We start from the raw sequence: 57,472 nt of genomic DNA, 5'->3' as shown, positions 1-57,472 counted from the left end.
ACAACGCCTAGCCCAAGGTTCCGGCTGAACCGGCGTTTGTGCATGTCATGCTGGCGCGACAGGGCCATCTTACCAGCCCCCCAGACCGAAGGGCATCAGCGCCGCCTCGAAGGCGATCGCGCCGAAATGCGCGAAAAGATAAAGCAGCGACAGCTTGAAAAACTTCTTCTCCACGGCATAGCCATCGGCCTCGGCAATGGCCTCGTCGCGCCGCCAGATGTCGATTGAACCTTTGACGAACAGCGCGTTCAAGACCACGGCGACGGCAAGGTAAAGCGGCCCACCGACACCGGTGAAACCGGTGCCGACCGCCAGAGCGGCCAGAAGGACCGTGTAGACGATAATATGCACGCGGGTTGCGCGGCGGCCATGGGTGACCGTCAGCATCGGAATCCCCGCCTCGTGGTAATCGCCTTTCATGAACAGCGCCAAGGCCCAGAAATGCGGCGGCGTCCACATGAAGATCAGGGTGAACATCAGCACAGATTCCACGCTGATGCTGCCGGTTGCAGCCGCCCAGCCGATCATCGGGGGGAAGGCCCCAGCGGCCCCGCCGATCACGATGTTCTGCGGCGTCCAGCGCTTCAGCCACATGGAATAGATCACCACGTAGAAGAAAATGGTAAAGGCCAGCAGCGCCCCGGCCAGCAGGTTGGTGGCCAGCGACAGCATCACCACGGCAAAACCCGACAGCGCGATGCCGATGGCAAAGGCCTCCCCTTCGGTCACCTTGCCCGCCGGAATGGGCCGCTTCTGGGTGCGTTTCATGATCCGGTCGATATCCGAATCCCACCACATGTTCAGGGCACCCGAGGCCCCTCCGCCCACGGCAATGAACAGGATCGCCACGAAGCCAATGATTGGATTGGTCGCAACCGGCGCGGCATAAAGCCCGACAAAGGCGGTGAATACCACAAGCGTCATCACCCGCGGCTTCAACAACGCGAAGTAATCGCCAAACTGCGCCTCATAGGGCGGCGTTTGCGTGGAAGTATTCAGACTTGCGTCGCTCATCATGCTCTCCGGTGGGGTGGCGCATCTGCGCCGCCTGGCGGTCGGTCATGGGCGCGCTTGAAACGCGCCCACCCTTGATCAATCGGCCGAAGCCACCTCAACCGTGTTCGGCAGGGTCGAAGGATCGCCGGCATACTCGTCGATCGCCCCGGTCAGCCACTGGTCATAGGCTTCTTCGCTGACCACTTTGACGGTGATCGGCATGAAGGCGTGGTCCTTGCCGCACAGTTCGCTGCACTGGCCGAAATAGATTCCTTCCTTCTCGGCGGCAAACCAAAGCTGCGCCAGACGGCCGGGAACGGCGTCTTGTTTCACACCGAAGGCCGGCATCGCCCAGCTGTGGATCACGTCAGACCCGGTGACATTCATCACCACGGTCTTGCCCACGGGCACGACGACAGCGGTGTCGGTGGCCAGCAGGTATTCCCCTTGGCTATAACCGTATTCTTCCAGCTCGTCGCGGGCCAGCATGAAGCTGTCGAAACCGAAATCGTGGTCGCTGTACTCATAGTTCCAGTACCACTTGTTGCCGGTCACCTTGATGGTCACGTCCGCCTCGGGGATTTCCTGCTGCTTGAACAGAACAGGAAGCGAGAAGGCGCCGATGAACACCAGCACAAGGATGGGCACCACGGTCCATGCCACTTCCAACGGCGAGTTGTGGGTAAAGGTTGCCGCATTCGGGTTGGACTTGCGGTTATACCGGAAGATCACGATCAACAGCAGCCCACAGACCAACAGCGTGATCGCGGTGATGATCACAAGGATCATCCCGTCCAGCCACTGCAAATCCCGCGCCAGTTCGGTCGCCGCCGGTTGGAAACCCGTGCCCCCTTCGGTCGGCTTGCCAATGATTTCAAGACCTTCCTGCGCATAAGCGGGAAGGGCTGCGAAGGCGGCCATTGCGGCCAGAAGGCTGGAAAGTCTACGCATTTTTCACCCTGATCGGTTGTAGCACTCTTGCTATATTCGCGGTTGGGTCCGTACCTAGGACGGAATCCCGTTGTTTCATCGCCGCTAGAAACCATATTCTGGGGCATCAGACAAGAAAGACCATTGCGGCAAACGGACGCTTTTTTGATTTAGATCAAACAAATTGCCGCACCTCAAGGAGCAGGACCAAATGACAGACAGCGCCTTTTGCCCTTTTGACACCTCGCTGGACCGCGAGTTGGCCCTGCGCAAGCTGAACGAGGCAACACAAGGTGCCGACGATGGGGAGCTTTTTCTCGAACGTCGCCGGTCCGAGGCCCTGGTCTTTGACGATGGCCGTGTGAAAACCGCCTCTTTTGATGCCGCCCAAGGCTTTGGCCTGCGCGCTGTGCGCGGCGACGTGGCGGGCTATGCCCATTCCTCGGAAATCTCGGAAGGCGCCCTGACCCGCGCCGTGGAAACCGCGCGGCTGGCCGTGGGCGATGGCGGCGGCACCATGGCCCCGCCCCCGCCGCGCACCAACACGCATCTTTATACCGATGCCGATCCCATCGCCGGGGCAGAGTTTCCGGTCAAGCTTCAAACCCTGCGCGAGATTGACGATTTCGCCCGGGGCCTTGACCCGCGCGTCGTGCAAGTCACCGCCACCATCGCCGCCTCGCATCAGGAGGTGGTGATCCTGCGGCCCGATGGCACCGACGTCACGGATACCCGCCCGATGACGCGCCTGAATGTCTCGGTCATCGTCGAACAGGACGGCCGCCGTGAAGCGGGCAACGCCGGGGGCGGCGGGCGCGTGGGCCTCGATGGCCTGGTCGACCCCGCCGATTGGCAGGCCAAGGCGCAGGAGGCACTGCGCGTGGCCCTTGTGAACCTGCGCGCCGAACCTGCGCCCGCGGGCGTGATGGATGTGGTTCTCGGCCCCGGCTGGCCCGGTATCCTGCTGCACGAGGCGATCGGGCATGGCCTTGAGGGCGATTTCAACCGCAAGGGCAGCTCTGCCTTTACCGGGCTCATGGGCCAACGCATCGCCGCCCCCGGGGTGACGGTTCTGGACGATGGCACCATCCCCGACCGGCGCGGCTCCATCACCGTGGATGACGAGGGCACGCCCTCGGGCAAGAATACCCTGATCGAGGACGGTATCTTGGTGGGCTACATGCAAGACCGGCAGAACGCCCGGTTGATGGGCGTCGCGCCCACCGGCAACGGCCGCCGCGAATCCTATGCCCACGCGCCCATGCCGCGCATGACCAATACCTATATGCTGGGCGGGGATACCGCGCCCGAAGATATCGTCGCTGATTTGAAAGACGGGATTTATGCCGTGGGCTTCGGTGGCGGGCAGGTGGACATCACCAACGGCAAATTCGTCTTCTCCTGCACCGAGGCCTACCGCGTGAAAAACGGCAAGGTCGGGGCGCCGGTGAAGGGTGCCACCCTGATTGGCGACGGGGCAACGGCGCTGCAACAAATCCGCGCGCTCGGCAACGACATGGCGCTTGATCCCGGCATGGGCAATTGCGGCAAACAAGGCCAATGGGTGCCCGTCGGCGTGGGCCAGCCCACTGTGATGATCGGCGGGCTGACCGTGGGCGGCTCGGCAGCCTGACGCCGATGCCTGCGCCCTCATGCGCGCCATCAACCACCCGCCCTGTTGACGTTTCGCCGCCTTGCGGGCCGCGATCGACAGGGCGGCAGCAATGAAAGCTGGGCATCTTCAAATAAATCACTGTGCCTTATCAGTGTTTTACATGAAATTGTCGAAAAATCCGTATCCTGGGTGGGTTTGATTTACCCACCGTTAACCGACCCCGTCCAATAGTGGCTTTGCAAGAAGGCGGAGTCACGATGACCGAGGATACACATCCTTCCACTCACCCCCCACTCCCACCCACCACGGAAGATGACCGGGTGTCGTGGCTTCGTCTCTTGCGATCTCGCCGTGTGGGTCCCTCTACCTTTCATCGCTTGATGAAAGAACACGGAACAGTACAGGCGGCCCTTGCCGCCTTGCCCGAGGTCGCCAAGGCCGCCGGTGTCGAGAATTACCAGATATGCCCGGAAGGCGTGGCGCGCGCCGAATTGAAGGCCGCCGCCCAAGCGGGTGCGCAGATGCTGTGCTTCGGGGATCCTCTCTATCCCCCTGAATTGGCTGAGATTCCTGATGCCCCCCCGATCCTTTGGACAATTGGCGACACAGAAATATTGCACCGCCCGCTGGTGGCCATGGTGGGCGCGCGCAACGCCTCGTCCTTGGGGCAACGCATGGCCAGGGGCCTTGCCGCCGACCTGTCGGCCAAGGGTTTTGTCGTGGTCTCCGGACTGGCCCGTGGCGTCGACACCGCCGCGCATACCGCGACGCTTGAGGCGGGCACCGTGGCCGTTCTGGCCGGGGGCGTCGACGTGATGTATCCCGCCGAGAATACCCGCCTGTCCGAAGATATCGCCAAGACCGGGCTGCGCCTGTCGGAACAGCCCATGGGCACGGTCCCGCAAGCGCGGCATTTTCCCCGTAGAAACAGGATTATAAGCGGCCTTTGCCGTGCCACCATCGTTGTCGAGGCCGCCGCCAAATCCGGTAGCTTGATCACCGCCCGCACCGCTTTGGACCAAGGACGCGAGGTGCTGGCCGTGCCGGGCCATCCTTTCGATGCGCGTGCCGCGGGCTGCAACATGCTGATCCGCGACGGCGCGCAACTGGTGCGCAACGCCGACGACGTGATCGAGGCGATTGGCCCGGTTCAGGGCGTGACGCAACCCGCTGAACACCAGACGGAAATGCCGCTTGACCCACCGCCACGCCCTGCGCCGCCCAAGCGGAGCCTGCAAGACACGGCGGCGCTGCATCAGCAAATCCTCGATCGCCTCGGCCCATCGCCCCTGGCCGAAGATCAATTGATCCGCGACCTAAAGGCCCCTGCCGCCAATATCTCCCCGGCACTGACCGATCTGGAACTGGATGGCCGCATCCGCCGCCATGCCGGCGGATTGCTAAGCCTTGCGGTTTCCAAGGCCGGTTAGCCGCCGCAAACCTCGGGAATAACGGCTTTATATTCGGGGCAAAGGGCCGGATCGGCATACCATACATCGGTCGCGCCGATGGCCCAATGCACCGCCACCCAGGTTTGACCCGACTTTCGGTAGAGCGCCTGCAGGCTGCTGCCATCCATGTACTCGGCATCCAACTGTCCGCGTGCCGCCCCCGGGGTTCGGGCAATGTCGATCGCGCGCCCGCCCGGGCGCTGCGCGTGAACGCTGGCAAACCCCACATCGCCGGACTGCCTCAGGCTATGCACCACGAACTCCACCGGGGCGCCCAGCATCCACTCCGCATGTGGGCGCAGGGCATCCATCATGGCACTGCGCATTTTTTTGCCGCGCTGCGGCTCTTCCCATGCCAGGGCCACTCCGGGCACCGCCACGGCCAATAAAACAAGCCAGTTTCGCATCGCCACTCCTCCTCTGTGCTCATAGTCTAGTCAGCCCCGCCCCCTGTGACAAACCGCCGAACCCCTGCGTTGACAATTCCCCTTGCCACCCCACATGGTCCGACGCCATAAGTCGCGCTCTATGAGTCGAAAGGAGTTTTCATGCCCGTTGTCGTTGTCGAATCCCCGGCCAAGGCCAAGACAATCAACAAGTATTTGGGATCCGACTACACGGTTCTGGCCTCCTATGGCCACGTCCGCGATCTGCCGCCCAAGGACGGATCGGTCGATACCGAGCATGATTTCGAGATGAAATGGGAGGTCGGGTACGACTCCCGCAAGCACGTCAAAGCCATCGCCGATGCCCTGAAAGACGACAACGCCCTGATCCTCGCAACCGACCCCGACCGCGAGGGCGAGGCCATCAGCTGGCACCTTGAAGAGGCCCTGCGCAAACGCCGCGCCATCAAGAAGGACACCCCCGTGTCCCGCGTGGTGTTCAACGCCATCACCAAGTCGGCGGTGACCGAGGCAATGCAAAACCCCCGCGAGGTCGATCGGGATCTGGTCGAGGCCTACCTCGCCCGCCGCGCGCTGGATTACCTTGTGGGCTTCAACCTCAGCCCCGTACTCTGGCGCAAGCTGCCCGGCGCCAAATCGGCGGGCCGGGTGCAATCGGTCTGCCTGCGCCTGATCGTCGAGCGCGAGATGGAAATCGAAGCCTTCAAGCCGCGCGAATACTGGTCGGTCAAGGCGCTTCTGGCCACCCCCCGCGGTCAGGAGTTCGAGGCCCGCCTGACGGTTCTGGCGGGCAAAAAGCTTGATAAATACGACATCGAGAACGAAACGCAGGCCGAACTGGCGGTGCAGGCGATCAATTCGCGTGACCTGAGCGTTGCCTCGGTCGAGGCCAAACCGACCAGTCGCAACCCCTCCCCGCCCTTCATGACATCGACCCTGCAACAAGAGGCCAGCCGCAAATTCGGCATGGGCGCGCGCCAAACCATGAGCGCCGCGCAACGCCTCTACGAGGCCGGCCTGATCACTTACATGCGGACCGACGGGATCGACATGGCCCCCGAGGCGGTGCATGCCGCGCGCGACGCCATCGCCGACCGTTACGGCAAGGAATATGTGCCCGGCTCGCCGCGCATGTATAAGAACAAGGCCAAGAACGCCCAAGAGGCGCACGAATGTATCCGCCCCACGGATATGAACCGCGACGCCAGCCAGATCAAAGTGACCGAACAGGATCAGCGCAAGCTTTACGACCTGATCTGGAAACGCACACTGGCCTGTCAAATGGAAGCCGCGCGCATGGAGCGCACAACGGTCGAGATCGCCAGCCAGGATGGGCAAGTCGGCCTGCGCGCCACCGGCCAGGTGGTGTTGTTTGACGGCTTCATGAAGGTTTACGAGGAAGGCCGCGACGACGCGGTTGTCGATGATGATGATCGTCGCCTGCCGCAAATCTCGGAAGGCGACAAGACCGACAAGCGCAAGGTCAGCCCCGAACAACACTTCACCCAACCGCCGCCGCGCTATACCGAGGCGACACTTGTCAAGAAGATGGAAGAACTGGGTATCGGGCGTCCCTCGACCTATGCCAGCATCGTCACCACGATTCAGGACCGCGAATACGTCCGCAAGGACAAGAACCGTCTGATCCCCGAGGACAAGGGCCGGATCGTCACGATCTTCTTGCTCAACTTCTTCCGCAAATACGTGGGATACGAGTTTACCGCCAACCTCGAAGACGAGCTTGATAAGGTCAGCGCGGGCGACGTGGATTATAAGCAAGTGCTGGCCCGTTTCTGGCGCGACTTCTCGGCGGCGATTGCCGAAACCTCGGAGTTGCGGATCACCGAGGTGCTGGACGTGCTGGACGAGGCCCTTGCCGATCAGCTTTATCCGCCACGTGAAGACGGTACTGACCCGCGGATTTGCCCCAAGTGCGGCAACGGTAAGCTGCACCTGAAAACCTCGCGCACCGGCGGCTTCGTGGGCTGTGGCAACTACCCTGAATGCACCTATACCCGCCCCATTGCGGGCGAAGGGGCCGATGGGGATGAGCGCCTTCTTGGCCATGATGACGAGGATGAGATTTGGCTCAAGGCCGGGCGTTTCGGCCCTTATGTGCAACGCGGCGAACCCACGCCGGAAAACAAGAAACCGCCGCGCGCCTCGCTGCCCAAGGCCAAGGGGGCTTTCCTGCCCGGCTGGTCGCCCGACGACATGACGCTTGAAAAGGCGCTGACGCTGCTGACCCTGCCGCGCCTGATTGGCGAACACCCCGACGGGGGCGAAGTGAAATCAAACCTTGGCCGCTTCGGGCCATATGTCATGCACCAAGGCCCCGAGGATGCGAAACCGGTCTATGTCAACCTCAAGGAATTCCAGGAGGTGTTCGAGATCGGCATGAACCGGGCGGTCGAACTTCTGGCCGAGAAACGCGCCAATCCCGGGCGCGGCGGGCGCGGTGCGGCGGCCAAACCGATCAAGGAACTGGGCGAGCATCCGGAATCCGGCGGCCCCGTCAACGTCATGGATGGCCGCTATGGCCCTTACGTGAAATGGGAGAAGGTGAACGCGACCCTGCCCAAGGAAACCGACCCGGCAGACGTGACCATGGAAATGGCCGTGAACCTGATCGCCGAAAAGGCCGCCAAGAAAGGCAAGGGCAAGAAAGCCCCCGCCAAGAAGAAAGCGGCGGCCAAGAAATAGCGCCGTACCATACGTAGTAACCCTATAACGCGCCCATCTTTGCGGTGGGCGCGTTGACTCTTGCCTGCCTTGCCCCGCATACCTTGTTTCGAACCGGTATTCCCAAGGAGGTATCCCCATGAAAAAGGTCTACGGCTCTGCTGCCGAGGCATTGGACGGGCTGCTGCGCGACGATATGCTGATCGCCGCGGGCGGCTTTGGCCTGTGCGGCATTCCCGAACTTCTGTTGCAGGCGATCAAGGACGCGGGCGTGCAAAACCTGACCTTCGCGTCGAACAACGCGGGCGTTGACGATTTCGGCATCGGCATTCTTCTGCAAACCCGTCAGGTCAAGAAAATGCTCAGTTCCTACGTGGGCGAGAACGACACCTTCATGCAACAATACCTCTCGGGCGAACTTGAGCTTGAGTTCAACCCCCAAGGCACGCTGGCCGAACGCATGCGCGCCGGTGGCGCCGGTATCCCCGGTTTCTACACCAAAACCGGCGTCGGCACCCAGATCGCCGAGGGCAAGGAACACAAGGATTTCGACGGCGAAACCTATATCCTTGAACGCGGCATCTTTGCCGACCTCAGCATCGTCAAGGCATGGAAGGCCGATACAACCGGCAACGCCATCTTCCGCAAGACCGCGCGCAATTTCAATCCGCCCGCCGCGATGTGCGGCAAGACCTGCGTGATGGAAGTCGAGGAAATCGTCGAACCCGGTGAGCTGGACCCCGATCACATCCACCTGCCGGGCATCTACGTGCACCGCCTGATCCAGGGCGAGCATGAGAAGCGCATCGAGAAACGCACGGTACGGGAGGGCTGAACCATGGCATGGGATCGCAATGAAATGGCCGCCCGCGCGGCACAGGAACTTGAGGACGGCACCTATGTGAACCTCGGGATCGGTATCCCGACGCTGGTGCCCAATTTCATCCCCGAAGGCGTGCATGTGACACTTCAATCGGAGAACGGCATGCTGGGTATGGGCCCCTTCCCGACCGACGATGCGGTCGACCCCGACCTCATCAACGCGGGCAAGCAAACCATCACCGAACTGCCTCATACCTCGTATTTCGACAGCGCCACCAGCTTTGGCATGATCCGTGGCGGCAAGATCGCCATGGCCATCCTTGGCGCGATGGAAGTCGCCGAAAACGGCGACCTGGCCAACTGGATGATTCCTGGCAAGCTGGTCAAGGGCATGGGCGGCGCGATGGACCTTGTGGCCGGTGTGCGCCGGGTTGTGGTGGTCATGGACCACACCAACAAGCACGGCGACAGCAAACTGCTCAAGGCATGCACCCTGCCCCTGACTGGCACCGGCGTTGTGAATCGCATCATCACCAACCTTGGTGTTCTCGATGTGGTCGAAGGCGGTTTGAAAATCGTCGAATGCGCCCCCGGCGTGTCCGAGGACGACCTGCGCGCCGCGACCGAGGCGACCGTGGTCTGAAACAGGGCCTATATATACTGTATCGCGGGCGGCACCTTTTGGGCCGCCCGTTTCAGTTGCTGGCGATGGTCAAAGCGCAGGCATCCGTAATCAAGACAGGCGGCGTTTTGCACAGCGCGCGCGCCACCTCGTAGGCGGCCAGAACCTTGGGAATGTAATCCCGGGTTTCGGCAAAGGGCGGCACGCCCTCGTGCGACTTCACGGCGTTTTCGCCCGCGTTATACCCGGCAAGGGCCAAAACCGGATCATTGCCGAACTCTTTCATCAACCAGTCCAGATAGGCCACACCGCCCTTGATGTTCTCAGCGGGGCTCAGGCTATCGTTGACACCGAAACGCTTTGCCGTGTCCGGCATCAACTGCATGAGGCCCTGTGCGCCCTTGTGACTGACTGCCGACGTCTTACCCGAAGACTCGACGGAAATCACCGCAAGCGCCAGGGCCGGGGACACGCGCGTGCCAAGGGTCGAGCGCAGGATATCCGGCCCATGGGCCTGCGCAATCTGTTGCACCGTCTGCAATCTGGGGGATTGGACCGCTTGACCGCCCGGTCCATCGCCAAGGCTTTGCATCGCCAATATCAGGCGCTCCGAGCCATTTACCGATCTCTCGGGCGATACTTTCGTCCAGAACCACGCATAATGGGCCAAGCTTGTCGTGGCATCCGGTGTCTTGTCTTGCTCCGCTGATTTCGGTGCCGGCGCGGCGTCGGGTTCGATTTGAACATTGATCCGTTTTGACGCCCCCTTTTGCGGCGGCTTGCCCATTTTGAAGGTAAACTCCGGAAACGGCGGCGGATCGCCTGCAAATACGGGAATCGGAGTGCACAAAAGTGCTCCGATAGACAATATCGGTAAAAATCGCATCTTGGGCCTGCTCTGCCTCGGTTCTTTAGCGATCAGTATGGCAAAAGTCGCTTTTCAAAGCCAGCTTTGTTGGAAAAACGGAAACACGGCCTCATGCCTCCCCAAGGCAAACCCACAACCCCAAAAAGAATCTCGATACAAGAAAATTTTTTAAATCATTATTTTTCAATGACTTAAATGAAGACACTCCAAAAAAAGATAGGTTCACGAAAATCGTTCCATTCAAGACAAAATCCTGCCTGATTTCGCTGGCTATATCTGCTCATACCGAGACGGCAGAGGGCCAAGAGAGAGGCGGCCCAGCAATCTGACGGAACGGTGAGAAACCTAAAGTAACCGATCCTTTGGAGGGACCAACCATGATCAAATTCTTCAAGAACTTCCGCAAAGACGAAGACGGCGCCGTAACTGTTGACTGGGTCGTTCTGACCGCAGCTGTTGTTGGCCTGGGCGTTGCCGGCATCTCGCTCGTCAATGACGGTATCACCGACCTGGCGACGAACATCCAGACCGGCCTCGACGGCACCACCGTTGACTCGCCCGACATCGGCTTTGCCGATGACGGTGAATAAGCCGACCTTCACCTAAGGTGACATAGCTCTAGGCCGCAAATCGTTGATTTGCGGCCTTTTGTGTCCACGCCCGGCCGCTTGCAGCATAGCAATGCAACGCACGGATGCTGAAGATGTCCTGAAACAGACATTCGGCATCCCTCATTTCGCCACATTATCCATCTAGTTTTTCACGCATCAACATGGGCGTCGTGGCCCTTGAAACGCAGCAACCTTGAAAGGAAAGGCCATGAGATTGGTTTTTGGACTGGTGCTAATTGTCGGGATCGGCCTTGCGGGTTTCGCGGTCTATATGGCCAAGAACTATATTCAAGGCTATCAGGCCCAACTTGCACAGGAACGCGCACAGCGGGCGCCGGAAATCGACACGGTCGAAGTTTTCGTTGCAACCGGTAATCTGAAATACGGCCAGCGCCTCATGAAAAAACACGTTCGCCTGACCAAGTTCCCCAGGCAGGCGCTTCCCAAAGGTGTCTTCACAAGCGAAGGCGCCCTTTTCCCCGAAGGCGATGACGAACCTCGTTCGGTTCTGCGGGCAATGGCAACCAATGAACCCATTCTCGCCAGCAAAGTCACCAATGCAGGCGAAGAGGCCGGGATCACATCGCGCCTTGAACGCGGCGAACGCGCTTTCGCCATCAAGGTCGATGTCTCAAGCGGGGTCTCCGGCTTTTTGCGCCCCGGTGACAAGGTCGATATCTATTGGACCGGGGATATCGGTCGCGGTGGCGTGCGCACGGAAAACAACTCGACCGGCGAGGTGACGAAGCTTATCCAAACCGGCGTGCGCCTGATCGCGGTTGACCAACTGGCCGATGTCGACCTGACCGAAGCCATGATCGCCCGCACCGTAACCGTCGCCCTGCAGCCACAGCAAGTCGCGGCATTGGCACAGGCCCAATCGACGGGGCGCCTGTCCTTGTCCCTTGTCGGGATCGAAGACGATACCGTGGCCGAAGCGATTGAAATCGACCAGCGCCAGCTTCTTGGAATTGCCGAGGCAACGCCGCAGGCCGAGCCAAAGGCGCGCGAAGAAGTCTGTACCATCCGTACACGGCGCGGTGCCGAAGTCATCATCAGCGAAATCCCCTGCACGAACTGATCGATCCACAAGCAAACGCCGAAAAACGGGGCGCTGATCACCAGCGCCCCGTCGTTTGTTGGCAACAGATTTTTCAAATTCACAACATTTCCACCCCAAAACCCATTGATTCTTGAAAAAAATTTCGAATTGCCGCAAACTGTCCCAAAATCCGGGCGCAAAGACCCGATAATTTGAGGCGTGATCGGAAAGGCAGGTCACATGAAAAAGTTACCTTTTGTGAAGGCGGCCCTGCTTGGGCTGGCTGTGGCATGTGGACCCATTGCGACCACGGCCATCGCAGAGAACATCACCGTGGTACGTAAAGGTGCCAACCGTGATCTCAGCGTTCCAATGAACCGCGCTGTCGTTGTCGAAAGCGATGTGCCGTTCGCCGAACTCAGCATCGCGAACCCGTCGATCGCGGATTTTTCAACGCTGTCGGATCGCACGATATACGTCCTTGGCAAAACGCCGGGCCGCACGACATTGACCCTGTTAGATGCCAATGGCCGGTTGATCACCAATGTCGAGGTTCGGGTTGCTGCGGACATCTCGGAATTCAAGGAACGCCTGCGCCAAATCCTGCCGGGCGAGAAAATCGAAGTTCGCTCGGCCAACGACGGTATCGTTCTCTCTGGCAGTGTCTCCAGCAACGCCCGCATGGATCGTGCCTTGGAATTGGCGCAACGCTACGCCCCGGAACGGGTTTCGAACCTCATGGTCGTATCCGGCAAGCAGCAGGTCATGCTCAAAGTGCGCTTTGCCGAGATGCAGCGCAGTGTCTCCAAGGCCCTGTCCACCTCGCTGGCCATTGACGGGCGCAGCGGCTCGGGTCTGGGCGCAATCGGCGGCACCAACAGCACGGCGACACAGGGCTCGATCCTCAACACCTTGAGTGGCGCTGTCCCGGCAACGACCACCAATAACGCAGCCTTCGCCTTCGGTTTCGATGTCGGATCGGTCGAGGTGGGTATTCTTCTGGAAGCCCTTGAAACCAAAGGCGTTGTTCGCACGTTGGCCGAACCGAACCTCACGGCCCTTTCCGGGCAGGAGGCAACCTTCTTGGCTGGCGGCGAATACCCGATTCCGGTCGCCCAGGACAATGATTCCACCACGATTGAATTCAAACCCTTCGGTGTGGAACTCAACTTCGTGCCGCGTGTCATCGACGACGACGTCATCAACCTTGAACTCGCGGCGGCGGTTTCGTCGATCGACCCGACAAATGGCATCACGACAAACGGCTTTACCGTCGATGCCTTCCGCCGTCGTGACACCTCGACGACGGTGTCGCTGCGCGATGGGCAAAGCTTTGCGATTGCCGGCCTTCTGCAAGACGATTTCCGCGACAACAATGGTCAGGTTCCTTGGCTTGGCGATGTGCCGATCCTCGGGGCCCTGTTCCGCAGTGCCGATTATGCCCGTTCGCAAACCGAACTGGTGATCATCATTTCGGCCCATCTTGTCACGCCTACCCGTGGCGAGGCGCTGGCCCTTCCGACCGATCGGGTCAAGCTGCCCTCCGAAAAGGATCTTTTCCTCAACGGGCGCGTGGCAAAACCCGTCAACCCGCAAAGCAAGGCCGGAGAAGTCGCAAAACAAGACTTCAGCGGCTCTTATGGGTACGTGATGGATTGATGGAAAGGCAGGGGCACATGAAACACCTTATCGCAACTGCGGGGCTTGTCGCCCTGACCTCCTGTTCCTCCCAACCCGGAGAGGTTTACCGCTCCTATACCCATGAGGCCGGCGCCCTGGTCGATAGTGGCAACTTCGGCAATGCCAACATGAATAACCACCTCGTGATGACCGGCGAGAAAAGCCATGTCTTCGACCTGTCGAACCGTTTTGCGAACGAAGTGCTCAGCACGGTGAACTTCGCCTTCAATTCGTCTCAACTCGACGCGGGCGCGCGGGATACCCTGCGTGAACAAGCACATTGGATCAAACAGTTCCCCGAAGTGCGTTTCCGCGTTTACGGCCATACCGACAAGGTTGGCTCAAGCGCCTATAACAAGTCGCTTGGCATGCGCCGTGCCAACACCGTGGTAAATTATCTCGTTAGCCAAGGCATAAGCCGCGCCCGCCTTGAAGCGGTTGTATCCTTCGGCGAAAGCCAGCCCCTGATCGTCACCCAGGGCCGCGAGCGCCGCAACCGGCGCACCGTGACCGAAGTATCGGGTTTCGTCAGATCACACCCCATCGTGATGCAGGGCAAATACGCCGAGGTCGTTTATCGCGAATACATCAATAGCGCGGTCCCGCCATCCGGTCTGACCAACGTCGAAAGCCAACAGGGGCTTGGCGTTGCATCGGGCGGCTGACCAAGGGCCTTTCGTTTTCTCCCTGTCCGGCCATGGCCGGGCCAACTAAAAAACCCGCCTCAACGGCGGGTTATTTTTTGTATCGGATCATCGCACAAATACGTTTTTTTAGCCCAAATGTTGCCAAGATTTTCGGCGAAGTTCTCTGCAGGCAAGAGAGTCTTCCGCCAAGGGAAATACCGGCCCCATGCTGACTGGATTCGAAAAATCCTCTCGCAGAAGGGCTGTCCAACGAGGAGATTCGGTAACAAACACGAGTGGTTCGATGGCACAAACAGAACTCAGCCCGATCGTCGCATGCACGATCAGTCGCGACGTCCAGAACTTCGACCTTCTGATCGAAGACATGGAAACCGCGCTCGGCGAATACTGGGGTGACCTCGGTTTCACCGAGGCTTTGGCCTTTTTCAATCAGCCCGAGGCCGAGTCTCTGGAGTTCGTGGCAATCGCGATTGATGAAACCGACGAGAACGAACTGGTCATGCTGGGCGAGGTCATCGGCCTCGCGAATGCGCGCGGCATCAAGGTGATTCTCATCGCCGAGGATGTCAGCCCCTCCGCCCTGCACCAACTTTTGCGCCAGGGCGCGCATGAGTTCGTGCCATACCCCCTGCCCGAAGGTGAACTGGAGGCGGCGATCGAGCGCTTGAGGAAAGTGGAAGAGGCCGCGCCGCAACCGGCGCATTCGCCGTTCAACACCTCTCAACGCGTGGGCGATGGCGTGCTTCTGGGCGTACAGCCGATCGCGGGCGGCACCGGTGCCACGACCCTTGCCGTCAACCTTGCCTGGGAACTGGCCACCGTTGAAAAAGAAAACTCCCCGCGGGTGTGCCTGATTGATCTTGGCCTGCAAACCGGCTCGGTCGCGACATACCTCGACCTGCCGCGCCGCGACGTGGTTTACGAGTTGTGGTCCGACACCGATTCAATGGACGAGGACATTTTCAAACAGGCGCTCACGACCTTTGATGACAAGCTTTGGGTCCTGACAGCGCCGTCCGATATGTTGCCGCTTGACCTGATCACACCCGAGGATGTCACGCGCGTTCTTGATATCGCGCGTCGGCATTTCGACTATGTGATCGTCGATATGCCCCCGACGCTGGTGCAATGGACCGAAACTATTCTCACCTCGGCCCAGATCTATTTCTGCACCCTCGAACTCGACATGCGCTCGGCGCAAAACGCCCTGCGGCTCAAACGTGCCCTGAAATCCGAGGACCTTCCGATCGAGAAACTGCGCTATTGCCTCAATCGCGCCCCGAAATTCACCGACCTGAACGGCAAAAGCCGGGTCAAACGCCTGAGCGAAAGCCTTGAAATCGGAATCGAGGTCCAGCTCCCCGATGGGGGGCGCCCGGTTTCGCAAGGCGCCGACCAAGGCACGCCGCTGGGCAATTGCGCCGCGAAAAACCCGCTTCGCAAGGAAATCGCCAAACTTGCCAGCTCATTGCATGCGCTTGGCAAGAACGACGCCGAAGCCGCCTAACAGAAGGGATGCACCGCGATGTTCTCGAAATATAAGAAAGCCGCCCCAGCACCCAAATCGGCACCGGCCCCCGCGCCGGTTGAAATGCCCAAGACAAAGCCGGTGGAACAGGCGCAATCGCTGCGTCGTCCGTCCCAGAAGGCGGCGGCCCGCCCCGTGGTCGAAGATAAAGAGCGTAAGCGCAAGGAACGGCTTGGCGAAATCAAGCTGGAACTGCACCGCGCGCTTTTGGACAACCTCAATCTCGCCGCACTCGAAAGCGCGACCGAGGCCGACCTGCGCGCCGAAATCAGTTCCATCGCGGGCGAGGTGCTGGAAGAACGCGGTATCGTTCTCAACCGAGAAGATCGCACCACCCTGACGCAGGAACTCTATGACGAAGTGCGCGGCCTCGGGCCGCTCGAAACGCTTCTGCAGGACGACACGGTCAACGATATTCTCGTCAACGGCCCACAACAGATTTTCGTTGAGCGCGACGGCAGGCTCGAATTGAGCGATGTAACCTTCAAGGATGAAAAGCACCTTCTGCGGATCATCGACAAGATCGTTTCCGCCGTGGGCCGCCGGGTTGATGAATCCAACCCCTACGTGGACGCGCGTCTCGCCGATGGGTCTCGCTTCAACGCCATGGTGCCCCCCATCGCGGTTGACGGCAGCCTCGTGTCGATCCGGAAATTCAAAAAGGACAAGCTGGGCATCGACGATCTGGTGAATTTCGGTGCCTTCTCCGAGGAAATGGCCGCCTATCTTCAGGCCGCTGTCGCCTGTCGTCTTAATATAATCGTTTCGGGCGGGACAGGGTCGGGTAAAACGACAACGCTCAACGCGCTGTCGTCATTCATCGACAATGCCGAACGCATCCTCACCATCGAGGATACCGCCGAACTTCAACTGCAACAGATTCACGTCGGTCGTATGGAAAGCCGCCCGCCCAACGTAGAAGGCAAGGGCGAGGTCAGCCCGCGTGACTGCCTGAAAAACGCCCTTCGGATGCGCCCTGACCGGATCATCGTGGGTGAGACACGTGGCGAGGAAGTCATCGACATGTTGCAAGCCATGAACACCGGCCACGACGGATCAATGACCACGATCCACGCCAACAACCCGCGCGACGGGGTCGCGCGTCTGGAAAACATGATCGCCATGTCGGGCATCGAGATGCCGATCAAGGCCGTCCGCAGCCAGATTGCCTCGGCCGTGAACCTGATCGTGCAGGCGTCGCGCCTTCAGGATGGCTCGCGCCGCATGACCTCGATCACCGAGGTGACCGGCATGGAGGGCGATGTGATCTCGATGCAGGAAATTTTCCGCTTCCAGCGGGTCGGCCTGACGCCCGACAACAAGATCATCGGCCATTTCACCGGCACCGGTGTGCGGTCGAACTTTTCCGAACGTTTCCGCCTGTGGGGCTACGACCTGCCCCCCAGCATCTATGAACCCATCGCCGCGGAGTAAAATTCATGAGCATCAGCGCAGAACCGATTATTTACGGTCTGATCTTCGTCGGGGTTCTGGTTCTCGTCGAGGGCCTTTACCTTACCGTCTTCGGTCGTTCGATCAGCCTCAACAACCGGGTGAACCGCCGCCTTGAAATGCTCGACAAGGGCGGCAACCGCGAAGAGGTGATGGAGAAACTCCGCAAGGAGATGCAACAGCACCTCAAGGCGCGTCGCGTTCCGCTTTACGCGATCCTTGCGGACAAGGCGCAAAAGGCGGCCATCGCCTTTACGCCCAAGCAGTTGATCATGATCATGATCGCCGTCAGCGTTCTGGCCTTCATCGGCCTGACTGTCGGCACCGCGACAGGCGCGGCGGTTCGGGCCGTTATCTCGGTTGCCATCGGCGTGGGCGGGGTCTTCACTTGGATCAACATGAAGGCCAAGAAACGCATGAGCATGTTCGAAGAACAACTACCCGATGCAATCGAACTCATGGTGCGCAGCCTGCGGGTGGGGCATCCGTTCTCCTCTGCGCTTGGCATTGTCGCCACCGAAGTGGCCGATCCATTGGCCTCCGAATTCGGCATGATCGCGGACGAAGCCGCCTATGGCCGTGACATGGGCGAGGCCCTCAAGGATATGGCCGAACGTCTGGACATGCAGGATTTGCGCTTTCTGGCAGTGGCCGTGACCATCCAACAACAATCCGGTGGCAACCTTGCCGAGATCCTCGATGGTCTGGCCAAGGTGATCCGCTCGCGCTTCCGCCTGTTCCGCCGGGTGAAGGCCATCACCGCCGAGGCCCAGTGGTCAGGCAAGTTCCTCTCGGGGTTCCCTCTGCTGGCCCTCGTTGGCATCAATATTCTTGACCCAAATTACTACGACGACGCGATGGAGCATCCTTTCTTCATCCCGGCTTGTATCGTCGTGGGCATTTTCCTGACCGTGAACCTGCTCGTCATGCGCGCGCTTGTGAACATCAAGGTGTAAAAGGATATCGCCATGCAATTCCTCACCAACATCCAACAACTCATGACCGATGTGCTTGGGCCCTTTGGCCCGCTCATCGTGGTTGGCACGCTCGGTGTTGTCCTGGTTCTGGTCACGATCCCCTTGTTGATCAAGGAATCGCAGGACCCGCTTGAAAAACTCAAGAAAAGCGCGCGCGACGAGAAAGTCGATCAACCCAAGAAAAAGCTGCGCTCAGGCACCCGCAACGAGAAGCTGGACAAATACGCCAACTTCCTCGAACCGCAGGATGCAAAACAGCTTTCACAGATGCGCCTGACGCTCATGCAGGCAGGCTATCGCGACCGCGATGCGGTGCGGTATTTCCACTTTGCACAGCTGACCCTGGCCTTGGGCCTGCTGGTTCTGGGCGTGCTTTATTTCATCATCTTCGTTTCCGGCGATGAAACCACGACACAGCAAACCCTGCTCTATATCCTTGCGCCGGGCGGCGTGGGCTACATGCTGCCCAAATACTGGGTCACCAAGCGCAAGCAGAAACGCCAGGAAGAAATCACCGACGGTTTCCCCGACAGCCTTGATATGATGCTGACCTGCGTGGAAGCCGGCCAATCCATGGACCAGGCAATCATCCGGGTGGCACGCGAAATTCGTGTGTCCTTTCCCGCGCTCTCCGAAGAATATGAAATCGTCGCACACCAGATCAAGGCGGGCCGCGACAAGCCTTCGGTTCTGCACGAAATGTCCGAGCGTTGCGGGGTACAGGATATCTCCAGCTTCGTAACGGTTTTGATCCAGTCGCAGACATTCGGCACCTCGGTCGCCGAGGCCCTGCGCGTCTACGCCGCCGAAATGCGTGACAAACGGGTCATGCGCGCAGAAGAAAAAGCCAACAAACTGCCAACCAAGATGACATTGGCCACCATGATGCTTACAGTGCCCCCACTACTGATCATTCTCGTGGGGCCATCGGTTCTGGGTATCATGGATCTCTTCGCGATGGCGGCCCAATAAAACCAAGGGTGCGATGATACGCACAAGCAGCATCTTGTTCCTGACACTCGCCCTGACCGGGTGCACCGGCCAGGGCGATGGTGTGTCGCGTGACAATCCCTATGCCCCGGGCGTGGCCCAGAACGGCGATGCGGTCGACGGCATGGTCGTCGGGCACCGCCTTATGGATGCGGGCGAATATGAACTGGCGATTGATGCCTATTCGCGGGCCGCTGTCACCCAAGGCATGACCGCCGAGGTCATCGCCGGTATCGGAAGCGCCAATCTTGGTTTAGGGCGTCTTGGCACCGCCGAACGCCTTCTGCGCGACGCGATCGAGAAAGACGAAGACGTGCCGGAAGTCTGGAACAACCTCGGCGTAGTGCTCATGGAACGCGGCAAAACCGCCGAAGCGGCACAGGTTTTCCGTCGCGCATATGCCATAGACAATGGCCAAAGTGACTCAATTCGCGACAATTTGCGGTTAGCACTCGCAAAATCGGATAATTCCGATTATGGTACTGAAAACGAACAAGACTACAAATTGGTACGGCGTGGCAGCAGTGACTACTTGATACGCAAGATACCATGATCGAGGCGAAGGCAGTAAAAGGACGCAAAGATGCGCCACCCTATTCTTCTTTCTGTATGCGTTGCAGGCGCGTTCTCCCTTTCGGCGTGCTCTGAACCCAGCGGGCAAGACGTGGATCGTGCCTTTCAGGGCGTGAATGTCGTTGACGAAACCAACCTCAACGATGTGATGTTGACGGTGGCAGACCCCAACGAAGCAGTGGCCTACTTCCAGCGCGCCGTCGGCGAACAGCCCAATCGCATCGACCTACAGCGTGGCCTTGCAAAATCCCTCGTCCGCGCCAAACGCTTTACCGAGGCCGTCCCGGCATGGAAACGCGTGACCGAACATAAGGATGCAACCGACGACGACAGCGTCGATTTCGCCGATGCCCTGATCCGCAACAATGAATGGGAACGCGCCGATACCGTCCTTGATGGCATTCCGCCCACGTTTGAAACCTTCAAGCGTTACCGGCTTGAGGCGATGATCGCCGACAGCAACCAGGAATGGAAAAAGGCCGATAGTTTCTATGAAACGGCCGTGGGCCTTACCACGCGACCGGCGGGGGTGATGAACAATTGGGGCTATTCGAAACTCACCCGCGGTGATTTCGCCGCCGCCGAACGCCTGTTCTCCGATGCCATCCGTCAGGATGAAAGCCTCTTTACCGCCAAGAACAACCTCGTTCTCGCGCGCGGGGCCCAGAAGAAATACTCGCTTCCCGTGATGCCCACGTCGCAAGAGGAACGCGCGCAACTGCTCTACACGCTTGCGCTTTCGGCCGTCAAACAGGGGGACACCGGCATAGGCAAAGGCCTCCTGCGCGACGCGATTGATACACACCCGCAGCACTTCGAAGAGGCCGTACGCTCGCTTCGGGCGCTCGAAGGGTAACTTCGCGGGCGAAGGATAAGGGTCATGCAGATTGATGCCTCTCAGGCCACGCTTTTCGCGCTGTTTTGCGTGCCGATCTGTATTTTCACCTTCTATGTGGATCTCAAGCACAAGCGCATCTCGAACCTGACGGTCTGGGCGCTTTTTGCTGTCTTCGTGGCCATCGGTCTCGTCACACTGCCCTTTACCGATTTCCTATGGCGCTTTGCCGGCTATGCCATCGCCTTCGCCTATGGCTTTCTCATGTGGATGGCCCGCCAGATGGGCGGCGGGGATGTGAAATTCATGGCCGTCGCCGCGCTTTTCGTGCATCCCGGCGATATCGGACTGGTCATATTCCTGCTGATCGCCTCGATGATCGGGGCCAGCCTTGCGGTGCTGATTTCCTATCACACGCCGATCAAGAACCTCGCGCCCGATTGGGCCAGTTGGCAAGGCAAAGACCCCAGTAAAACCGAGTCCGTGGGCAAGGGCCAAAAATTCACCATTCCCATGGGCACCGGCCTGGGCCTTGCGCTTTCCAGCTATCTGGTGATGGGCGCCGTGCTTGGCCAGTAACGCACACCGATGCCCCGCCAAAGCCCGGCGGTGACCACATTTTTTCCAAAGTTTTCCTGCATCTTCCTTGGTGCGTCGGCCCCTCCGGCGCATGACACACGACAGGAAACAGGCCCATCGAATGAATATGCAAGTCACCCAAGGCGTACAGCCGCCGCCGCCGCCCGCCCGGCTTGAAGACATGCAACTTCCCATCGTGATGATGCGGGATATCCTTTTGAAAACCATGTTCCGCAAGAACCTGACCGAGGTTCCGGAACTTGCCGAGGCAGTTTGCCTGCCCCGTGCGGTCACGCAAGAACTCATCGACATGGCCCGCAAGCAAACACTGGTACAGGCCACCGGCACGCTCAACGCCAACAATTCAGGCGGTGAAATGGGCTATGAGCTGACCGACGCGGGCAAGAACCGCACGCTCGACGCGCTCGCCCAATCGGAATATTTCGGCGCGATGCCCGTTCCACTGTCGGTCTATCGCGAACAGATCAAACGCCAATCAATCCGCGATATTCAGGTCACACGCGATGATCTGACCGGCTCCATGGGGCACCTCGTACTGCCCGAGAACCTGCTCAGCAACCTTGGCCCGGCGGTATCCTCGGGGCGGTCGATCCTGATGTACGGCCCACCGGGCAACGGGAAATCCAGTATCTCCAACGGTATCCGCGACGCCATGGGCGACAAGATCTATGTTCCCCGCGCCATCGAGTATTCCGGCACCGTGATCACCGTCTATGACCCCATCGTGCATTCAAAGGCCGAGGTCGAAGTGGACGACCCCAACTCGCTGCGCCGCAAACGCACCTTCGATAACCGTTACGTGCGCTGCGAAAGGCCCACGGTGATCACCGGGGGGGAACTGACGCTCGATATGCTCGATCTGGTCTATAACCCCACGGCCCGGACCTATCAGGCACCGCTACAACTCAAGGCCACCGGCGGCATTTTCATCGTTGACGACCTTGGCCGACAGGCCGAGCCGCCACAGTCCCTCGTCAACCGCTGGATCGTCCCGCTGGAAGAAAACAAGGACATCCTTGCCCTGCAATCGGGTGAGAAATTCGAAGTCCCCTTCGACACGCTGGTCATCTTTTCGACCAACTTCCACCCCAACGAAATCTTCGACCAGGCCGCCCTGCGCCGGATCTTCTTCAAGATCAAGATCGACGGCCCGAGCCAACAGGATTTCCTCAAGATCTTCGCCATGGTCGCCAAGAAAAAGGGCATGGCATTGGACGAGGCCGCCTTGGTGCATCTGCTCAAGGTGAAATACCCCACGATCCAGAACATCTATGCTAACTATCAGCCGAACTTCCTGATCGACCAGATGATCGCGGTCTGCGATTTCGAAGGCATCCCCTATCAGATGACCCCGGAACTGATTGATCGGGCCTGGGCCAATATGTTCGTCAAGGACGAGACAATCGTGAAATAACGGCTGGTCCGGTATTGCGCATTCCCCTACCTCTAAGACATGCGCAGGCTTCCGGATAAATTTCAGCACTGGTTTTCCGATCGTGGCTGGTCCATTCACCCGCACCAGCAAGAGATGCTGGACCACGCCGCCGATCCCGCAACGCTTCTCATCGCGCCGACAGGCGGCGGCAAGACATTGGCCGGGTTCCTGCCAACGCTCGTGGAACTGTCGGAACACCGGCGTGATACCGACACCATTCATACCCTCTATATTTCGCCGCTAAAGGCGCTCGCGGCGGATATAAAACGCAACCTGATGACCCCGATTTCCGAGATGGACTTGCCGATCCGGGTCGAAGACCGCACCGGCGACACCCCCGCCAGCCGCAAGCGACGACAGCGCGCGGCGCCCCCCGACATTCTGCTTACTACCCCGGAAAGCCTTGCATTATTAACATCTTACGAGGATGCACCGCGCACGTTCGCGGGCCTTCAGCGGGTGGTCATTGATGAAATCCATGCACTGGCCGAGTCCAAACGCGGCGATCAATTGATGCTTGCCCTCTCGCGGTTACAGGCGCTTTGCCCCGACCTGCGGCGCGTGGGCCTCTCGGCAACCGTGGAAGACCCTACAGCCATCGCCAAGTTTCTGGCCCGCCACCCTGATCCCTGCCATATTCTCACCGCCGATCCCGGGCCTGATCCGGATATATCGATGCTCGATATTTCCGATGCCACACCGCCATGGGCCGGGGGTGGGGCGGCCTATTCAATCCCCGCGGTTTTGAACGAGGTCAAGCGCCACAAGACCACGCTGATCTTTCACAACACACGCGCGCAGGCGGAAATTTTCTTTCATAATCTGTGGCTTGCCAATGACGAGGGGCTGCCCATCGGTATCCACCACGGCTCACTGGATCGCGGTCAGCGCGAAAGGGTTGAGGCCGCCATGACCCGTGGTGAGCTGCGCGCCATCGTCTGCACCGGCTCGCTTGACCTGGGCATCGACTGGGGTGATGTCGACCTTGTGATCCAAGTGGGCGCGCCCAAGAACGTCAAACGCCTCGTCCAGCGTATCGGCCGCGCCAACCACCGCTACAACGCGCCCTCAAAGGCCCTCCTCGTGCCTGCCAACCGGTTCGAGGTGATCGAATGCCAAGCCGCGCTTGAAGCGGTACAAGCCCATGATCTGGATGGCGAAACGCGCGGCCCCGGCCCATTGGATGTGCTTTGCCAACATATCCTGATTATCGCCTGCGCCGGGCCGTTCGATGCCGACACCCTGTTCAACGAGCTGCGCACCGCCGGCCCCTACTCCACCCTATCCCGCGCGGATTTCGACGACTGCCTCGCGTTTTGCGCCACCGGCGGCTACGCCCTGCGGGCCTATGATCAATGGCAGCGCCTCAAGCAATCGCCCGACGGCCTCTGGCACCTGCGCGACCCGCGCAGCGCGCGCCTGATCCGCATGAACATCGGCACCATTCAGGATACCGATACCCTCAAGGTGCGCATGCGCCGCACCCGCGGCGGCAAACCCCTGGGTGAAATCGAAGAAGGCTTTGCCGCCTCGCTCACCCCCGGCGATACCTTCCTCATCGGCGGGCAGGTCGTGCGCTTTGAATCCTTGCGCGAAATGGTGGTCGAGGTCAGCCGCGACAAGGGCCGCCAACCCAAGATCGCCACCTTCATGGGCACCAAGTTCGCCACCTCCACACAGCTTAGCCAGCGCATCCTGCAGATACTCGACCAATCCGACTGGCCCGAGTTGCCCACCCAAACCCGCGACTGGATCGCCCTGCAAAACAAGCTATCGCAGCTTCCCCAAGATCGCCGCCTGCTGATCGAATCCTTCCCCCATGAGGGGCGCGAACATACCTGCGTCTATGGCTTTGCAGGCCGCAATGCCCAACAAACCCTTGGCCTCATCCTCACCAAGCGGATGGAAGAACTGGGCCTTGCACCGCTTGGCTTTGTCTCAACCGATTACGCCACGCTGATCTGCGGGCTTGAGCCACTCACCGATCCCGGGCCGCTATTTGACCCCGACGCACTGCGCGACGGGCTTGATCAATGGTTGGCCGGGAATGCCTTGATGAAACGCACGTTTCGCGCCTCGGCCACCATCGCCGGGCTGATCCAACGCAATACACCGCAGGCCCGCAAATCCGGGCGGCAAGCGACGTTTTCCTCTGATATCCTCTACGACACGCTGGCCAAATACGACCCCGACCACCTGCTGTTGCGCATCACCCGGCACGAGGCCATGCGCGGCCTCATCGACTTTGGCCGCATCGAACAGATGCTCGCCCGCATCGACGGGCGGATTGACCTTCGCCGCCTTGATCGTGTCACCCCTTTCGCCGCGCCATTGTTCCTTGAGGCCGGGCGCACCCCTATCGAGGGTGCTGCACAGGAACGGCTCTTGGCCGAAGAAACCGCGCGCCTGATGGAGACCGCAGGACTAACAGGCGAAAGCTTGCAATCCCCTGCCCCCCAAGGCAAGCCACGCGCATGAACGGGCATGACTTCACATTGGCAGGCGCGCGGTTGGTGGCGCTTGGCTCGGGCGCGCTTTTCTGGCCCGCGCAATCGCTTCTTTGCGTGTCGGACCTGCACCTTGGCAAATCCGAACGCCGCGCCCGCCTGGGGGAACCACCCCTGCCACCCTATGAAACCCGCGATACGCTGGAACGGCTTGAGGTGGACCTGAAAACCACCCGCGCCAGCACGGTGATCTGCCTTGGCGACAGCTTCGATGACAGCGCCGCGGCACAGGCTCTTTCCGAGTCCGAAAAACTTTGGGTCGCGGCCCTGCAGGCCGGGCGCCGCTGGGTCTGGATCGAAGGCAATCACGATCCCGGCCCGGTCGAGCTGGGTGGGACACACCTCTTTGAGCTGCCCTTGCCGCCGCTCACTTTCCGCCATATCGCGCAACCCGGCCACAGCGGTGAGCTTTCGGGCCATTACCACCCAAAGGTCACCATCCGTCCGCGTGGCCGCGCGATCACAAGGCCCGCCTTCCTGATAGATAGTGATCGGGTGGTCCTGCCGGCCTATGGCACCTATACCGGCGGATTGCGCAGCAACGATACCGCCCTGCAATCGCTCATGCGCCCCGAGGCCCTGGCCGTCCTTACCGGCCCGGTGCCGCATGTGGTGCCAATGCCGCGCTAGTAAAGGATGCCAGCCGCTTCAAGGTCTGGACGAAATTTGCGACTTACCGGCACCCTGTCTCCGTTCACCAGGACCAAGAAAACCTTTCCGGGCTGCCCTTTATCCAACTCGACAATGGCGTCCCGCGCCACCCAATGGGACCGGTGCGTGCAATAGCCCTCCACCGGCTCCATCTCGTCAATCGCATCACTCAGACGCATCCGCAGGGTTTCCTGAGCCTCGGTCGTCACAACATCCACATGGTGATCCCGGCTCGACAAACGAATGATCGTGCCCGTGGTCTTCTCCGACAAACGCCGCTGCAGCCTCGGTTGCCGTCCGGGCATCGCTGCCACCTCCTGTCGCGGGCTCAGGTAGGTACCATGCCCCGTCGCCACCGTATGGCGCCGGGTCACGAACACCAGCCCCGCGATCACGAAGGTGTTGACCGACACATCGAGAAACTGGACCGGCGGAATGCCTGACATGATATCGACCGTGCTCCGCAAGGCCCAGACCATCGGGGCAAAGACCAATGTCATCAAAAGCGTCGCGGCGACATCGAAGATCAGGGGATTTTGACGGCCGACAAATACCGCCACCACGGCATGGACAAGAAAACCGACAAGAATGGCGCCCGTCACCGTGCCAAGCCAATAAAGGGCCCGATCGGGCCATACCAACAAGGCATGCGTTCCAAACGGACCGGCAAGAATAGCAATAAGCGACGCACACCCCCAGACAAACAAGGTGAAAGGATGCGTTAGTGCGGGTCTCGACTCTACCAATTCTTCACGCAACCGACTTAGATACAACACCACGGCCCCTACTATTACTTTGTTTTTGAACAATATATCGTTCAACCCTACAGTGAAACACCGCCCCGATCACAATTTACGGAACGTCATTTCGAAAAAGGATCACGCCACGATGTCGCCTGACATGGAAACCAAAATCCATAACAGTTTCGCCGCACAGTCATTGATGCGCACCCTCGGGGCCGAATTGACCGCGATCACCCATGGCGGCGTCGAAATCACCGCGCCCATTCTCGACACAAGCCGCCAACAACACGGCTTTGCCCACGCGGGCCTGACCTTTTCCATCGGCGACAGCGCGGCAGGCTATGCAGCCCTTTCCACCCTGCCCGCCGATCACGAGGTTCTGACCACCGAGATGAAGATCAATCTTCTGGCCCCCGGCAAGGGCGATCACCTCGTTGCCCGGGGCAAGGTCATCAAACCCGGTCGCCGGTTGATCATCGTGCAGGCCGATGTCTTCGCTGTCGAGGGCGGCGTGGAAACACAGATTGCCCTGATGACCGGCACCATGATGCCCATCGCCCCCAAGTAAAAACCCCGCGCCATGGGCACGGGGTTTCAAACTGCAAACTCACAGGGCTTAGGCCGTCAGGCCCTCGGGCTCGGACAGGCCATTGGCACGGCAGCATGCTGTCACCGTATTGGCCAGCAGGCAGGCGATGGTCATCGGCCCCACGCCGCCCGGCACTGGCGTGATCGCCCCGGCCACCTCGGCGCAGCTTGCGAAATCGACATCGCCCACAAGGCGGGTCTTGCCTTCGCCCTTCTCGGGCGCGTCGATGCGGTTGATGCCCACGTCAATCACCGTGGCCCCCGGCTTGATCCAGTCGCCCGGCACCATTTCGGTGCGGCCCACGGCAGCCACCACGATATCGGCGCGGCGCACGACATCGGCAATATTCTTGGTCCGGCTATGGGCAATGGTCACCGTACAGCTATCGCCAAGCAAAAGCTGCGCCATCGGTTTGCCCACGATGTTCGAGCGGCCAATCACAACGGCGTCGAGGCCGGACAGGCTCCCGTGGTGATCGCGCAGCATCATCAGGCAGCCAAGCGGCGTGCAAGGCACCATGCTTTTCTGCCCCGTGCCCAACAGACCCACGTTCGAGATATGAAACCCGTCCACGTCCTTTTCGGGCGAAACCGAATTGATCACCAAATCCTCGTTCAGGTGCCCGGGCAATGGCAGCTGCACCAGGATTCCATGAACCGCCGGATCGTTGTTCAGCTTGTCGATCAGGGCCAGCAACTCCTCTTCTGAGGTATCCGCCTCCAGCTTGTGTTCATAGGAATTCATGCCCGCTTCAACGGTTTGCTTGCCCTTCGAGCGTACGTAAACCTGACTGGCCGGGTCTTCGCCCACCAGAACCACCGCCAAGCCGGGGGTGATCCCGTGCTCTTCCTTCAGGCGCGCCACATGGCCCGCCACCTTTTCCCGAACCGTGGCCGCAAAGGCCTTTCCGTCAATGATCTGCGCCGTCATGTTCCCGATCTTCCTTGGTAAACCAGTTTCCACTCAGGGAAACGCATTCGGGCCCGGCTATGCGCCGGGCCCGTGCTTTCGTCAATGCTTTAGAACAAGCCTTCGATCTGCCCGTCGTCATTCAGGCAGATTTTCTCGGCCGCAGGTGTCCGCGGCAGGCCCGGCATGGTCATGATCTCGCCGCAGACCACAACGACAAACCCGGCACCGGCACTCAGGCGCACTTCACGCACCGGAACCGAATGGCCCGTCGGCGCGCCGCGCAGGGTCGGATCGGTCGAGAAGCTGTACTGCGTTTTCGCCATGCAGACCGGCAGATTGCCATAGCCCTGATCTTCCCACAGCTTCAGCTGATCGCGGATTTTCTGATCGGCCAGAACCTCGTCCGCACGATAGATCGACTTGGCAATGCGCTCGACCTTCTCGAACAGGGGCAGGTCATCACGATAAAGCGGCGCGAATTGGCTCTGGCCGCTTTCCGCCACTTCCGCCACGCGGGTTGCCAGTTCTTCGGCACCGGCCCCACCATCGGCCCAGTGGCGGCTGACGATGGCTTCGCTGCCTTGGCTTTCGACGTATTCCTGAACCGCCTTGATCTCGGCGTCGGTGTCTTTGACGAAGTGGTTGATCGCCACGACAACCGGCACGCCAAAGGATTTCAGGTTGCCGATGTGACGGCCAAGGTTGGCGCAACCTTCCTTCACCGCATCCACGTTTTCCTCGCCAAGGTCATCCTTGGCCACGCCGCCGTTCATCTTCATCGCGCGCACGGTGGCCACCAGAACCACACAATCGGGCGCAAGGCCTGCCTTGCGGCACTTGATGTTCATGAACTTCTCGGCGCCCAGATCGGCCCCGAAACCGGCTTCGGTCACCACGTAGTCGCTGATCTTCAACGCAGTCTTCGTGGCAATGACCGAGTTACAGCCATGCGCGATGTTGGCAAACGGGCCGCCATGTACGAAGGCCGGGTTGTTTTCCAGCGTTTGAACAAGGTTCGGCTGCATCGCGTCTTTCAGAAGGACGGTCATCGCGCCTTCGGCCTTGATATCGCGGCAGTAAACCGGCGTGCGGTCGCGGCGGTAGGCCACGATCATCGCGCCCAGACGCTCTTCAAGATCCTTGAGGTCTTTGGCAAGGCACAGGATCGCCATCACTTCCGACGCCACGGTGATGTCAAAGCCACCTTCGCGCGGGAAACCGTTGGCCACGCCGCCAAGGCTCACGTTGACCTGACGCAGGGCCCGGTCGTTCATGTCGACAACGCGGCGCCATTGCACGCGGCGCACGTCGATTTCCTGCTCGTTGCCCCAGTAGATGTGGTTGTCGATCATCGCCGACAGAAGGCTGTGCGCGCTGGTGATGGCGTGGAAGTCGCCGGTGAAGTGAAGGTTCATGTCCTCCATCGGCACGACCTGCGCGTAGCCACCACCGGCGGCGCCTCCCTTCATCCCGAAGTTAGGCCCAAGGCTGGCCTCGCGGATACAGATCATCGCCTTCTTGCCGATCCGGTTCAGGCCATCGCCCAGACCTACGGTGGTGGTGGTCTTGCCTTCGCCCGCCGGGGTCGGGTTGATCGCGGTGACAAGGATCAGCTTGCCGGTCTCATTGCCCTGGACCGAGTTGATATAGTCCTGGCTTACCTTGGCCTTGTCATGGCCATAGGGCAGCAGGTGTTCACTGGGAATGCCCAGTTTGTCACCAACCTCTTGGATCGGCTTCTTGTTGGCTTCGCGCGCAATTTCGATATCGGACTTGTAGCTCATGGTCATTCCTCTGCTGGCCGCCCGGCGGTTTTCACTACCCCGCCTATAGCGGCACAACGACCTTTAGCAGATTGCGAATCCGACATATCCCGCCCCTCTTGCGGCGGCATGCCGCAGCAGCGTTTCGTTTCGGAAACGCAACGTCACGCTTGGGGCAAAGTTTCCCAAAGGCACCGCTTGCCCGCCGCCTAAGGCGTTTCGCGAAACGCGATGCTTCGCTCAATCGTTGCACGCGTTCCGCCTTTCGCCGATGCCTCGGGTTAAAGGCGGAACGCTTTAGGCCCCGCGCGCCGCCGCCAGATGCGGCCAAACCGGTTGATCCGGGATATGCAGGCGCATGACATCGCCCACCCGCAAGATCCCTTCGCGCTCAACCCAGGCGGTGATCCCACGCCGCCCTTGGGCCGCGGTCTTGAAGGCCTTGCCAAAACCGGGGGCGTCCTCGTCAATCACCTTGGCGGGCAAATGGCAGGGGCGGTTTTCCATATCCACAACCAATGTCGTGCCCTCCGCGCTTTGCAACCGTGACGAGGGCGGCACATGGGTAAAATCGGGTATCCCCTCCAGAACAAGCGAGGCCCCGACCCAAGCCGGGTCAAGTCGCTCCACCCCCATATCCTGCGCAATCGCGGCCAATTCCTCGGACGACAAGACCGAGAACTGCCGCACGTTGCGAATTTCCGTGCCCTTCGGGTACTGCGCCACCACCCGGCTGCACGATGGGCGCGTCAGGCCCGCATGCTCCTCCCCGTCGACACCGGCATAGGTTGCCATGACCTCTGACAGGCCACTGGCCCGCAGGCTGGACGCCCGGTCGTCAACCCGGCCCAGCCAAGTGATCGTCGCGGTGAAATCGGTGGGAATAAGTGCCGGCATCTGTCGCCCCTATGCAGATCGAACAAAGGCCACCTTCGCCGGAGGCCTGCGAAGGGTCAAATGACAAAATGTGATTGGCTCCATCACCCGCTTCAGACGGTCAGCGTAAAGAACATCCGCCGGAACGGGAACAGGACCGAACCATCGGCGCGCACCGGATAGGCCGAGTGCATCACATCCTCATAGCGGCGGATGATCTCGGCCTTCTCCTCGGGGTCCAACACCTCAAGAATCGGCCGCGCATAGGTGCTTTCGGTAAAGCGCCGCACCGGGTGACTGCCCTTCTCGGCCATCAGACGTTGGAAATACTCGGTCTCCCACAGGCGGAACTGCCCCAGCGGCGACAGCAACTCATCGTATTTCACCGGCGACATGACACCGGGTGTACCCATCTTCTCCACCCGTCCGGGGAACAACTCCTCGGCAAGGCTTAGCCACACGCGATGCGACGGGGCCTTGTTCTGATGCGGCATTTGCACGGCAAGCGTCCCGCCCTTGCCTAGCATTCCGGCCAAGCGCGGCATAAGCTTTTCATGCTCACCCACCCAATGCAGCGCCGCGTTCGAAATCATCAAACCCGGCGCACGGCGCGGGTGCCACTCGCGTATATCGGCCTGTTGCAGGCTGTCGTATTCCGCCACCCCGCGCGCCTTTTCCAGCATCGCGGGCGAGGCATCCACCCCGACCAGATCACGACCGGCGGCCCGGGCCTTCAAGGCCGACCCAAGCGCACCGTTGCCACAGCCCAGATCAACAACATCCCCTGCTCCCATCTGGCCAACCCCATTCAGCAGGTCCAGACCGGGGCGCAGGCGCAAATCCCCGAACCTTGCATAGGCCCGGGGATTCCAATCGGCACTTTTCACTTGGCCGCTCATTTGGCTCAGGCCGACGGCTCGGGCTCGGGCCCGCCATCCCCCAAGCCCGGGTTGGATTTGGGCTTGGTCTTCGGGACCGCCGTCAGTGACTGTTTCTCGTCCTTCTCGGGCGATCCGTCATTGTCATCCCCGGATTCGGGTGGTTCACCCTTGATCACGCGCTGAATCTCTTCGCCGGTCAGGGTCTCGTATTCCAACAGGCCCTGCGCCAGACGCTCCCATTCCTGCTTGCGCTCGGTCAGGATGCTGTAGGCCCGTTCATAGGCCTCGTCGATCATGCGCTTCACTTCTTCCTCGATCAACTCCTTGGTATGGGCCGAGATCGAGAAGCCCCCGGCACCATTGCCCATATAGCCTTCGTGCGCCTGTTCGTAATCGACATTGCCGACACGATCCGACATCCCCCAGCGCAAGACCATCGCCCGCGCAAGGCCACTGGCCTGCTGAATGTCACCGGCGGGGCCGTTGCTGACATTGTCCTCGCCATACTTGATGATCTCGGCGGCCTTGCCCGCCATGGTCATGGCGAGTTTCTGTTCACACTCGGCCTTGTGCCAGTTCAGGCGGTCGATCTCGGGCAAACTGACCACCATGCCAAGGGCACCGCCACGGGGAATGATCGTCGCCTTGTAAACCGGGTCGCATTGCGGCAGTTCCAAACCAACAATCGCATGGCCCGCTTCGTGATAGGCCGTCTTTTCCTTTTGATCATCGGTCAAGACCATGCTGCGGCGCTCGGCCCCCATCATCACCTTGTCCTTGGCGTTCTCAAAATCTTCCATGGTCACGAACCGCCGACCGACACGCGCCGCCATAAGCGCCGCCTCGTTCGCAAGGTTGGCCAGATCGGCGCCCGAGAAACCGGGCGTCCCCCGGGCAATGATCCGCAAGTCCACATCCGGGCCCAAAGGCGTCTTGCGGGCATGCACACCCAGAATCTTTTCACGTCCCTTGATATCGGGGTTCGGCACCGTGACCTGACGGTCAAACCGGCCGGGGCGCAACAGCGCGGGGTCCAACACGTCTTTGCGGTTGGTGGCCGCGATGATGATCACGCCTTCGTTGGACTCGAACCCGTCCATTTCCACCAGCAACTGGTTAAGGGTCTGTTCACGCTCGTCATTGCCGCCGCCATAGCCCGCGCCACGATGTCGGCCCACGGCGTCGATCTCGTCGATGAAAACGATACAAGGCGCGTTTTTCTTGGCCTGCTCGAACATGTCGCGCACACGCGATGCCCCGACACCCACGAACATCTCAACGAAATCCGAGCCGGAAATGGTGAAGAACGGCACGCCCGCCTCACCGGCAATCGCCCGCGCCAGAAGGGTCTTACCCGTACCCGGAGGGCCAACAAGCAACGCGCCTTTCGGAATCTTGCCGCCTAAGCGGCTGAATTTCTGCGGATTGCGCAGGAATTCGACGATCTCTTCCAGTTCTTCCTTGGCCTCGTCGATGCCCGCCACATCGTCAAAGGTCACGCGGCCATGCTTTTCGGTCAGCATCTTGGCCTTGGACTTGCCAAAGCCCATCGCGCCGCCTTTGCCACCGCCCTGCATGCGGTTCATGAAGTAAATCCAGACACCGATCAAAAGCAGGAAGGGCAGAAGCGAAATCAGGAACGTCTGGAACCCCGATTGTTCCTGCGGCTCGGCATCCACCGGAATGCCCTTGTCGATCAGGTTCTGGGTAATCTCGGCATCCTCGGGCTTGACGGTGACGTATTCCTGCCCGTCCGCGCCACGGAACCGGACGTTTTCGCCGTCAAGGGTCACCTTGCTGACATCGCCGCCTTCCACGGCTGTCACGAATTCAGAGTAGGGAATCGATTTGCTCTGAAGCGTATTGCCCGATCCGCTGAACAGGTTGAACAGCGTCAAAATGATCAGGAAAAGCATCAGCCAGAAAGCGATGGTTCTTGCGTTGCCCAAGGAAAGTCTCCTCAAAGTTCGAATGGCGAGGGCCTATCACAGGCCACGCCTTTCTTAAATAGAGATCACAGCCACATCTTCAATGCGATAAAAACGCGGCAAAGAAATCCTCTTCGCCGCGTAAATTCGTGGCACGCCAGCCGTTTCGCAGCCCCGCAAGCGGCGCCGCAACCAGATCCGGACCACGCCAAAGCGCGGGCGAGGCCGCCAATGTGCGCAAAGGCAGCCCCGTGTCGCGCCAGTTGGGACATTGCGCAACGCCATCGGGGCCAAGCGCCGCCACATGCAGGCCCTCGGGCCACGGCCCGTCCAATTGCCAGCGCCCATCCCAAACCTCCGAGGTCTCAGACCGGATTTTGGCCACGGCATTATATTCTCGCGCAATCCTGATCTGGTCTCCTCCGACCGTGGCAAGACAGCCATGCAACGTCATGTCATTGCCCCCTCGCAGGGATTCCATAAGCAATTCCAAAGCCTTGCCGCGTGGGCCATACTCGGCCCCGCTGACCCACTTTAGCGCCTCCAAAAGAATACGCCGCTGGATTTCCTCTTGCAGGATGCGAAACTCCCGCAGGGCGATCACCAAATCCCCGGCCTCGGCCCGGATGATCCCCCGGGCCGCCACGAAGGCGTACCAATTCAAGGTCCGGCGCGCCTCGGCCAGATGCCCGGCAATGCGCGTCAGCCCGCCAACCGTCAGCCCCAGGGGTTCCAACAGTTTCAGGCTGTCGCGCGCCTTGATCCGCTCGAAATCCCGGTTTTCATTGCTGGGGTCTTCAACCCAGGCGATGCCACGGTTGCGCAAAATGTCGCGCAACGCCTCGCGCGACAGGGTCAAGGCAGGGCGGCAAAACACGGTGCCGGCATGGCGTTTGCGCGGCGACATCGCCGAAAGCCCGTCCAACCCCGATTCCCGCGCCAGACGCATGATAAAAGTTTCGGCCTGATCATTGGCAGTATGCGCCAGCGCCACCTGCGTGATGCCCCGCGCCGCGGCCCATTCGGCCATCAGGTCGTATCTGGCCCGGCGCGCCGCATCCTGAAGGTTGCCCGCGCCGTCCCAGTCCTGCCAGGTCAGAATGTCGTGCGGCACGTCCAAATCGGCACAGATTCGGCCCACCTCGCGGGCCTCGTCCGCCGCCTCGCTGCGCAAACCATGGTCCACGGTAACGGCATGCACCGATGGGCCGCCCTCTTTGGCCCATTGCGCCAAGATGGCCAATACGGCCATGGAATCACCGCCCCCCGACACCGCCACGCCCAGAACCTTGGGCGGCGCAGGCAGGAAAAAACCCGTGATTTGCTCATAGACCAAGCGGCTGTCTTGCGTCACTCGCATCCCAGATTGCGCATCGACGATTGCGCCTCGAGAACCGCATCGGACTGGGGAAAGCGCGTTTCGACCTCGGCCAGGGTTACACAGGCTTCCTCGGTCTTGCCCAAACGGCCAAGGGACCGGCCCAAACGAAACAAGGCTTGCGGGGCCACATCCCCGTTGGGGTCGGCACTGAACAAATCCAGGTAAACGCGCGCGGCCTGCGTCAATTGCCCCGCCCCTTCCAGCGACTCGCCCTGCAACAGCCCGGCTTGCCCCGTCAAAGGCCCGCCGGGATAGGTCTGGCGAAAGGCGGCGAACTTCTCGGCGGCGGCCTCGTAACTGCCCGCCTCCATCGCCGCCTTGGCCGCATCGAAATCCGATTGCTCGGCCACGGCCATCTGCGGGCCACCGGCATCGCCGCCGCTGCCCGCATCCGGCAAGACGGCACCGTCGCCCGTGGCGCCTTCGACACCACCCAGCGTCGTGCTTTCGCCCAAGGCCCCGATGTCACAGCCCTCTTCCAGCTCGCACAGCCGGAATTCCAGGTCACCGATCCGGTTGGCCCCATCCTCGGCCACGCGGCCAACCCGGAACTCCAACTCCTCGGTTTTCGAGGTCAGCCGCTGCAACTCGCCCTCGATGGCGTTCACCCGGTCCAACAGGCTGCCGCCCGAAGACAGTTGCCCGGCTCCGCCGGTGGTGTTCAACTCGCGCTTCAGCTTCTGGATCTCGACGTAAAGCACCGACAATTCCTGCCGGATATCGGCAAGCGTCTCGGTACGGTCCTGCGCCGCCCCAAGGCTTGGCAGGGTGACCAGCACACAAACCCCGAGAATACGAACAAACCGCTTCATGGCCGCCCCTCCACTCGGATCATCAGCTTGTCGGAACCACTGAAATCACGGTCACGGCCCGACGGTTCTTGGCATAGCACGCCTCGCTGCTGCAAATCTCGATCGGGCGTTCCTTACCATAGCTCACAACCTTCAACCGCGAGGGCGCGACGCCCTTGCTGACAAGGTATTCCTGAACCGAATTAGCCCGCCGCGCGCCCAGCGCAAGGTTATATTCCCGCGTGCCCTGCTCGTCGGCATGGCCTTCGATGATGGCGGTGTAATCGGCGTTGTTCATCAACCACTGCGCCTGCCCATCCAGCGTGCCCATGGCCGCCGGGCTTAGCCTGGATTGATCCACCGCGAAAAGCACCCGATCGCCGATCGCCTGCTCGAAGTACAGCGGCGAATTGGGGTCCTGTGCACTGCCCCGCGCCCCCCCGCCTGCACCATTCAGGTCTACGGTATTGGTGTCATCGAAACGGTCCGCGTTGGTACAGGCGGCCAATGCCAGACCCGCACAAAGAAGTACCGCTTTTCCCAGATATGTCATGTCGTTCGCCCCACTCGTTTGTCTGTCGTTGCGCTCAATTTCGTTCTACCACAGGCCGCGCGCCTTGGAAACGCGCAGAAATCCCGATCTAGTCTTGCAATGGCGACCACGCCGGATCGCTCGCGCCGGTGCTGGTGGGCACCTGACGCGGATTTCGCCCGGTGATATCCACCGTGTAAAGGCTCGCCTGGCCCTGTGCGCCCTGGGTTTCGCGGGTGAACATGATCACCCGCCCATTTGGCGCCCATGTCGGCCCCTCATCCAGGAACGAGGCGGTCAAAAGCCGCTCTTCGCTGCCGTCGGTGCGCATCACCCCGATATGAAACCGGCCTTTGGATTGCTTGGTAAAGGCGATCAGATCACCCCGCGGCGACCAGACGGGTGTGCCATAGCGCCCCTGCCCAAAGCTGATCCGCTGTGCCTCGCCGCCCCCGGCGGGCATGACGTAAATCTGCGGCACGCCCGAACGGTCCGACTCGAAAACGATCTGGCTGCCATCGGGGCTGAAACTCGGCGCGGTTTCAATCGACGGAGCACTGGTCAGGCGCGTATTGGCCCCGGTGTTCACATCCATCCGGTAAAGGTCGGTATTACCGCCGCGTGTCACCGAATAGACCACCGTTTTCCCATCCGGGCCAAAGCGCGGCGCGAAACTCATGGTGCCATCCTGGCTTTCCAGGACACGGCGCTGCACGCTGCCCACATCCAACAGGTAAATCCGCGGGAACCCGCTTTCATAGCTGGTGTAAAGCACCCGGTCGCCGTTGGGCGAAAACCGTGGGGCCAAGACGATAGACGAACTATCGGTCAGGTATTTCACATTGGCCCCGTCATAATCCATGATCGCCAGCCGCTTTTGCCGCGCGTCCTTCGGACCGGTTTCCGAAACAAAGACCACCCGACTGTCGAAATAGGGCGCCTCGCCGGTGATCCGGCTATAGACCTGATCGGCCACCTTATGCGCGATCCGGCGCCACCCGGCCTGAGTGCCCACCAGTTGCAGGCCATCGCCCATCTCTTGCCCGGCAAAAACATCGAACAGGCGGAAACGCACAATCACCTTGCCGCCCTCGTCCACACTCACCGACCCGGTGATCAAAGCCTGGGCATTGATCGCCTTCCAATCGGCAAACTGCACCGGGCTGGAAAAACTGGTGATCTGGCTGATGAAGGCGTCGGGCTGAATCTCGCGAAACAGTCCCGTGCCCGACAAATCCGCCGCGATGACATTGGCGATCTGTCGGCCCAACTCGGCCCCCGCTGCATTATCTGAAACGAAATCCGGGGCGGCAAAGGGCATCGGTTCGATCACGCCCTCGGTAATCTCGATCCGTAACGGCCCGTCTTGTGCCGTCGCCGGGGCGGCCCAAAGCAAACATGCCAACAAGAGGCTCAGTACATACCGTATCATTTGATCCTCATCCTCTCCGGATTGAATGTCATTTCAATATCACGCCAATGATCGTATTTCTCGACCGGCAAATCGAAACCGCCCGATCCACAGCGGATAATTGCCCGGCGCGCGGCCTCGAAGGCCTGTTGCGCCGCCGCGCCGCTCCCGCCGGACGCACTCAGCATCTCGATTGAACTGGTCACGGGCTTGCCGTTCTCGGCCATCTCGACGCCAATAATCACCGTGGTGCGCAGCGCCTCGGAACTCAAGGACCCCACGTTCCAGCAATTTTGCACCGCCACGCGCAGCGCGTCCTTTTCACCCGCTGTCAGCGGCGGACCTTGCGGGGCCTCATTGCTGCTGGTTCCGCTTTGGCCCAGCGCCTCGGCCAGCGCATCGTTCACCGCGCTGTTGTCGGTCTCGGGCGCGGCTGGCTCGGCGGTTTCTGTTTCCGCAGGTTCAGGGCGCGATGGCCGACTCCGCGGCCTGACCGACTGTGCCGGGGCGGCGTTGCTTACATCGTTTTCTTCCGCCTCGGTCACGATTTCCGTGGTCGCCTCCTCGGGCGATGTCGCCTCGGATTCCTCCTCGACCACATCGGCAGGCTCTTCGCTGGGGGCCACTTCCTCGCGCTCCACCTCGTCGATCTGCACATCCGGCTCGGGCTGGACCACCGGGTCGGGGGCCACACGCGGCGCGGGCCGCGCCTGCGGCCGGGTCGATTCCTCGGGCACCAGAAGCGCCGTGTCCTCCTGCGGAATTTCCATCACGGGCGGCTCATCGCTCACCTCGGCTTGCGGCGCGGGCTCCACCGGCTCGGGCACCTCGTCGGGCGGCGGGGTCTCGGCCGCCTCCGGCTCACTGCGTTCGGGCGGCGTATCGGCCTCGCTGGTCAGCGCCGGGGCCTCGCCTTCCTGCGGCGGTTCGGGCGTGTCCACGTTGGCCACCGCCTCGGGGGTGCTTTCCCCCTGGGTCAGGGCCGCGAAATCCTCGGATGAAATCGCGGTCACTTCCGTCACCTCGAACGGCAGCGGCTCCGACTGGAACGCACCGCCGAACAGGGCAAAGGCAATCAGGCCCAGATGGCCCGCCCCGGATATGACCTGTCCGGTGTTCAAAGCCGTCCCCTAGCCGTCCTGCTCATCAAGACGCGGCCCGCCAGTATCGGTAACAAGCCCGATATTGCCAAAACCGCCCCGGTTCAGCGCGCCCATCACCTGCATCACATCCGAATAGGGCACCGCCCCATCGGCGCGCAGGTAAACCCGCGTGCTGTCGCGCTCGGTGGCAATCGCCCGCAGCTTGGCCACCAGTTCCTCGCGCGCCACTTCGCTGGTCTGGATCATTACCACGCCCTCGCCGGTCACAGTGACGGTCAACGGCTCTTCTTCTTCCCCCGGCAGGGCATTGGCCGCCGTCTTGGGCAGTTCCACAGGCACGCCCACCGTCATCAGGGGGGCCGCCACCATGAAGATGATCAGCAGCACAAGCATCACGTCGACAAAAGGCGTGACGTTGATCTCGGCCATGGGACGCGACCGCCCGCGCCCACGCCGCCTCCGCCCGCTGCCACCGTCGGATTTCTGAACGACACCGGCCCCCATCGCTCAGCTATCCAACTGACGGCTGAGGATGGTCGCGAACTCATCGGCAAAGGCTTCGTAACCGGCCACGATCCGATCGCTATCGGCACTCAGCTTGTTATAGAAAATCACCGCCGGAATGGCCGCCAACAGGCCAAGGCCCGTCGCCAAAAGCGCCTCGGCAATGCCGGGCGCCACAACCGCCAAATTGGTGTTCTGCTGCTCGGCGATCTCGATGAAGGCGTTCATGATGCCCCAGACCGTGCCGAACAGCCCGACGAAAGGCGCGGTTGAGCCGACAGTCGCCAGCACCGACAATCCGCTTTGCAGGTTCTCGGCCTCCTTGGCAATCGCCACATCCATGCTCCGGTCGATCCGCGCCGTGGCCCCGGCGATCAACCCGCCGTCGTTGCGATGCGACCTGCGCCATTCCATCATACCGGCGGCAAAGACCCTCTCGGATTGGCCCGACGGGTCCGGTCCGATCTCCTCGAACAACTCGTCCAAGGGCTCACCCGACCAGAAGCGCCGGTCAAACACCTCCGCCTCGCGTCGCGCCTTGCGATACAGGATGATCTTTTGAATGATGATCGACCACGCCCAGAACGACGCGATGATAAGCATCACCATAACCAGTTTTACAATAAGGGTTGCACGCGCGAATAGCGCCCACATGGAGAAATCTATCTCCTGCGCCATCGCAAGGGTTTCTGCTTCCATAAGCCTGCTCTTTTTTCCGCCTCTGGCCGTGTTTTCCGACCTTATTGAGGATGAAACTAGCCGATTTTAAAGGGGAAAGCCAACCAGAACCGCATCAAGTCGCACAATTCGGCGTGATCAATGCAGGATCAGGCGGATATTCGCCGCCTCCACAGCGCGCACTCAGCCGTCAGGCAGACTCGGCCTGCCCCTCGGGCATTTCTATCAACATGTAGCCACGCCCGTGCACTGTCTTGATGTGCTGATGCTCGACATCCCCGCCGAAAAGCTTCTGCCGCAATCGTCCTATGATCTGGTCGATCGCCCGCTCACTCATCGTCCAGCCCTCGCCACGAATGCCCTTGATGATTTGTTGACGCGTTAGAACGACATTGGTCTGAGCCGCCAGAACCAGCAGCACGTCAAGCTCCATCGGTGTCAGTTCAACGACTTGACCGTCAACGCTGACACTGCGCAGGACCGAACAGATTTCAAGCCTGTTGACACGACGCAAATACTGGTCCGGCAAGGGTCTGGCGCCCGCGTTGTTCGCCGGGGTAACCACGGTGCGCCGCAGGATCGTACGCATCCGGGCGGACAACTCGCGCGGCCTGATGGGTTTCACCATGTAATCATCGGCCCCCATTTCCAAGGCCACGACGATATCAAGCTCGTCGTCGGAATCGCCCAGAACAATGCTGCCCGCTTTCGTATGCAGCCTGAGCATGCGCGCGATCTCAACGCAATCCTTCCCCTGGCAGCGAGAGGAGATGACGCAAATATGCACACCGCTCTGCTCAACTGTTTCAAGAATGCTCTCCGCGCTGCATACCGCGATCGCCTCGAACCCCTGTTCGACCAAGTGGTCGCAAATTGCCGCCCGCGTATCGCGGTCGTCGTCCAAAACAAGGGCTCGTAGTGTCATTTCGCTGTCTTTCTTCGCGATCGGGTAACTTGCACAGGCGGACCTGACAGCGTTTGCATGATTTGAAGCCACGCTAACAAATATGAATTTTTCATCAACCGTTCGGCAAAACGCTCATACAACCCCCGGAATACCACCACAACCCAGAGTGACAAAATTGAACAAACCTGCCTAATTTCGGACACAATCTGACGCGAACACTTCAACTGTTGATTGGTGCACCCTTTTACCCCCCGATTAGATCATTGAGCTAGAGGAGTGAGCATCGTGTCTATCCAGTTCTTTGCCCCCCGCGGGCCGGGAAACGAAGTCGTCAAGATCCCGCGCGAGATGCGTAAAACAGTCAAGTGGCTGCCCCAGATCGGGGATATCTTCCCCGATTTCACGGTCGAAACCACCCAAGGCCGTCTTCGCTTCTGGGATTGGGCCGAAGGCCAATGGACACATCTCTTCAGCCACCCGGCGGCCTTCACGCCGGTCTGCACCACCGAAATCGCCTCCTTTGCCAGTCTGCAGGATCAATGGGCAAAGCACGGTGTCCAGAACCTCGCGCTTACCGGCTCGACCCTTGAAGAACAAACCAGATGGCATGACGACATCAATAGCATTTTCAATGTCAAGGTAGACTTCCCCTGCGCCCACGACCCCGGCCAGAAACTGGCCACGCTGTTCGGCATGATGCACGAAAAAGAATCCACTGAATGGAGCATTCGGAAAAGTTTTCTGATTGACCCATCCATGAAGGTGCGGATGGCCTTCGAGTATCCCATTTTCGTCGGCCGCAGCGGCGAGGAAATCCTCAGAACCCTTCAGGCCCTGCAACTTCGCGACAGAACCGGCGCCGCCACGCCCGCCGACTGGCTTGAGGGCGAGATGCAGATCGTGCCCGACGACCGCCCTGAATCGGCGGTGATCCGGGATTTCGGCACACCGTCGCTATATCTCAGCCCCTACCTGAGAGTGGCCGGCTGGACGTAACGGCATGGTCTGTGGCGGTGGCCCGCACCTTCAATGCAAACGGCGGCGCAGCCCCTCGGGCAAGCGCGCGGGCGCCCCGCCCTCGCCGATACAGACAATCGTCACCTGTGCGGCGAACAAGACCTCCTCGCCGCGCAGCACCTGCTGGTCCATGACCAACCGGGCCCCCGTTACCGCCTGCGTGGTGGTCCGAACTTCCAATTCATCGTCGAACCTGGCCGAACTCAGGTAATCCGCCTCGACCCGCCGCACGGCGAAAACCACGCCATCCTTTTCGCGCATCTCGTTCTGGTCGATGCCCATCTCGCGTACCCATGCACTGCGCGCGCGCTCGATGTATTTCAGGTAATTGGCATAATAGACGATACCGGCCATGTCGGTATCTTCGTAATAGACGCGCACTGGAAAACTGTGTGTTGCGGAACTCATCACATCAGAAGCAAGATTCTTAATTTCCTGTTTATTTTTAGACATTTACTGCTTATCTCCTATTGCCTTCCGGCTTCAAACATTTCGGAAAGCTTGCATTTTTCACTCTACCGGTGGTCACAGGTGGTCACAAGCGCTATGCAGATCTCAGATAACTCTCAACGAAAATCGACGCATAGCACACATGACTGAACGCAGAAAACTCACTGATGCATTCGCGAAAAAGCACTTCGAAGCACGCAACCCAAGGATCATTTGGGACGAAACACGAAGTGGATTTGGATTGAAAGTATATAGTAAAGGGAATGTTGAATGGATCGTAAAATATAGGGTCGGCACAGGACGGTCGGCGCGGCGGCGTCAATACAAAATCGGCCCACCGAGTTTATATTCTTGCGTTGAAGCACGTGCCTTGGCAGACGATTTTATTGTCGCCGGACGCCGAGGAGAAGACTATTGTGAGACACTCAAGACCTATAGCTCACAGCAACAAACAGATGTAGATGAACAAACTCAGTCTTTACTGCTCACCGCGTGGAAAAACGCACTTCTTTTGAACACGGACGTCACGGAGCGACACGCGAGAAGTCGAGAACGGATGTGGAAACACATTTCTGAACGCCATGGTGACTTTCTAAGAACTAAAGATCTAGACACTCCAAAAATTGCGCGCATCAGAGATGAAATGTCTGATCGGCCAGCGGAGTTTAATAAATTCCGAATGGTCCTGAATACGGTATTAGAAAACGAAGTTTATGAAGGCAGACTTCATAAAAACCCTGTGAAACGCATCAAACCTTATCCATCCCGGTTTCGTACTACGATCCTTACTGAAAAGGGTGTATCTGATTTCGTCAAATACTTTAGCGATCTGAGTAATTTCTCAAGCAATCACTATAATCACGCGCGTTATGTTTTATGTCTCCTCAAAACCGGCGTCCGACCAGCAATGCTTCGAACGCTACTAGCGGAAGACGATGAAAGCGGTAATTTTATAGATTGGACAAGAGGGGTAGTGGTCTTTCGTAATCACAAAACCGATAAAAAATCGACGGCCAAGACCGCTGAAATCCAAGTTGACCCCAAAGGTGGGGTTCTGAGAACCATGAGAGCGGCTCACGAAGACACACCACACTCAAAATACGTATTCGGATCACATGACAAACGGCAATATTTTCAGGATTTGCACATATCTGAAAAAGGCACGCTAAAGTTCTTTCGGTATCACGTAAACAAAGAAGGTTTTGAAACTGAGGGCACTGAAGAATTGGTATTGTATTCGCTCCGGCATACTTTCGGATCGACTCTCGTAAACTCCGGGATATCGATTACGCAGGTATCAAAAATCATGCTGCACAAAAACATCACAACCACCCAGCGGTATATAAAAGACACTGCTGAAATGCGGCTAGCCGTTGCCCAGAGAATTGATGAAATCATCAAGTAATCAAACCGCCCCGGCGGTTTCTGATCGTCAGCCCAAAAGGCTACATTTTTGCAGTATAGAATGCGATATCAGCGTTTGCGATATTTCGCATCGCATATGCCCGCCAAAGCGCCGCAGCGACTTTTCTATCAGCCATGCGGTCACGACGCTTAGAAGCAAACGCCGAGGCACCCGGCGGCTGCACAATCCCCTTTCCGGCAAGCTTTCGGTTCAGCATAATCCCATATGTGAACAGCATTCTGAAAAGCATCGAGATCACCCCGCATCTTCTTCATGGTTTTTGCGCGCATCGACAAAGATCGACGTCAACAAATTCTGTGATTTCTTGACCGTCTGAAGCTGCGCAATGATCGCTTTTTGAAGTTCATATTGCTCTTGAAAATAAGACTGCATCGCGCGTTTCATTTCGAGCGTTTCATCTTTTGGCATTTCTGACATGCGTTTTCCTTTCACTGGTATGGGGCCTCACTTGTACACATATGCGAGCGAGTGAAAGAAACGTTACCGCTCTCGGCGATTTACTCAGTTTTAAACAAAGTATGACAGGTCTCCAAAATAAAGGGGCCAAGAGCGTGCACCCTCGACCCCATATCGCATTGGTATGCTGTACATAACACAAACACAGTTAATAGAAAGTTTAAGTCGCGCTCTTTGTCTCAAGTAAATGGAGAACGACAATGAGTGTGATTGCGAACAAGAATGATAAGTGGCCCTCTAGTGTTGAGTACCTTGATGATGGTCCCGGCTTACATCTTGATGATGTTGATAACGAGATAGTTGGTAAGTGCGCGATACCGGCAGATTACCGCAAAAGCTTCCAAAAAAAGTGCGGTATCAAGGAGCTGACACAAGAAATCGTGCGTAAGCTCGAAGATGCCGGTGTGAACACCATGGCGGGCACACCTGCAAAGCAGGATGAAAATGGGATTTGGCACGGGCTTGTAATGGTGACGAATGTGACGCAAGAAGTGCGTCCGATTGGTAGGCTGAGGAACCTAAATGTGTTGCCGGAAAAGGCCATCAGCAATCGCAGGGAGGTTGAATACGATCTAATTGGTTGGCTTCAGAGACCAGAGAACAGCAACGCCAAGTACTTCACTATCACCGCTGGTAAGCGGAACAATATCACTTACGATCCTGCAAAGCCCGACTGCGATTGCCTTTATCAGCGATATTCTAAGTTCCGAGATGGCCTAAACTATTGGGCGAAATACATCTGCAAAATGTTCGGTGTCGAAGTGGACTTCTTGGGCTTTGAATTTCCGCGAAACGGTCTTAGCCAATACCACCTTCATGCAAATATAGTGCTGCGGATGCCCTATTTAGAGCGAGATGATTACAACAAATTCATGGCGAGAACCGAGAGTTACTTTGGCACTGAGCCGCAAGATGAAGGAGTGATCAAAGACCCGGCACGCTTTGCTCGTTACCCTTTTAAGGCCGAAACACTTGGCAGGATTTCTCCCGAGGAACTCGCTTGGCTGCACCATCAGGTACAGGGAAAGAAACTCTCGCAGCCAGTCGGCGAATTTAAGAAATACAGAACGCAATTGAAGAAAAAAGGGCTAAAATCAGTTTTGAAGGGCGGTAGAGTTTATAGATGTTCTCGTAAGTCCACCTTGTTTTTCCCGCATTCAGAGCTGATTGAAAGTGACGTTGACTCATCTCGAAATGGTGATCGAAACTCCCCAACAGACTTGAAAGATAAAAAGAAATTGGCAAGCAAGCCAAGAAAGCTGTCACGTAACATTCTCATAAGAAGAGTGAACCCTGGCTCATTCGTCAGCCCTATTTTTGAAGGAGCGGTTGTTATGTTCGGGTACGATCCACAGGCAACCGACGCGAAGTCTTTGTCTCGACTAGCAGAGTTGAGAAAGCATCAGGACAAGGATTGTAAGCGTTGGGAGCAGCGAGGCGCTCCAAAGCCATATGAAGCAAAAGCCCTACACGATCTGTTCACGACAATCCCTGAAGATGATTTATACGACTGCTATCGCGACAGTGACGGTAATCGCAGAAAGCTTTCATACAGAGAGATTCTTGACAAGCACGCGGACCAGTACAACGAATTCCTGGTCGCGCGGGCGGAAGAATACAATGAAGCTACAGTAGTTCTCTACGACACGACAACTGGGAATCAGTATGAACCGTATTCAACATATGACCAAATAGAGGTTTTAGAAGATCAAGACCCCCCTCCCAAATCCAGCAAAAGGGAGATTGATGACGCCCTAGCCATCTTCGAAACGATGGAACAACATGCAAAAACCTCAGAAAATGAGGCAACGTCTCAGGGCGATAAAAACGCCCATCCAGACTTTCTCGCGATTTTTGATGGAGAAGAGATTGAAACAGAAAAATTCCATTTCCGGGGCGAACTCGTTCAACGTGATGTACTCGAAGACTGTTTGAGGGAAACGCCCTGACTCACCAAAAAGAGAAAGAATTGCCTCGGCAACTTGGTCATTCATTCAAGATTCAGATGCTACTATGCTTTGGTGAAAATCTTGATGGGTGGAAAATTGGGTGAAAAGAAACAAAAAGAAATCCGACACAAATCGCTGTTAGATAATGCAGAGCGGTGCGTGTACTGTTCATCAACTGGGCCGTTCACTCTGGAACACATGCCTCCTATTGGAATGTTTAAGGATCGCGACCGGCCTAAGGGATGGGAATTCCCAAGTTGTGAGAGATGCAATAACGGTACAACAGGCGTAGACGCAGTAGCGCAGATGTTTGCTATGATTGAGCCTTTCAATGAGAATGCATGGAAGGTCAAAAAATTCTCAAAACTATTGAGTTCAGTGAGGAACACCGCCCCAAGTGTCTCAAAAGAATTGGCACCACCACATGCAAGAAAAGACACCATGCTTCGGGTTAATGGACTCTTGCGACCTGCGATTGAGCTGTCTGCCAATGGCCCTGAAGTCAGGCGGCATCTTCACCTGTTCTCTGAGAAAGTTGCCATGGCGGCCTTTTCAAAACTTTGTGGGCGTCCCATTGAAATGAGCGGAGTGCTGTTCACGGAGTGGTACTTAAACAAAGGTATGCCAATGGAGATGTACCATGCATGTCTAAGTATGATGCCCCTTTTCGGCCAGCTTGAACAAGGACGGAAAGTGTCACACGGACAGTTTTCTCTCAACTATAATACCGATGGGAAAGGCTTGCTTGCGTCGGTCGTTATGTTTCAAAGTTCTTTGTCTATGCTCTTATTTGCAACCGACGATGAAAAGCACGTCAAACCGCTAATAGACGCTCTAGGAGACCTTGTGGGACCTCATCGACCGACAGCGCAGTTGACGTCTCCGGGTTTGGAGAAGCTAGTCTTCTGCACCTGAAGCAAGATCCCGGTTTAAAGACAGGCGTGAGGTCTGGAGGCAAGAATCCTAAAAGAAAACGTCAGATAATGGGTTTCAGCCCCGAAGCGGACATGGGGCGAAACGGTGGGGTTCATCAGAGCAGACTTTCGCTTTGCGTCCGTTGAGTGACCGGCATGCGGGACCAAGCGGCCATAAGTCACGGCCAGCCCTTCGCCTGATCCGCTAAATGCCAGCAACATCCTTCTGTGGTGCGGCGACAGTCCGGCCCGTGCCCGAGGCTCCTTGGTTGTTTCACGCCGCCAAAGCCGCCGCCCTCCGAAATGCGTGAGGCGATCCATAGCAACGGCGAGAAGGCCGTAAAAGATTAATGTGGAAGAGAATCTGCTTGAATTGCGATATGCGAAAATGGCTTCTAAGCCATCAGGACCTAGTGACACCCAGCACGCGTTGCTGAAAGAGAAAATCCCTCGGCCTTGGGGTCAACAATTTTTACACTTTGTGGATCGCCTTCGTCGTCATGCAAGACAACGACCAAACCACCTAACGACCTTCCAAGGACCGCACCGTCGAACGAAGTGGTATCGTTACAAATCCACACACCCTCTTGTTCAAAGATCACTTCCGCTCTGGTCACACCTAACGAAAAAGCTAACGCCGCGATAGTCGTAGAGACTGTGAAACTCACCTTCTTTTCGGCGATCAATTTGAGTAGTTCCTCACTGTCGAAGGGCGGGCGAACAACCCCCAGAATTTGCCTCTTAAACCTAAAAAGAAGGAAGAACCCTCCAAAGCAGAGTATTCCGGCAATCATGAAGTATGCAAATGCACCGGCCCATCCGAGATATAGAAATGCAAATAATGCCAAGCTCAGTCCTATCGACGCATATTGCAATGCGATTGGAGATCTAGACATGACTGACCACATAAGAATTCGCGTTCTACGGCGGGAATTGTTGTCACTGCGATTTACAATGACACTCATTTGCCCAAGTAACGCCGACACGAGCATAACACACAGACGTCCAACGGCGATGGCTGCTACCAGGTCAAAAACAAGAGCGGCAAGGAACGACGCGTACATGCCAGGATCAACCAGATACAAGAATCCCGGCAAGGCATTCAGAGCGAAGCCACAAAAGGCCACGCTTGAAATCCCTAGGATCGAAGCTGCAACAACTATGAGCGGACGAATCATTTCCATAACGTGACTGAACTTACCCACGAGGGAAAGCTCCACAGAACCCTAGCAATGAGCAGATGGAGCCAACGGGAACAATGGCCCCGGCATTTGCGACACTTAGCTTGGAGGTCCGCTGTCGGGAAACCGCCCAAACTTTGCAAACCCCGCTTTCTGCGCATTACTGCCGGTCACGGCAACCGAAGTTTCACCCATCCCTCGATCCATCGTATAAGTAACGGAGGGCACACGTCAGGCAAGCTGGGAACCTTTTGTCATGTGGCAAACCCTAGATCAGCTTTGAAGTGATTAGTGACCGATTAATCTCGACATTCAGCAGACCCGCAGTGCGTTAGGGTCTACCCTTGCACCCGCACACAGAAATTCCCCTACCCGCATGCGTTAGAGTTAGTTCTTAAATTTTGTCTTAATCTGTCGTTGTTACCTAAGACCCATAAGACAAATTACGGGAGAAACAAATGCCAAAATTAACACAACCGAACGACCAGACAAAAATGCAACCGCACGAAGTCGAGGAATTCATCGACCGGTTTAATAAAATTCGGATGATACAGCCGAACATTGTCAAAACCGGTTTGTACATTTTCGAGAACATTTCTGAGGAGCCTATTTACGTTGATGAGCTTGGAGCCGAGGTCCAGCCTGGGCGTTGGCAAAATTACGATGCCGACGACGACAGTAGTCCCATACTCGAATGGTTTCCGGCGAACCGATACATATCAGATTTCGAATTCGAGCGTGATATCCGGGCCGAAGTCAGTAGTGCGATGCTGCGCAAACTTCGGACGTGCTTCGGACGTACTGGCGTTCAAATCAGCGATATGTTCGAAAGTATGCTGCAGCATTATGCAGAGGCGGGCATTTTCTTCACTGAGGATCAAGAAAAGAGCCTGAAAGATCTCATGTATGACGTCGCCAATGATGACCCACAACGGTATGCAGGCACAGAGTAATGGGTGAGAAAATTGGATACCGTCGCGTTTCGTCGCTCGACCAAAATCTTGACCGGCAAGAATTGGGCAACGTTGACAAAATTTTCGAAGAAAAACTTTCTGGGGCGTTTCGAGAGCGCCCCCAATTACGGGAAATGATCAGGTATGCGCGAGACGGAGACGAGATAGTTGTCTGGTCGATTGATCGACTTGCAAGAAATTTGAAAGATCTAACCGCTATCGTTGAAGAACTGAATGCAAAAGGCGCGGCAGTTTACTTCATCAAGAACAGTTTGCGTTTCGCACGTGATGACGACGATCCGCAATCGCGACTTCAGCTTCATATCATGAGCGCCTTCGCCGAGTTCGAGCGCGATATTCTAAAACAGCGTCAACGAGAAGGCATCCAAAAGGCGAAACAGAAAGGAAAGTACAAAGGTCGAAAGGTTCAGTATGATCATGACGAAATCGCACGTCTTATCGAAACAACAGATATGACGATCACACAGATTGCACGCGATCAGAACTGTTCAACGAAGACTGTTTATCGAGTTGCCGACGAACGTTTTGACGAAGAAATCCCAGTCGTTCGCGCGAAATATCAACTCATTCAGATCGCTTAAACGCAACTCTACACAACAGGTTTGTACATGAAGCGGATGCTTTGCGCGGGCACTCCGTTCAGAGGCGGCCTGACGCATTTCGGCCCATACCGGTCGTTCAACTAGGAACAGACATGCGGCGGTGCTGCTTCTTCAAATCAGACACCGGCGCACGTTGTCCTGTCAAATGCTAGAAATGTAGACAGTCTCCGCACAAGAAGATCTGCATCAATGGTTTCGCATTCCCAAACAACCAAATACGACCAGCCCATTTCTGTAAGTTTCTTCATCACGTCGCGGTCACGCTGAACATTTCTTTCAAATTTCGCTTGCCAAAAGTCTTGCCTTGTTTTTGGGGTCGTTGTCTTCGGGCAGCCTGGATGTCGATGCCAATAGCACCCATGAACGAAGATCACCTTTCTAAGAGGACGAAACACGATGTCTGGCCTGCCGGGCAACTTCGGTGCATGTAGCCTGTAGCGGTAGCCCATTGAGTGCAGAATTCGCCTCACGATCAGCTCCGGTTTCGTATCCTTTGCACGGATGCGAGACATGTTGAAAGAGCGTGTTGCCGACACAGAAGTCACATTGCCATCACCGTTACGTTTCCTAGTCACGCGCTTTTGTCCCTAGACTCTCTGAGGTCTTGCTTCGAACAAAATAGCCGCGCCATCGTCCACTAAGGATCACTCGTTGGCAAAGGTAAGGGTAGGTTGTCCTTGCCTGCCAAAATGAGACGAAAACCGCGCGATGATGTCCTTGATAAACGCTGGCGAAATCTGGAGAAGTGGATCACTGAATTGCTCTGAAAACCCTGCTTTCGGTACCGAAGTCAATGCTTCAAAATCCAAATAACCGCCCGCGAAAAATTCTGTCTCAGGCAGAAAATGATAAGACCCTTTGTTGTTTCGCTCCAAATTGTCCTTGAATGCTTCCCTACCTTTTTTGTTTTGTTTGTCTTGTGGAAGCTCTGAAACACAATCATCAAATGACGAAATCCTACACAGCATGAGCTTTCTGGCACTGATCTCGCCGTTAGCCCGGGTTGTCAAATCACACAGGGGTGTGAGAATAGCATAGTAGTCTCCGCTCTGCTTGGACTGAACCACGCTTCCAGTTCGTGTAATACTGTCGACAGGAGGGTGGATATAGAATTCTTCTGGAACACAGCTCTCTTCGTCCATGTCGACCATACTAATTAGATGGTTCATGACATGGCGCATCAATGCCTTTTCTGACTTTTCAGGGTCTTGCTGCCCATACCTCTTCCATGCCTCTTTTTGACTTAGCAGATTGGACTTAAACACCTGACTCAACGACTGTTCAACAAGCCCACGTCCACCCATTACCCTAGTCAAACCCGAGGCATATACTTGGCGAAAGTCTTCGAGAATTTCGATGTGATCTGCATCACCCTTTTTTTGCACGTCAATGTGCACGAACCTATCATCGGCTTCACTGGGTGTTCCGGTTAGGATTACAACTGGCATTCGAAGATTCGCCTCGCCAAAAGCCTTAAGAACCTCATTACCTTCAGCGCCTGCATCACCTAACTTCATATCAATGACAGCGCAGTCAAAGCTGCTGTCCAAAGCACTCAAAGTTTCGTTTAATGTACCAAAAGGAACGACTTCAAATTCGGTTTTGTTCTCATGGTTGAAACGAGTTACGCTTTGCATAAAGCCTTGACGGTCGCCTTCATCGTCTTCCACCAACAATAGCTTAATAGTCAAATCTATTCTCCGTTTTCGGGTTGCAACCTGAAATACGCACCTTGATCGGACTCCAGAACATTCAACTCAAGGCCATTTCTTGATGCCGCTTCCCCCGCAATCGCAAGACCCAAACCAGTACCATCTCTTTTCGTAGAAAACTCAGGGTCGAAAATCACCTCTGATTCGATGAGCGATTTATCAATTCCGGGTCCGCTATCTCTATAATCAATGTATGCGAGACCACTTTCGGAAACCTCAAAACGTATCATGATCGAAGGGTTCTTCGTGCCTTTTTCTGCGAACCAATAAACGCTGTTATCAATCAAGTTGGTAAAAATCGCATAGAAATCTTGCTTCCAACCTAGTAGTTCGAAATCAAGTGGACCCTCGACGACCGAACTAGCTCCGACTTCTGTCAGCGTGTTTTCAAACACTTGTAGAGAGCCGTTCAACACCTCCGACATGTTAAATGGGCGAGCTTCCGCACGTTTGCCCGCCGCCAGTGGGTCAAGTCTTTCGAAAAGACGCGCAAACACCTCTGCGTTGTGTCCAAGTTCCTTTGCAATTGGCAGAACCTGTTCCAAGTTCTGCGATGTGGGATTGTCGCCAAATACACCAGCCCAATACTCAAGGTTCGGAACTTGGTTCTTGAAAAAGTTCAGTGGCCGACGCCCTTCATGCAGAACAACGTTTACAATTTTTCCGAGAGTAGCCTGACCCTGATAGACAGCAACCGTTTGCCTAATGCTCTCTGCAGCCTTGTTCTTTGCGGCCATGTCCCTTGTAAGGATGTCAGATATTTCTTTGGTTACAGCCTCTCCTATGCCTGCGCGCTCTAGCCTCGTAACCACGTCCACACGAATGTGGTCGTCCGAAAACAATTGCTGAATTTGCTTTTCGACGCGAGACTTCGGCTTGCCCAAGTCAAGCGATCTTCGCAACGCGAATCTTCGAATTTCCAATTCTTCAATGACCTTGGTGGTCACATCGATCAATCGTTCGTATGCCGCATTTTCTTTGAGACCGTCCCGGGCACTTTTCTCAACCAATCCCGACCTCTCCTCGGAATCGATGTGCACAAATCCAATGACTTGGTTTCCCCCAACTTTTCTGGAAGGGTTTTGGATTCTCTTTTGGTTGAGTTTAAGCCAGTCGAACTGTGCATCACCCAACGGTCGAACTCGAAATCCGTTTCTGTAAACACCGATGCCATTATTGAAGTTCAGCAGTTGCCGAGCAGCTAGGTTGCCAAGGTAGTTTCCGTCTTTGTCCTTCAGACCTCTACGAATAATTTGGTCGATATCATTCTTGTCACGATCATAAACCCGGATGTCGAAGGTAAGAGGACCGCATGACTTCTCAAAGAACCCGGAAAAATCAACGGAAAACTGCTCCGCGCTTGCGTTATCGATTTTCTGCGTGAAGTAGGTGAGTTCGCCGATGCCGTTTTCGTCCACATATCCGGAAATCATGTAATCGTAGAACTCTAGGATCGGGAATGAATCGATGGTTTCTTCTGTGTCCTGAACACCTTCGAAGCCAGATATTTTCAGTTTTATATCAAACTTCTCTGACTTTAAAACAACTCCAGAGACAGCCGCAGTAGGAGGTGTCAACTTTCGCAACTCATACATCAAACGGCGAAATTGTATTTCATTCCATTCTTCCAGCCCAACTTTGCCACCCTTTATCGTAAGAACCGTGCCGGGTTTGGAGTCGGACTTTCGAGTATCAATAAGTAGCTCTACCTGATCCAGATAGCTTGCATCTTCGAAGGTTGCCCATTCTACAAATACAGAGGTGGTTTCCCCATTTTCAGTGGTGGTTTCCAACAGAAGATCGTCACCCAGAATAGACGCTGCAAAGCGGCCGACGCCTTTTCGTCCCTGGAGAACTCGACCTTTGGGACTAATCTTTCGCTTCAGCTTGTCGTCGGTGGACGGGACCATCCACCGTTCAACGACATCTGACCTCGACATTCCGTGGCCACCATCAGAAATGATGATTTTATATTCTTGTCTTTCAGTATCTGCCTTAAATTCCACCTCAACGAACTCGGAATCTGCGTCGAAGGCGTTCTTTACTAGTTCAACAACAGCAGCATAAGGATCTTGGATTAGATCGCGACCGATAGTTAATATGTGCCGACCTGCCGGTCGAATTGAGAATACATCGTCGCCACTCATGACCAGTTCTCCACAAATTTCCTTGCGATTTGCTCAGCTAGTAGGACCGGAACAGCATTCCCAATTTGCTTGAATGCCGAGGTTCGGCTTGGTTTTCCACTTGCGCTCTCAAAATAGAAGTCGTCTGGGAAGGTTTGCAGCCTTGCAGCTTCGCGCGGAGTCAGCGATCTGTTTTGCGCATTATCTGGATGGATGTAGTAGTTCCCATCTTTGGCAATATGGGCAACCACAGTGTGTGACGCTGGTAGGTCTGCAGCAACGACCTTAAAACGATCAAGAAACGAATTTCGATTACTATGAGTTTTTAGCACCTCAGGCAGGTCATTATAACTCAACCGTTCCCCTTTTTTGTTCCACTTATTAACTACTTTTTTGAAAATTCTAAGGTCCCTCGGATTGTGTGGACGCGCTTCGTGCCAAGTAGTACACCCGGTTCCCGAGAGTAAACCTGATTGCACCAGCCAACGGCTGGGAGGTTTTTCTAGGGATGTGATATAAGGTGCCCCTTTTCCCGCACGTAGAGATGGCAAGTCCCCGATTGCATCCTCCACCAAGAAGTCAGTCGGAACCTTGTCAAGCTCAGGAAAGAATCCGCATTTCCGTCCTCTTGTTCCAACGAGAATTATTCTTTTTCGCTTCTGAGGAATGCCGTGCTCGTCGGCTGCGATGACTTGATACTCAACCGAATATCCAAGCTCCTTGAAAAGCGTCAACATCATATCGAAGTACCGTGTACCATCGACTTCACGTGCGGTCAGCAAACCGACAACGTTCTCAAAAATGAAGAAATTCGGTCGATACCGCCTTAAAAATTCGGCATAATAAACAAACAGGTAGTTCCGTTGATCGCCTACCATTTTTTGTTCAGAGCGTGCTCGTCCAACAAGTGAATACGCTTGGCACGGGGGCCCTCCCACAATAAGGTCTAACCTCCGTGTGCCAATCCGAGCGTCTAGCAGATCAAAGATCTTTGAAAGACTTTCCGCACCAATAGTGTCGTTGATGACGGAATTGGAGCCAGTTCCAAACGCTTGGGAATAGAGTTCGTTTCTTTTCAGTTGACCCGATAGATATGCAAAGTACGCGGTGAGATCGCCGCGGCCTTTCAACAAATGGAATGCCTCTCTAGTACGAAGGGTGTAGGCTGCACCAGGGTCAGCTTCGACATGAACGACAGGATCGAAACCAGCGCGAACAAAACCCTCAGAAAGCCCACCAGCCCCCGCGAAAAGGTCTATGAAAATGGGTTTATTGCTAATTTTTGTTTTGAGATCAAACATGAAAGGCGGCAAGGTCACTTGTGTTGCGGGTTAGAGCTATCGTTTTCCATGGCGCTGGTGCTCTCTAACTAAATACTTCAAAAGACTGCCAGGCACCACTGTGGATTTGGAACCACCAATGTCTGCTCTGTGGCGCATTAGATATGGGCGCAGAATTTGCGGTGAAGGTCGACTTCCCGCCGTTTCATGTCGAAATATGCCCTGCGCAGCATCTTTCAGGTTGGGCGCTGAACGGACTTTCGCTGCGTATCGGCTGAACGTCCGCTCTACTTTTCCTGCGCCTCAGAAAACAATTCCTTAACTGATTGTTAAGGTTTCAAACCCACCTGAGATTGGTGGCTTTTGTCTATAGCGAGGCATGGCATCCGGGACCGCTGGTCCCTACTGCCGCCACGCTGGGGGCTTCGCCCCGCAGACCCCCTGAAGACAGTGAGAGGATACAGAATGTCGAAAAAAATGGAAGACGGTCTCGGAAATCAGCAACCAATAAAGTTGGATCTCTACACATCCATTCTCAATGGTATCGAAGAAGACTTTGCCGATCTCTTGGGAGAGGTGAACGACGAGGAAGTCACGAAGGCAGGCTTCGCCATCTGTTCCATCAAACGTCAGCTCGAACGATTCCGTGATACGAAGGAAAACGGTGTAGCGCCGGAGGCACCGAAGCCATGAGCACACGTCCTCACCAGATCAAATTCCGGGCCAGCGACGCTGAAAAGGAGCGGTTCCAGGATGCAGCTCGGGAACACCGGATGCGAGATGCGGAATATATCCGCTTCCGCCTCTTCGGTGAGGGCGAGGGCAGGAAACTGCCTTCGCGGGATCTTCTTCTCAGATCGCTGAAGATCTCAAACGGGATCGGCAACAACCTGAACCAGATCGCCAAGAGCGTGAATGAAGCCCGCCTGGAGTATGGTCATAAGCTTGATGGCGAGCAGGTTATGAGTATCGAAACGCGGTTGCGGAAGCTCCAGAAGGAGCACGCAGAACTGAAGGAGCTCATTCGAGAGGCGCTCTGAAATGATCATCAACCAGACACGGATTGGTAGCGGTGGAGGTCGGAACGTTATTGCTCATGTCAATAAGACTGAGCAAAACGAAGTCGTTCGCCTAGTCGCCGGGTCTGAAGATGATCTCATGCTCGATGACGAGCTGGCCACCCAGGATGGGAAAAAATATGGAATTCGGCATTTCAATATTTCCCCAACGGAGACGCTGACACCGGATCAGTACCGAGACCTGATGCAAATGCTCAACAAGGAGTTTGACTTCAAAGATCGCTCGGTCGCTGTTTACGAGCATGTCAAAGAGCGGCCGGACGGTATTAAGGTACCCCATTACCACATTCTGGTTTCAGAGCAAAACCAGGAAGGTCGCACGATGTCGTCCTCGCATAACTATGCGCGAAACGAGAAAATCGCCCGGATTGCCGAAGTGAAATTCGGTCACCAGCAGGTAAAGGGTGCTCATAATCGCGCTGTCCGTGATGCCGCGCCAGACCGGGCAAAGTCCGTATTTAACGACATCTGCGACGGCCCACGGCCTTCGACTGTGTTCTCCAAGGGGGTACATCAGAAAGCGGAGCGTCACGGCGTCGATCTTCCGCAAATCGCATACGAGATGACCCGGCTTCGAGAAAACTCGAACCAGGAAAAGGGAGAAGCCCTTGCAAAACTCGCCGCAGACCACGGCGTTCGCATAGAAAAAGGTGATCGAAAAAATGTCATTCTTCTCAAAGACCAAGACGGCGAGCTCATCTGCTCCACCCATAAAGCCCTCGGAATCAAAGCAAAAGACGTCACAGAAGTCCTCGCAGCTAAAGATCGGCAAGCAGCTTCACACGCTGAAAATAGAGATCGACACAATGTCGAAGAGAACAGACAACATCGAACCAATGTTCGATCAGATTCAACAAATCAAAAGCTATCTGTTCGATCTCTTGGATCAGATGAACGCGCCAGCGGCAGATCAAGAACAGCCCGACCCGATCACAATGCTTCAAGAACAACTGGAACAAATCTCGGAGAACCAAATTGGCCAAACCGAGGCACTGGAACGGTTAGCGAACGAAGTGACGGGGTTAACAGAAGCGTTCAACTCAATGATCGAAACATTTCAAAGCAACGCCTGACATCAGCAGCCACTCGATCAGCAGCGAACAAATCGAACTCGCGAATGAAGTTTGGAAATCAAACCAGTTCACAATTCTTGAGCGCAATTTCATCAAGTCCTGAGCCATCTTCTATCGACAACGACGACCCGCTCTATGCGGAAAAAGTGCTAGATGCGTGGCGGCGTTCGATGCAGCCAAACGGGCCAAGTGGCCCCTGATTTTCCGCCAAAAAACGCGCGATTATACAGCACGCAGGTTAACGAAAAATTCCAAAAAATAGCCGAGCTGTGGTCACCGGTGGTCACAAGAAGGCTGGGGCAACAGGAAAATA

The 57,472-nt window shown here is 57.2% G+C and carries 56 protein-coding genes (1 of these 56 running past the window's edge); 29 read left to right on the top strand and 27 right to left on the bottom strand.

Translation table 11 applies throughout. The annotated features are described in order from the left end of the window. From RBB32_RS11030 to coxB, 3 genes are all read right to left on the bottom strand, one after another. Window positions 1–68, bottom strand: partial view of a hypothetical protein gene (locus RBB32_RS11030; protein WP_294620476.1) — the 5' portion only. The gene continues 100 nt to the left of window position 1, outside the view; 68 of the gene's 168 nt are visible here — the first part of the coding sequence; its start codon is at window positions 66–68; its stop codon lies off the left edge, out of view. A 1-nt stretch (window position 69) separates the two neighbouring features. After that, on the bottom strand, window positions 70–1,014 hold the full coding sequence (gene cyoE / locus RBB32_RS11025; RefSeq protein WP_306152762.1) for a heme o synthase: 945 nt from the start codon (window positions 1,012–1,014) through the stop codon (window positions 70–72). A gap of 78 nt (window positions 1,015–1,092) precedes the next feature. Next, a complete protein-coding gene (gene coxB, locus RBB32_RS11020) occupies window positions 1,093–1,947 on the bottom strand; it encodes a cytochrome c oxidase subunit II (RefSeq protein WP_306152761.1) in 855 nt (284 codons plus the stop codon). A gap of 190 nt (window positions 1,948–2,137) precedes the next feature. On the opposite strand from coxB, the gene tldD reads away from it, so the two are divergent. After that, window positions 2,138–3,559: a metalloprotease TldD gene (gene tldD, locus RBB32_RS11015; protein ID WP_306152760.1), complete on the top strand. Its 1,422-nt coding sequence runs from the start codon at window positions 2,138–2,140 to the stop codon at window positions 3,557–3,559. 239 nt (window positions 3,560–3,798) lie between these two features. After that, window positions 3,799–4,971 carry a DNA-processing protein DprA gene (gene dprA, locus RBB32_RS11010; RefSeq protein WP_306152759.1) on the top strand — a complete coding sequence of 391 codons (1,173 nt, stop codon included), beginning with the start codon at window positions 3,799–3,801 and terminating at the stop codon, window positions 4,969–4,971. On the opposite strand, the gene RBB32_RS11005 is transcribed toward dprA, so the two are convergent. After that, the gene (locus tag RBB32_RS11005; protein WP_306152758.1) at window positions 4,968–5,399 is read right to left on the bottom strand and encodes a hypothetical protein; all 432 of its coding nucleotides are present in this window, start codon (window positions 5,397–5,399) and stop codon (window positions 4,968–4,970) included. The genes dprA and RBB32_RS11005 overlap by 4 nt on opposite strands. 141 nt (window positions 5,400–5,540) lie before the next feature. Here RBB32_RS11005 and topA point away from each other — a divergent pair, with 141 nt between their 5' ends. The 3 genes from topA to RBB32_RS10990 all read left to right on the top strand — a co-directional run bounded on the left by topA (window position 5,541) and on the right by RBB32_RS10990 (window position 9,546). Beyond that, window positions 5,541–8,102 carry a type I DNA topoisomerase gene (topA, locus tag RBB32_RS11000; RefSeq protein ID WP_306152757.1) on the top strand — a complete coding sequence of 854 codons (2,562 nt, stop codon included), beginning with the start codon at window positions 5,541–5,543 and terminating at the stop codon, window positions 8,100–8,102. 118 nt (window positions 8,103–8,220) lie between these two features. Then, the gene (locus tag RBB32_RS10995) at window positions 8,221–8,916 is read left to right on the top strand and encodes a CoA transferase subunit A (RefSeq protein ID WP_306152756.1); all 696 of its coding nucleotides are present in this window, start codon (window positions 8,221–8,223) and stop codon (window positions 8,914–8,916) included. Window positions 8,917–8,919: 3 nt separating this feature from the next. Further along, window positions 8,920–9,546 carry a 3-oxoacid CoA-transferase subunit B gene (locus tag RBB32_RS10990; RefSeq protein WP_306152755.1) on the top strand — a complete coding sequence of 209 codons (627 nt, stop codon included), beginning with the start codon at window positions 8,920–8,922 and terminating at the stop codon, window positions 9,544–9,546. A 52-nt stretch (window positions 9,547–9,598) separates the two neighbouring features. Here RBB32_RS10990 and RBB32_RS10985 read toward each other — a convergent pair whose 3' ends face one another. Continuing rightward, the gene (locus RBB32_RS10985; protein ID WP_306152754.1) at window positions 9,599–10,411 is read right to left on the bottom strand and encodes a lytic transglycosylase domain-containing protein; all 813 of its coding nucleotides are present in this window, start codon (window positions 10,409–10,411) and stop codon (window positions 9,599–9,601) included. A gap of 359 nt (window positions 10,412–10,770) precedes the next feature. Between RBB32_RS10985 and RBB32_RS10980 the strand changes: the two genes are divergently transcribed. The 14 genes from RBB32_RS10980 (at window position 10,771) to pdeM (ending at window position 25,900) form a co-directional block, all read left to right on the top strand. Continuing rightward, on the top strand, window positions 10,771–10,983 hold the full coding sequence (locus RBB32_RS10980) for a Flp family type IVb pilin (protein WP_306152753.1): 213 nt from the start codon (window positions 10,771–10,773) through the stop codon (window positions 10,981–10,983). Between the two features lie 229 nt (window positions 10,984–11,212). Continuing rightward, window positions 11,213–12,085, top strand: a complete 873-nt coding sequence (gene cpaB, locus RBB32_RS10975) for a Flp pilus assembly protein CpaB (RefSeq protein WP_306152752.1) — start codon at window positions 11,213–11,215, stop codon at window positions 12,083–12,085. Between the two features lie 201 nt (window positions 12,086–12,286). Next, window positions 12,287–13,705 (top strand): type II and III secretion system protein family protein, encoded by a 1,419-nt coding sequence (locus RBB32_RS10970; RefSeq protein WP_306152751.1) that lies wholly within the window; start codon window positions 12,287–12,289, stop codon window positions 13,703–13,705. A 17-nt stretch (window positions 13,706–13,722) separates the two neighbouring features. Next, window positions 13,723–14,391, top strand: a complete 669-nt coding sequence (locus tag RBB32_RS10965) for an OmpA family protein (RefSeq protein WP_306152750.1) — start codon at window positions 13,723–13,725, stop codon at window positions 14,389–14,391. A gap of 265 nt (window positions 14,392–14,656) precedes the next feature. Continuing rightward, entirely contained in the window at window positions 14,657–15,880 is a 1,224-nt protein-coding gene (locus RBB32_RS10960; protein ID WP_306152749.1) for an AAA family ATPase, read from the top strand. Window positions 15,881–15,898: 18 nt separating this feature from the next. Further along, window positions 15,899–17,335: a CpaF family protein gene (locus tag RBB32_RS10955; RefSeq protein ID WP_306152748.1), complete on the top strand. Its 1,437-nt coding sequence runs from the start codon at window positions 15,899–15,901 to the stop codon at window positions 17,333–17,335. Between the two features lie 5 nt (window positions 17,336–17,340). After that, window positions 17,341–18,309, top strand: coding sequence for a type II secretion system F family protein (locus RBB32_RS10950; RefSeq protein WP_306152747.1), 969 nt, complete (start codon window positions 17,341–17,343; stop codon window positions 18,307–18,309). Window positions 18,310–18,321: 12 nt separating this feature from the next. After that, window positions 18,322–19,302 (top strand): type II secretion system F family protein, encoded by a 981-nt coding sequence (locus RBB32_RS10945; RefSeq protein WP_306152746.1) that lies wholly within the window; start codon window positions 18,322–18,324, stop codon window positions 19,300–19,302. A gap of 13 nt (window positions 19,303–19,315) precedes the next feature. Further along, window positions 19,316–19,873 (top strand): tetratricopeptide repeat protein, encoded by a 558-nt coding sequence (locus RBB32_RS10940; RefSeq protein ID WP_306152745.1) that lies wholly within the window; start codon window positions 19,316–19,318, stop codon window positions 19,871–19,873. Window positions 19,874–19,903: 30 nt separating this feature from the next. Then, window positions 19,904–20,749 carry a lipopolysaccharide assembly protein LapB gene (locus RBB32_RS10935; protein ID WP_306152744.1) on the top strand — a complete coding sequence of 282 codons (846 nt, stop codon included), beginning with the start codon at window positions 19,904–19,906 and terminating at the stop codon, window positions 20,747–20,749. Between the two features lie 24 nt (window positions 20,750–20,773). Beyond that, the gene (locus RBB32_RS10930) at window positions 20,774–21,307 is read left to right on the top strand and encodes a prepilin peptidase (RefSeq protein WP_306152743.1); all 534 of its coding nucleotides are present in this window, start codon (window positions 20,774–20,776) and stop codon (window positions 21,305–21,307) included. 121 nt (window positions 21,308–21,428) lie between these two features. After that, the gene (locus tag RBB32_RS10925) at window positions 21,429–22,742 is read left to right on the top strand and encodes an ATPase (protein WP_306152742.1); all 1,314 of its coding nucleotides are present in this window, start codon (window positions 21,429–21,431) and stop codon (window positions 22,740–22,742) included. Window positions 22,743–22,781: 39 nt separating this feature from the next. After that, window positions 22,782–25,241, top strand: coding sequence for a ligase-associated DNA damage response DEXH box helicase (locus tag RBB32_RS10920; protein WP_306152741.1), 2,460 nt, complete (start codon window positions 22,782–22,784; stop codon window positions 25,239–25,241). Continuing rightward, window positions 25,238–25,900 (top strand): ligase-associated DNA damage response endonuclease PdeM, encoded by a 663-nt coding sequence (gene pdeM, locus RBB32_RS10915; protein WP_306152740.1) that lies wholly within the window; start codon window positions 25,238–25,240, stop codon window positions 25,898–25,900. Before RBB32_RS10920 ends, pdeM begins: the two co-directional genes overlap by 4 nt. Here the strand turns inward: pdeM and RBB32_RS10910 are convergent. Next, window positions 25,897–26,565 (bottom strand): LytTR family DNA-binding domain-containing protein, encoded by a 669-nt coding sequence (locus tag RBB32_RS10910; RefSeq protein WP_306152739.1) that lies wholly within the window; start codon window positions 26,563–26,565, stop codon window positions 25,897–25,899. The genes pdeM and RBB32_RS10910 overlap by 4 nt on opposite strands. Window positions 26,566–26,821: 256 nt before the next feature. On the opposite strand from RBB32_RS10910, the gene RBB32_RS10905 reads away from it, so the two are divergent. Next, a complete protein-coding gene (locus RBB32_RS10905; RefSeq protein WP_371931045.1) occupies window positions 26,822–27,232 on the top strand; it encodes a PaaI family thioesterase in 411 nt (136 codons plus the stop codon). A gap of 48 nt (window positions 27,233–27,280) precedes the next feature. On the opposite strand, the gene folD is transcribed toward RBB32_RS10905, so the two are convergent. The 13 genes from folD to RBB32_RS10840 all read right to left on the bottom strand — a co-directional run bounded on the left by folD (window position 27,281) and on the right by RBB32_RS10840 (window position 40,938). Continuing rightward, entirely contained in the window at window positions 27,281–28,183 is a 903-nt protein-coding gene (gene folD, locus RBB32_RS10900) for a bifunctional methylenetetrahydrofolate dehydrogenase/methenyltetrahydrofolate cyclohydrolase FolD (protein ID WP_306152737.1), read from the bottom strand. Between the two features lie 89 nt (window positions 28,184–28,272). Further along, on the bottom strand, window positions 28,273–29,949 hold the full coding sequence (locus RBB32_RS10895; RefSeq protein ID WP_306152736.1) for a formate--tetrahydrofolate ligase: 1,677 nt from the start codon (window positions 29,947–29,949) through the stop codon (window positions 28,273–28,275). A 276-nt stretch (window positions 29,950–30,225) separates the two neighbouring features. Continuing rightward, complete coding sequence (locus RBB32_RS10890; protein WP_306152735.1) at window positions 30,226–30,825, bottom strand: MOSC domain-containing protein; 600 nt, start codon at window positions 30,823–30,825, stop codon at window positions 30,226–30,228. A gap of 92 nt (window positions 30,826–30,917) precedes the next feature. Next, window positions 30,918–31,598: a methyltransferase domain-containing protein gene (locus tag RBB32_RS10885; RefSeq protein ID WP_306152784.1), complete on the bottom strand. Its 681-nt coding sequence runs from the start codon at window positions 31,596–31,598 to the stop codon at window positions 30,918–30,920. Window positions 31,599–31,708: 110 nt separating this feature from the next. Further along, window positions 31,709–33,634 carry an ATP-dependent zinc metalloprotease FtsH gene (gene ftsH, locus RBB32_RS10880; protein WP_306152734.1) on the bottom strand — a complete coding sequence of 642 codons (1,926 nt, stop codon included), beginning with the start codon at window positions 33,632–33,634 and terminating at the stop codon, window positions 31,709–31,711. 79 nt (window positions 33,635–33,713) lie between these two features. Further along, window positions 33,714–34,973, bottom strand: a complete 1,260-nt coding sequence (tilS, locus tag RBB32_RS10875; RefSeq protein WP_306152733.1) for a tRNA lysidine(34) synthetase TilS — start codon at window positions 34,971–34,973, stop codon at window positions 33,714–33,716. Then, window positions 34,964–35,806 (bottom strand): tol-pal system protein YbgF, encoded by an 843-nt coding sequence (ybgF, locus tag RBB32_RS10870; RefSeq protein WP_306152732.1) that lies wholly within the window; start codon window positions 35,804–35,806, stop codon window positions 34,964–34,966. The genes tilS and ybgF overlap by 10 nt, the downstream gene beginning before the upstream one ends. A gap of 22 nt (window positions 35,807–35,828) precedes the next feature. Then, the gene (pal, locus tag RBB32_RS10865) at window positions 35,829–36,338 is read right to left on the bottom strand and encodes a peptidoglycan-associated lipoprotein Pal (RefSeq protein ID WP_306152731.1); all 510 of its coding nucleotides are present in this window, start codon (window positions 36,336–36,338) and stop codon (window positions 35,829–35,831) included. A gap of 88 nt (window positions 36,339–36,426) precedes the next feature. Further along, window positions 36,427–37,749, bottom strand: a complete 1,323-nt coding sequence (gene tolB / locus RBB32_RS10860) for a Tol-Pal system beta propeller repeat protein TolB (RefSeq protein WP_306152730.1) — start codon at window positions 37,747–37,749, stop codon at window positions 36,427–36,429. Further along, entirely contained in the window at window positions 37,746–38,849 is a 1,104-nt protein-coding gene (locus RBB32_RS10855) for an energy transducer TonB (protein ID WP_306152729.1), read from the bottom strand. Before RBB32_RS10855 ends, tolB begins: the two co-directional genes overlap by 4 nt. Before the next feature lie 9 nt (window positions 38,850–38,858). Further along, entirely contained in the window at window positions 38,859–39,335 is a 477-nt protein-coding gene (gene tolR / locus RBB32_RS10850) for a protein TolR (RefSeq protein WP_306152728.1), read from the bottom strand. Window positions 39,336–39,338: 3 nt separating this feature from the next. Further along, window positions 39,339–40,034: a protein TolQ gene (gene tolQ / locus RBB32_RS10845; protein WP_306152727.1), complete on the bottom strand. Its 696-nt coding sequence runs from the start codon at window positions 40,032–40,034 to the stop codon at window positions 39,339–39,341. A gap of 169 nt (window positions 40,035–40,203) precedes the next feature. After that, entirely contained in the window at window positions 40,204–40,938 is a 735-nt protein-coding gene (locus tag RBB32_RS10840) for a response regulator transcription factor (protein WP_306152726.1), read from the bottom strand. A gap of 267 nt (window positions 40,939–41,205) precedes the next feature. Here RBB32_RS10840 and RBB32_RS10835 point away from each other — a divergent pair, with 267 nt between their 5' ends. Then, window positions 41,206–41,916: a peroxiredoxin gene (locus RBB32_RS10835; protein ID WP_306152725.1), complete on the top strand. Its 711-nt coding sequence runs from the start codon at window positions 41,206–41,208 to the stop codon at window positions 41,914–41,916. A 30-nt stretch (window positions 41,917–41,946) separates the two neighbouring features. Here RBB32_RS10835 and ybgC read toward each other — a convergent pair whose 3' ends face one another. Then, window positions 41,947–42,345 carry a tol-pal system-associated acyl-CoA thioesterase gene (gene ybgC, locus RBB32_RS10830; protein WP_306152724.1) on the bottom strand — a complete coding sequence of 133 codons (399 nt, stop codon included), beginning with the start codon at window positions 42,343–42,345 and terminating at the stop codon, window positions 41,947–41,949. A 184-nt stretch (window positions 42,346–42,529) separates the two neighbouring features. On the opposite strand from ybgC, the gene RBB32_RS10825 reads away from it, so the two are divergent. Next, the gene (locus tag RBB32_RS10825) at window positions 42,530–43,792 is read left to right on the top strand and encodes a tyrosine-type recombinase/integrase (protein ID WP_306152723.1); all 1,263 of its coding nucleotides are present in this window, start codon (window positions 42,530–42,532) and stop codon (window positions 43,790–43,792) included. Window positions 43,793–43,832: 40 nt separating this feature from the next. Here the strand turns inward: RBB32_RS10825 and RBB32_RS10820 are convergent, their stop codons facing one another. Both RBB32_RS10820 and RBB32_RS10815 read right to left on the bottom strand, forming a co-directional pair. Next, window positions 43,833–44,051, bottom strand: coding sequence for a hypothetical protein (locus RBB32_RS10820; protein ID WP_306152722.1), 219 nt, complete (start codon window positions 44,049–44,051; stop codon window positions 43,833–43,835). After that, window positions 44,048–44,230, bottom strand: a complete 183-nt coding sequence (locus RBB32_RS10815) for a hypothetical protein (RefSeq protein ID WP_306152721.1) — start codon at window positions 44,228–44,230, stop codon at window positions 44,048–44,050. The genes RBB32_RS10820 and RBB32_RS10815 overlap by 4 nt, the downstream gene beginning before the upstream one ends. Before the next feature lie 239 nt (window positions 44,231–44,469). Here RBB32_RS10815 and RBB32_RS10810 point away from each other — a divergent pair, with 239 nt between their 5' ends. Both RBB32_RS10810 and RBB32_RS10805 read left to right on the top strand, forming a co-directional pair. Then, window positions 44,470–46,218, top strand: coding sequence for a hypothetical protein (locus RBB32_RS10810; RefSeq protein ID WP_306152720.1), 1,749 nt, complete (start codon window positions 44,470–44,472; stop codon window positions 46,216–46,218). 72 nt (window positions 46,219–46,290) lie between these two features. Next, window positions 46,291–47,133, top strand: a complete 843-nt coding sequence (locus RBB32_RS10805) for a hypothetical protein (protein WP_306152719.1) — start codon at window positions 46,291–46,293, stop codon at window positions 47,131–47,133. 409 nt (window positions 47,134–47,542) lie between these two features. Here RBB32_RS10805 and RBB32_RS10800 read toward each other — a convergent pair whose 3' ends face one another. Next, window positions 47,543–48,337: a hypothetical protein gene (locus tag RBB32_RS10800; RefSeq protein ID WP_306152718.1), complete on the bottom strand. Its 795-nt coding sequence runs from the start codon at window positions 48,335–48,337 to the stop codon at window positions 47,543–47,545. A 434-nt stretch (window positions 48,338–48,771) separates the two neighbouring features. Here RBB32_RS10800 and RBB32_RS10795 point away from each other — a divergent pair, with 434 nt between their 5' ends. Further along, complete coding sequence (locus tag RBB32_RS10795) at window positions 48,772–49,266, top strand: hypothetical protein (protein WP_306152717.1); 495 nt, start codon at window positions 48,772–48,774, stop codon at window positions 49,264–49,266. Then, entirely contained in the window at window positions 49,266–49,868 is a 603-nt protein-coding gene (locus RBB32_RS10790) for a recombinase family protein (protein ID WP_306152716.1), read from the top strand. Before RBB32_RS10795 ends, RBB32_RS10790 begins: the two co-directional genes overlap by 1 nt. 137 nt (window positions 49,869–50,005) lie before the next feature. Here RBB32_RS10790 and RBB32_RS10785 read toward each other — a convergent pair whose 3' ends face one another. From RBB32_RS10785 to RBB32_RS10770, 4 genes are all read right to left on the bottom strand, one after another. After that, window positions 50,006–50,425, bottom strand: a complete 420-nt coding sequence (locus RBB32_RS10785; RefSeq protein ID WP_306152783.1) for a very short patch repair endonuclease — start codon at window positions 50,423–50,425, stop codon at window positions 50,006–50,008. 108 nt (window positions 50,426–50,533) lie between these two features. Further along, window positions 50,534–51,580 (bottom strand): hypothetical protein, encoded by a 1,047-nt coding sequence (locus tag RBB32_RS10780; RefSeq protein ID WP_306152715.1) that lies wholly within the window; start codon window positions 51,578–51,580, stop codon window positions 50,534–50,536. A gap of 2 nt (window positions 51,581–51,582) precedes the next feature. Continuing rightward, window positions 51,583–53,748: a sensor histidine kinase gene (locus RBB32_RS10775; protein ID WP_306152714.1), complete on the bottom strand. Its 2,166-nt coding sequence runs from the start codon at window positions 53,746–53,748 to the stop codon at window positions 51,583–51,585. Further along, entirely contained in the window at window positions 53,745–55,028 is a 1,284-nt protein-coding gene (locus tag RBB32_RS10770) for a DNA cytosine methyltransferase (protein WP_306152713.1), read from the bottom strand. Before RBB32_RS10770 ends, RBB32_RS10775 begins: the two co-directional genes overlap by 4 nt. A gap of 444 nt (window positions 55,029–55,472) precedes the next feature. Here RBB32_RS10770 and RBB32_RS10765 point away from each other — a divergent pair, with 444 nt between their 5' ends. Genes RBB32_RS10765 through RBB32_RS10755 form a run of 3 tightly spaced genes read left to right on the top strand, consistent with a single transcriptional unit; the run spans window position 55,473 to window position 57,359 of the window. Continuing rightward, on the top strand, window positions 55,473–55,700 hold the full coding sequence (locus RBB32_RS10765) for a hypothetical protein (RefSeq protein WP_306152712.1): 228 nt from the start codon (window positions 55,473–55,475) through the stop codon (window positions 55,698–55,700). After that, window positions 55,697–56,047, top strand: a complete 351-nt coding sequence (gene mobC / locus RBB32_RS10760; RefSeq protein ID WP_306152711.1) for a plasmid mobilization relaxosome protein MobC — start codon at window positions 55,697–55,699, stop codon at window positions 56,045–56,047. Before RBB32_RS10765 ends, mobC begins: the two co-directional genes overlap by 4 nt. Window position 56,048: 1 nt before the next feature. Continuing rightward, window positions 56,049–57,359: a relaxase/mobilization nuclease domain-containing protein gene (locus RBB32_RS10755; protein WP_306152710.1), complete on the top strand. Its 1,311-nt coding sequence runs from the start codon at window positions 56,049–56,051 to the stop codon at window positions 57,357–57,359. Window positions 57,360–57,472 lie beyond the last annotated feature (113 nt).

It is taken from the genome of Roseovarius sp. MMSF_3281 (assembly GCF_030733685.1).
GTDB lineage: Bacteria > Pseudomonadota > Alphaproteobacteria > Rhodobacterales > Rhodobacteraceae > Roseovarius.
The sequence above is the reverse complement of the archived record's forward strand: the minus strand, read 5'-3'. Positions and strand labels throughout refer to the sequence as shown.

Excerpts from the sequence above, each read along its gene's own strand:
- cyoE (WP_306152762.1), bottom strand. The coding sequence starts at position 1,014 with ATGAGCGACGCAAGTCTGAATACTTCCACGCAAACGCCGCCCTATGAG.
- coxB (WP_306152761.1), bottom strand. The coding sequence starts at position 1,947 with ATGCGTAGACTTTCCAGCCTTCTGGCCGCAATGGCCGCCTTCGCAGCC.
- tldD (WP_306152760.1), top strand. The coding sequence starts at position 2,138 with ATGACAGACAGCGCCTTTTGCCCTTTTGACACCTCGCTGGACCGCGAG.
- dprA (WP_306152759.1), top strand. The coding sequence starts at position 3,799 with ATGACCGAGGATACACATCCTTCCACTCACCCCCCACTCCCACCCACC.
- RBB32_RS11005 (WP_306152758.1), bottom strand. The coding sequence starts at position 5,399 with ATGCGAAACTGGCTTGTTTTATTGGCCGTGGCGGTGCCCGGAGTGGCC.
- topA (WP_306152757.1), top strand. The coding sequence starts at position 5,541 with ATGCCCGTTGTCGTTGTCGAATCCCCGGCCAAGGCCAAGACAATCAAC.
- RBB32_RS10995 (WP_306152756.1), top strand. The coding sequence starts at position 8,221 with ATGAAAAAGGTCTACGGCTCTGCTGCCGAGGCATTGGACGGGCTGCTG.
- RBB32_RS10990 (WP_306152755.1), top strand. The coding sequence starts at position 8,920 with ATGGCATGGGATCGCAATGAAATGGCCGCCCGCGCGGCACAGGAACTT.
- RBB32_RS10985 (WP_306152754.1), bottom strand. The coding sequence starts at position 10,411 with ATGCGATTTTTACCGATATTGTCTATCGGAGCACTTTTGTGCACTCCG.
- RBB32_RS10980 (WP_306152753.1), top strand. The coding sequence starts at position 10,771 with ATGATCAAATTCTTCAAGAACTTCCGCAAAGACGAAGACGGCGCCGTA.
- cpaB (WP_306152752.1), top strand. The coding sequence starts at position 11,213 with ATGAGATTGGTTTTTGGACTGGTGCTAATTGTCGGGATCGGCCTTGCG.
- RBB32_RS10970 (WP_306152751.1), top strand. The coding sequence starts at position 12,287 with ATGAAAAAGTTACCTTTTGTGAAGGCGGCCCTGCTTGGGCTGGCTGTG.
- RBB32_RS10965 (WP_306152750.1), top strand. The coding sequence starts at position 13,723 with ATGAAACACCTTATCGCAACTGCGGGGCTTGTCGCCCTGACCTCCTGT.
- RBB32_RS10960 (WP_306152749.1), top strand. The coding sequence starts at position 14,657 with ATGGCACAAACAGAACTCAGCCCGATCGTCGCATGCACGATCAGTCGC.
- RBB32_RS10955 (WP_306152748.1), top strand. The coding sequence starts at position 15,899 with ATGTTCTCGAAATATAAGAAAGCCGCCCCAGCACCCAAATCGGCACCG.
- RBB32_RS10950 (WP_306152747.1), top strand. The coding sequence starts at position 17,341 with ATGAGCATCAGCGCAGAACCGATTATTTACGGTCTGATCTTCGTCGGG.
- RBB32_RS10945 (WP_306152746.1), top strand. The coding sequence starts at position 18,322 with ATGCAATTCCTCACCAACATCCAACAACTCATGACCGATGTGCTTGGG.
- RBB32_RS10940 (WP_306152745.1), top strand. The coding sequence starts at position 19,316 with ATGATACGCACAAGCAGCATCTTGTTCCTGACACTCGCCCTGACCGGG.
- RBB32_RS10935 (WP_306152744.1), top strand. The coding sequence starts at position 19,904 with ATGCGCCACCCTATTCTTCTTTCTGTATGCGTTGCAGGCGCGTTCTCC.
- RBB32_RS10930 (WP_306152743.1), top strand. The coding sequence starts at position 20,774 with ATGCAGATTGATGCCTCTCAGGCCACGCTTTTCGCGCTGTTTTGCGTG.
- RBB32_RS10925 (WP_306152742.1), top strand. The coding sequence starts at position 21,429 with ATGAATATGCAAGTCACCCAAGGCGTACAGCCGCCGCCGCCGCCCGCC.
- RBB32_RS10920 (WP_306152741.1), top strand. The coding sequence starts at position 22,782 with ATGCGCAGGCTTCCGGATAAATTTCAGCACTGGTTTTCCGATCGTGGC.
- pdeM (WP_306152740.1), top strand. The coding sequence starts at position 25,238 with ATGAACGGGCATGACTTCACATTGGCAGGCGCGCGGTTGGTGGCGCTT.
- RBB32_RS10905 (WP_371931045.1), top strand. The coding sequence starts at position 26,822 with ATGGAAACCAAAATCCATAACAGTTTCGCCGCACAGTCATTGATGCGC.
- folD (WP_306152737.1), bottom strand. The coding sequence starts at position 28,183 with ATGACGGCGCAGATCATTGACGGAAAGGCCTTTGCGGCCACGGTTCGG.
- RBB32_RS10895 (WP_306152736.1), bottom strand. The coding sequence starts at position 29,949 with ATGAGCTACAAGTCCGATATCGAAATTGCGCGCGAAGCCAACAAGAAG.
- RBB32_RS10890 (WP_306152735.1), bottom strand. The coding sequence starts at position 30,825 with ATGCCGGCACTTATTCCCACCGATTTCACCGCGACGATCACTTGGCTG.
- RBB32_RS10885 (WP_306152784.1), bottom strand. The coding sequence starts at position 31,598 with ATGGGAGCAGGGGATGTTGTTGATCTGGGCTGTGGCAACGGTGCGCTT.
- tilS (WP_306152733.1), bottom strand. The coding sequence starts at position 34,973 with ATGCGAGTGACGCAAGACAGCCGCTTGGTCTATGAGCAAATCACGGGT.
- ybgF (WP_306152732.1), bottom strand. The coding sequence starts at position 35,806 with ATGAAGCGGTTTGTTCGTATTCTCGGGGTTTGTGTGCTGGTCACCCTG.
- pal (WP_306152731.1), bottom strand. The coding sequence starts at position 36,338 with ATGACATATCTGGGAAAAGCGGTACTTCTTTGTGCGGGTCTGGCATTG.
- tolB (WP_306152730.1), bottom strand. The coding sequence starts at position 37,749 with ATGATACGGTATGTACTGAGCCTCTTGTTGGCATGTTTGCTTTGGGCC.
- tolR (WP_306152728.1), bottom strand. The coding sequence starts at position 39,335 with ATGGGGGCCGGTGTCGTTCAGAAATCCGACGGTGGCAGCGGGCGGAGG.
- tolQ (WP_306152727.1), bottom strand. The coding sequence starts at position 40,034 with ATGGAAGCAGAAACCCTTGCGATGGCGCAGGAGATAGATTTCTCCATG.
- RBB32_RS10840 (WP_306152726.1), bottom strand. The coding sequence starts at position 40,938 with ATGACACTACGAGCCCTTGTTTTGGACGACGACCGCGATACGCGGGCG.
- ybgC (WP_306152724.1), bottom strand. The coding sequence starts at position 42,345 with ATGAGTTCCGCAACACACAGTTTTCCAGTGCGCGTCTATTACGAAGAT.
- RBB32_RS10825 (WP_306152723.1), top strand. The coding sequence starts at position 42,530 with ATGACTGAACGCAGAAAACTCACTGATGCATTCGCGAAAAAGCACTTC.
- RBB32_RS10815 (WP_306152721.1), bottom strand. The coding sequence starts at position 44,230 with ATGTCAGAAATGCCAAAAGATGAAACGCTCGAAATGAAACGCGCGATG.
- RBB32_RS10810 (WP_306152720.1), top strand. The coding sequence starts at position 44,470 with ATGAGTGTGATTGCGAACAAGAATGATAAGTGGCCCTCTAGTGTTGAG.
- RBB32_RS10795 (WP_306152717.1), top strand. The coding sequence starts at position 48,772 with ATGCCAAAATTAACACAACCGAACGACCAGACAAAAATGCAACCGCAC.
- RBB32_RS10790 (WP_306152716.1), top strand. The coding sequence starts at position 49,266 with ATGGGTGAGAAAATTGGATACCGTCGCGTTTCGTCGCTCGACCAAAAT.
- RBB32_RS10775 (WP_306152714.1), bottom strand. The coding sequence starts at position 53,748 with ATGAGTGGCGACGATGTATTCTCAATTCGACCGGCAGGTCGGCACATA.
- RBB32_RS10770 (WP_306152713.1), bottom strand. The coding sequence starts at position 55,028 with ATGTTTGATCTCAAAACAAAAATTAGCAATAAACCCATTTTCATAGAC.
- RBB32_RS10765 (WP_306152712.1), top strand. The coding sequence starts at position 55,473 with ATGTCGAAAAAAATGGAAGACGGTCTCGGAAATCAGCAACCAATAAAG.
- mobC (WP_306152711.1), top strand. The coding sequence starts at position 55,697 with ATGAGCACACGTCCTCACCAGATCAAATTCCGGGCCAGCGACGCTGAA.
- RBB32_RS10755 (WP_306152710.1), top strand. The coding sequence starts at position 56,049 with ATGATCATCAACCAGACACGGATTGGTAGCGGTGGAGGTCGGAACGTT.